This is a genomic window from Bacillus sp. F9_6S_D1_P_5, assembly GCF_054823925.1.
In genome coordinates this window covers 1-56,860 of record NZ_JBTREW010000009.1, presented here as the reverse complement: position 1 = coordinate 56,860, position 56,860 = coordinate 1, and the positions used below count along the sequence as shown (strand labels likewise).

General features: G+C 34.9%; 64 protein-coding genes and 1 pseudogene (1 of these 65 cut by a window edge). 48 read left to right on the top strand and 17 right to left on the bottom strand.

Annotated features, from left to right (window positions below; genetic code table 11):
* The 7 genes from ACUXEY_RS12905 to ACUXEY_RS12875 all read left to right on the top strand — a co-directional run.
* Positions 1–1,056, top strand: the 3' portion of a protein-coding gene (locus ACUXEY_RS12905) for a flagellar hook-length control protein FliK (protein WP_461300871.1). The gene continues 51 nt to the left of window position 1, outside the view; the window shows 1,056 of its 1,107 coding nt (coding positions 52–1,107); its start codon lies beyond the left edge, outside the window; it ends in the stop codon at positions 1,054–1,056.
* A 3-nt stretch (positions 1,057–1,059) separates the two neighbouring features.
* A complete protein-coding gene (locus ACUXEY_RS12900) occupies positions 1,060–1,650 on the top strand; it encodes a flagellar hook assembly protein FlgD (RefSeq protein WP_461300870.1) in 591 nt (196 codons plus the stop codon).
* Between the two features lie 16 nt (positions 1,651–1,666).
* Positions 1,667–2,896, top strand: coding sequence for a flagellar hook protein FlgE (locus ACUXEY_RS12895; protein ID WP_461300869.1), 1,230 nt, complete (start codon positions 1,667–1,669; stop codon positions 2,894–2,896).
* Between the two features lie 48 nt (positions 2,897–2,944).
* Positions 2,945–3,280, top strand: a complete 336-nt coding sequence (locus ACUXEY_RS12890; RefSeq protein ID WP_461300868.1) for a DUF3964 family protein — start codon at positions 2,945–2,947, stop codon at positions 3,278–3,280.
* 118 nt (positions 3,281–3,398) lie between these two features.
* Complete coding sequence (locus ACUXEY_RS12885; RefSeq protein ID WP_461300867.1) at positions 3,399–3,884, top strand: LysR family transcriptional regulator; 486 nt, start codon at positions 3,399–3,401, stop codon at positions 3,882–3,884.
* 117 nt (positions 3,885–4,001) lie between these two features.
* The gene (locus ACUXEY_RS12880; RefSeq protein ID WP_461300866.1) at positions 4,002–4,910 is read left to right on the top strand and encodes a chemotaxis protein; all 909 of its coding nucleotides are present in this window, start codon (positions 4,002–4,004) and stop codon (positions 4,908–4,910) included.
* A 728-nt stretch (positions 4,911–5,638) separates the two neighbouring features.
* Entirely contained in the window at positions 5,639–6,586 is a 948-nt protein-coding gene (locus tag ACUXEY_RS12875; protein WP_461300929.1) for a DNA-binding domain-containing protein, read from the top strand.
* A gap of 92 nt (positions 6,587–6,678) precedes the next feature.
* On the opposite strand, the gene ACUXEY_RS12870 is transcribed toward ACUXEY_RS12875, so the two are convergent.
* Both ACUXEY_RS12870 and ACUXEY_RS12865 read right to left on the bottom strand, forming a co-directional pair.
* Positions 6,679–7,479: a flagellin N-terminal helical domain-containing protein gene (locus ACUXEY_RS12870; RefSeq protein ID WP_429603018.1), complete on the bottom strand. Its 801-nt coding sequence runs from the start codon at positions 7,477–7,479 to the stop codon at positions 6,679–6,681.
* A 258-nt stretch (positions 7,480–7,737) separates the two neighbouring features.
* Complete coding sequence (locus ACUXEY_RS12865; RefSeq protein ID WP_429603017.1) at positions 7,738–9,081, bottom strand: flagellin N-terminal helical domain-containing protein; 1,344 nt, start codon at positions 9,079–9,081, stop codon at positions 7,738–7,740.
* 257 nt (positions 9,082–9,338) lie between these two features.
* Between ACUXEY_RS12865 and ACUXEY_RS12860 the strand changes: the two genes are divergently transcribed.
* From ACUXEY_RS12860 to ACUXEY_RS12770, 19 genes are all read left to right on the top strand, one after another.
* Complete coding sequence (locus tag ACUXEY_RS12860) at positions 9,339–10,118, top strand: lytic transglycosylase domain-containing protein (RefSeq protein ID WP_461300865.1); 780 nt, start codon at positions 9,339–9,341, stop codon at positions 10,116–10,118.
* Between the two features lie 63 nt (positions 10,119–10,181).
* The gene (locus ACUXEY_RS12855; protein ID WP_000775712.1) at positions 10,182–10,406 is read left to right on the top strand and encodes a flagellar motor switch protein FliN; all 225 of its coding nucleotides are present in this window, start codon (positions 10,182–10,184) and stop codon (positions 10,404–10,406) included.
* Between the two features lie 14 nt (positions 10,407–10,420).
* Entirely contained in the window at positions 10,421–11,407 is a 987-nt protein-coding gene (gene fliM, locus ACUXEY_RS12850) for a flagellar motor switch protein FliM (RefSeq protein ID WP_073517861.1), read from the top strand.
* Positions 11,408–11,417: 10 nt separating this feature from the next.
* Positions 11,418–11,777 (top strand): flagellar motor switch protein FliN, encoded by a 360-nt coding sequence (gene fliN, locus ACUXEY_RS12845; RefSeq protein ID WP_000680019.1) that lies wholly within the window; start codon positions 11,418–11,420, stop codon positions 11,775–11,777.
* A 12-nt stretch (positions 11,778–11,789) separates the two neighbouring features.
* Complete coding sequence (locus ACUXEY_RS12840; protein WP_000121176.1) at positions 11,790–12,110, top strand: hypothetical protein; 321 nt, start codon at positions 11,790–11,792, stop codon at positions 12,108–12,110.
* On the top strand, positions 12,107–12,865 hold the full coding sequence (locus tag ACUXEY_RS12835) for a flagellar type III secretion system pore protein FliP (protein WP_001220590.1): 759 nt from the start codon (positions 12,107–12,109) through the stop codon (positions 12,863–12,865). Before ACUXEY_RS12840 ends, ACUXEY_RS12835 begins: the two co-directional genes overlap by 4 nt.
* A gap of 33 nt (positions 12,866–12,898) precedes the next feature.
* Positions 12,899–13,174 (top strand): flagellar biosynthetic protein FliQ, encoded by a 276-nt coding sequence (locus tag ACUXEY_RS12830; RefSeq protein ID WP_001098085.1) that lies wholly within the window; start codon positions 12,899–12,901, stop codon positions 13,172–13,174.
* Between the two features lie 15 nt (positions 13,175–13,189).
* Complete coding sequence (locus ACUXEY_RS12825) at positions 13,190–13,951, top strand: flagellar biosynthetic protein FliR (protein ID WP_001055718.1); 762 nt, start codon at positions 13,190–13,192, stop codon at positions 13,949–13,951.
* A gap of 10 nt (positions 13,952–13,961) precedes the next feature.
* On the top strand, positions 13,962–15,008 hold the full coding sequence (gene flhB, locus ACUXEY_RS12820) for a flagellar type III secretion system protein FlhB (RefSeq protein ID WP_001971997.1): 1,047 nt from the start codon (positions 13,962–13,964) through the stop codon (positions 15,006–15,008).
* Positions 15,009–15,032: 24 nt separating this feature from the next.
* Positions 15,033–17,099, top strand: coding sequence for a flagellar biosynthesis protein FlhA (gene flhA / locus ACUXEY_RS12815; protein ID WP_429603014.1), 2,067 nt, complete (start codon positions 15,033–15,035; stop codon positions 17,097–17,099).
* Between the two features lie 14 nt (positions 17,100–17,113).
* Positions 17,114–18,424 (top strand): flagellar biosynthesis protein FlhF, encoded by a 1,311-nt coding sequence (flhF, locus tag ACUXEY_RS12810; protein WP_461300864.1) that lies wholly within the window; start codon positions 17,114–17,116, stop codon positions 18,422–18,424.
* Between the two features lie 42 nt (positions 18,425–18,466).
* Positions 18,467–19,240, top strand: coding sequence for a flagellar basal-body rod protein FlgG (locus ACUXEY_RS12805; protein WP_461300863.1), 774 nt, complete (start codon positions 18,467–18,469; stop codon positions 19,238–19,240).
* Positions 19,241–19,407: 167 nt separating this feature from the next.
* On the top strand, positions 19,408–20,703 hold the full coding sequence (locus ACUXEY_RS12800) for an NtaA/DmoA family FMN-dependent monooxygenase (RefSeq protein ID WP_461300862.1): 1,296 nt from the start codon (positions 19,408–19,410) through the stop codon (positions 20,701–20,703).
* A 178-nt stretch (positions 20,704–20,881) separates the two neighbouring features.
* Positions 20,882–21,718: a TrmB family transcriptional regulator gene (locus tag ACUXEY_RS12795; protein ID WP_166702343.1), complete on the top strand. Its 837-nt coding sequence runs from the start codon at positions 20,882–20,884 to the stop codon at positions 21,716–21,718.
* The gene (locus ACUXEY_RS12790) at positions 21,711–22,436 is read left to right on the top strand and encodes an AzlC family ABC transporter permease (protein WP_166702345.1); all 726 of its coding nucleotides are present in this window, start codon (positions 21,711–21,713) and stop codon (positions 22,434–22,436) included. Before ACUXEY_RS12795 ends, ACUXEY_RS12790 begins: the two co-directional genes overlap by 8 nt.
* On the top strand, positions 22,427–22,738 hold the full coding sequence (locus ACUXEY_RS12785; protein WP_000425942.1) for an AzlD domain-containing protein: 312 nt from the start codon (positions 22,427–22,429) through the stop codon (positions 22,736–22,738). Before ACUXEY_RS12790 ends, ACUXEY_RS12785 begins: the two co-directional genes overlap by 10 nt.
* A gap of 62 nt (positions 22,739–22,800) precedes the next feature.
* On the top strand, positions 22,801–22,971 hold the full coding sequence (locus tag ACUXEY_RS12780; protein WP_000602229.1) for a DUF3951 domain-containing protein: 171 nt from the start codon (positions 22,801–22,803) through the stop codon (positions 22,969–22,971).
* 87 nt (positions 22,972–23,058) lie between these two features.
* Positions 23,059–23,643: a TetR/AcrR family transcriptional regulator gene (locus ACUXEY_RS12775; RefSeq protein ID WP_461300861.1), complete on the top strand. Its 585-nt coding sequence runs from the start codon at positions 23,059–23,061 to the stop codon at positions 23,641–23,643.
* Positions 23,636–24,034: a DUF5367 family protein gene (locus ACUXEY_RS12770; protein ID WP_139365361.1), complete on the top strand. Its 399-nt coding sequence runs from the start codon at positions 23,636–23,638 to the stop codon at positions 24,032–24,034. The genes ACUXEY_RS12775 and ACUXEY_RS12770 overlap by 8 nt, the downstream gene beginning before the upstream one ends.
* Positions 24,035–24,061: 27 nt before the next feature.
* Here the strand turns inward: ACUXEY_RS12770 and ACUXEY_RS12765 are convergent, their stop codons facing one another.
* The 5 genes from ACUXEY_RS12765 to ACUXEY_RS12745 all read right to left on the bottom strand — a co-directional run bounded on the left by ACUXEY_RS12765 (position 24,062) and on the right by ACUXEY_RS12745 (position 27,001).
* Positions 24,062–24,421 (bottom strand): hypothetical protein, encoded by a 360-nt coding sequence (locus ACUXEY_RS12765; protein WP_461300860.1) that lies wholly within the window; start codon positions 24,419–24,421, stop codon positions 24,062–24,064.
* The gene (locus ACUXEY_RS12760; protein WP_461300859.1) at positions 24,422–25,027 is read right to left on the bottom strand and encodes a dienelactone hydrolase family protein; all 606 of its coding nucleotides are present in this window, start codon (positions 25,025–25,027) and stop codon (positions 24,422–24,424) included. It abuts the gene before it with no gap.
* Positions 25,028–25,029: 2 nt separating this feature from the next.
* Positions 25,030–25,365 (bottom strand): antibiotic biosynthesis monooxygenase family protein, encoded by a 336-nt coding sequence (locus ACUXEY_RS12755; protein WP_461300858.1) that lies wholly within the window; start codon positions 25,363–25,365, stop codon positions 25,030–25,032.
* A gap of 178 nt (positions 25,366–25,543) precedes the next feature.
* Positions 25,544–25,723, bottom strand: a complete 180-nt coding sequence (locus tag ACUXEY_RS12750) for an H-type small acid-soluble spore protein (protein ID WP_001025731.1) — start codon at positions 25,721–25,723, stop codon at positions 25,544–25,546.
* 66 nt (positions 25,724–25,789) lie between these two features.
* The gene (locus tag ACUXEY_RS12745; protein ID WP_461300857.1) at positions 25,790–27,001 is read right to left on the bottom strand and encodes a helix-turn-helix domain-containing protein; all 1,212 of its coding nucleotides are present in this window, start codon (positions 26,999–27,001) and stop codon (positions 25,790–25,792) included.
* Positions 27,002–27,119: 118 nt separating this feature from the next.
* Here ACUXEY_RS12745 and ACUXEY_RS12740 point away from each other — a divergent pair, with 118 nt between their 5' ends.
* Both ACUXEY_RS12740 and ACUXEY_RS12735 read left to right on the top strand, forming a co-directional pair.
* Entirely contained in the window at positions 27,120–28,388 is a 1,269-nt protein-coding gene (locus ACUXEY_RS12740) for an MFS transporter (RefSeq protein ID WP_461300856.1), read from the top strand.
* 105 nt (positions 28,389–28,493) lie between these two features.
* Positions 28,494–29,018, top strand: coding sequence for a hypothetical protein (locus tag ACUXEY_RS12735; RefSeq protein ID WP_461300855.1), 525 nt, complete (start codon positions 28,494–28,496; stop codon positions 29,016–29,018).
* Between the two features lie 40 nt (positions 29,019–29,058).
* Here ACUXEY_RS12735 and ACUXEY_RS12730 read toward each other — a convergent pair whose 3' ends face one another.
* A complete protein-coding gene (locus ACUXEY_RS12730) occupies positions 29,059–29,952 on the bottom strand; it encodes a LysR substrate-binding domain-containing protein (protein WP_461300854.1) in 894 nt (297 codons plus the stop codon).
* Between the two features lie 162 nt (positions 29,953–30,114).
* On the opposite strand from ACUXEY_RS12730, the gene ACUXEY_RS12725 reads away from it, so the two are divergent.
* From ACUXEY_RS12725 to ACUXEY_RS12705, 5 genes are read left to right on the top strand one after another with little or no spacing between them, the layout of a single operon-like run.
* Positions 30,115–31,107: an ABC transporter ATP-binding protein gene (locus ACUXEY_RS12725; RefSeq protein WP_461300853.1), complete on the top strand. Its 993-nt coding sequence runs from the start codon at positions 30,115–30,117 to the stop codon at positions 31,105–31,107.
* On the top strand, positions 31,085–32,110 hold the full coding sequence (locus ACUXEY_RS12720; RefSeq protein WP_431073690.1) for an ABC transporter substrate-binding protein: 1,026 nt from the start codon (positions 31,085–31,087) through the stop codon (positions 32,108–32,110). The genes ACUXEY_RS12725 and ACUXEY_RS12720 overlap by 23 nt, the downstream gene beginning before the upstream one ends.
* Positions 32,111–32,122: 12 nt before the next feature.
* Positions 32,123–33,793, top strand: coding sequence for an ABC transporter permease (locus ACUXEY_RS12715; RefSeq protein ID WP_461300852.1), 1,671 nt, complete (start codon positions 32,123–32,125; stop codon positions 33,791–33,793).
* Positions 33,790–35,052, top strand: a complete 1,263-nt coding sequence (locus tag ACUXEY_RS12710) for an MBL fold metallo-hydrolase (RefSeq protein WP_461300851.1) — start codon at positions 33,790–33,792, stop codon at positions 35,050–35,052. Before ACUXEY_RS12715 ends, ACUXEY_RS12710 begins: the two co-directional genes overlap by 4 nt.
* A gap of 20 nt (positions 35,053–35,072) precedes the next feature.
* Positions 35,073–35,906: a hypothetical protein gene (locus ACUXEY_RS12705; protein WP_461300850.1), complete on the top strand. Its 834-nt coding sequence runs from the start codon at positions 35,073–35,075 to the stop codon at positions 35,904–35,906.
* A 53-nt stretch (positions 35,907–35,959) separates the two neighbouring features.
* Here ACUXEY_RS12705 and ACUXEY_RS12700 read toward each other — a convergent pair whose 3' ends face one another.
* A complete protein-coding gene (locus tag ACUXEY_RS12700; RefSeq protein WP_000214575.1) occupies positions 35,960–36,382 on the bottom strand; it encodes a YfmQ family protein in 423 nt (140 codons plus the stop codon).
* A gap of 41 nt (positions 36,383–36,423) precedes the next feature.
* Between ACUXEY_RS12700 and ACUXEY_RS12695 the strand changes: the two genes are divergently transcribed.
* The 6 genes and pseudogenes from ACUXEY_RS12695 to ACUXEY_RS12670 all read left to right on the top strand — a co-directional run bounded on the left by ACUXEY_RS12695 (position 36,424) and on the right by ACUXEY_RS12670 (position 40,062).
* Positions 36,424–36,540 carry a multidrug transporter MatE gene (locus tag ACUXEY_RS12695; protein ID WP_078418467.1) on the top strand — a complete coding sequence of 39 codons (117 nt, stop codon included), beginning with the start codon at positions 36,424–36,426 and terminating at the stop codon, positions 36,538–36,540.
* Positions 36,541–36,605: 65 nt separating this feature from the next.
* Positions 36,606–36,767 carry a hypothetical protein gene (locus ACUXEY_RS12690; protein ID WP_000109009.1) on the top strand — a complete coding sequence of 54 codons (162 nt, stop codon included), beginning with the start codon at positions 36,606–36,608 and terminating at the stop codon, positions 36,765–36,767.
* Positions 36,768–36,928: 161 nt separating this feature from the next.
* A complete protein-coding gene (locus tag ACUXEY_RS12685) occupies positions 36,929–37,564 on the top strand; it encodes a cupin domain-containing protein (protein WP_461300849.1) in 636 nt (211 codons plus the stop codon).
* Between the two features lie 97 nt (positions 37,565–37,661).
* Complete coding sequence (locus ACUXEY_RS12680; protein ID WP_461300848.1) at positions 37,662–38,753, top strand: serine hydrolase; 1,092 nt, start codon at positions 37,662–37,664, stop codon at positions 38,751–38,753.
* Positions 38,754–38,873: 120 nt separating this feature from the next.
* Positions 38,874–39,443, top strand: a pseudogene (locus tag ACUXEY_RS12675) (histidine phosphatase family protein).
* 247 nt (positions 39,444–39,690) lie between these two features.
* Positions 39,691–40,062, top strand: coding sequence for a hypothetical protein (locus tag ACUXEY_RS12670; protein ID WP_000461766.1), 372 nt, complete (start codon positions 39,691–39,693; stop codon positions 40,060–40,062).
* Positions 40,063–40,101: 39 nt separating this feature from the next.
* On the opposite strand, the gene ACUXEY_RS12665 is transcribed toward ACUXEY_RS12670, so the two are convergent.
* From ACUXEY_RS12665 to ACUXEY_RS12655, 3 genes are read right to left on the bottom strand one after another with little or no spacing between them, the layout of a single operon-like run.
* On the bottom strand, positions 40,102–40,917 hold the full coding sequence (locus ACUXEY_RS12665; protein WP_461300928.1) for an alpha/beta fold hydrolase: 816 nt from the start codon (positions 40,915–40,917) through the stop codon (positions 40,102–40,104).
* 60 nt (positions 40,918–40,977) lie between these two features.
* On the bottom strand, positions 40,978–41,307 hold the full coding sequence (locus tag ACUXEY_RS12660; RefSeq protein ID WP_166702377.1) for a DUF3147 family protein: 330 nt from the start codon (positions 41,305–41,307) through the stop codon (positions 40,978–40,980).
* The gene (locus tag ACUXEY_RS12655; RefSeq protein ID WP_461300847.1) at positions 41,291–41,701 is read right to left on the bottom strand and encodes a MarR family winged helix-turn-helix transcriptional regulator; all 411 of its coding nucleotides are present in this window, start codon (positions 41,699–41,701) and stop codon (positions 41,291–41,293) included. Before ACUXEY_RS12655 ends, ACUXEY_RS12660 begins: the two co-directional genes overlap by 17 nt.
* A gap of 124 nt (positions 41,702–41,825) precedes the next feature.
* Here ACUXEY_RS12655 and ACUXEY_RS12650 point away from each other — a divergent pair, with 124 nt between their 5' ends.
* Positions 41,826–42,653: a protein phosphatase 2C domain-containing protein gene (locus ACUXEY_RS12650; RefSeq protein WP_166702381.1), complete on the top strand. Its 828-nt coding sequence runs from the start codon at positions 41,826–41,828 to the stop codon at positions 42,651–42,653.
* A 42-nt stretch (positions 42,654–42,695) separates the two neighbouring features.
* On the opposite strand, the gene asnB is transcribed toward ACUXEY_RS12650, so the two are convergent.
* Entirely contained in the window at positions 42,696–44,519 is a 1,824-nt protein-coding gene (asnB, locus tag ACUXEY_RS12645) for an asparagine synthase (glutamine-hydrolyzing) (RefSeq protein ID WP_461300846.1), read from the bottom strand.
* A 262-nt stretch (positions 44,520–44,781) separates the two neighbouring features.
* Here asnB and ACUXEY_RS12640 point away from each other — a divergent pair, with 262 nt between their 5' ends.
* Positions 44,782–45,348 carry a sigma-70 family RNA polymerase sigma factor gene (locus ACUXEY_RS12640; protein ID WP_461300845.1) on the top strand — a complete coding sequence of 189 codons (567 nt, stop codon included), beginning with the start codon at positions 44,782–44,784 and terminating at the stop codon, positions 45,346–45,348.
* A complete protein-coding gene (locus ACUXEY_RS12635; RefSeq protein WP_461300844.1) occupies positions 45,345–46,490 on the top strand; it encodes a DUF4179 domain-containing protein in 1,146 nt (381 codons plus the stop codon). Before ACUXEY_RS12640 ends, ACUXEY_RS12635 begins: the two co-directional genes overlap by 4 nt.
* A gap of 40 nt (positions 46,491–46,530) precedes the next feature.
* Here the strand turns inward: ACUXEY_RS12635 and ACUXEY_RS12630 are convergent, their stop codons facing one another.
* On the bottom strand, positions 46,531–47,604 hold the full coding sequence (locus ACUXEY_RS12630) for a WD40/YVTN/BNR-like repeat-containing protein (RefSeq protein WP_461300843.1): 1,074 nt from the start codon (positions 47,602–47,604) through the stop codon (positions 46,531–46,533).
* 211 nt (positions 47,605–47,815) lie between these two features.
* Between ACUXEY_RS12630 and ACUXEY_RS12625 the strand changes: the two genes are divergently transcribed.
* Together ACUXEY_RS12625 and fbpA are read left to right on the top strand one after the other, a co-directional pair.
* Positions 47,816–48,721, top strand: a complete 906-nt coding sequence (locus ACUXEY_RS12625) for a cation diffusion facilitator family transporter (protein WP_461300842.1) — start codon at positions 47,816–47,818, stop codon at positions 48,719–48,721.
* 193 nt (positions 48,722–48,914) lie between these two features.
* Positions 48,915–49,085 carry a Fur-regulated basic protein FbpA gene (gene fbpA / locus ACUXEY_RS12620; protein WP_000098301.1) on the top strand — a complete coding sequence of 57 codons (171 nt, stop codon included), beginning with the start codon at positions 48,915–48,917 and terminating at the stop codon, positions 49,083–49,085.
* A gap of 56 nt (positions 49,086–49,141) precedes the next feature.
* Here the strand turns inward: fbpA and ACUXEY_RS12615 are convergent, their stop codons facing one another.
* The 3 genes from ACUXEY_RS12615 to ACUXEY_RS12605 all read right to left on the bottom strand — a co-directional run bounded on the left by ACUXEY_RS12615 (position 49,142) and on the right by ACUXEY_RS12605 (position 52,170).
* Positions 49,142–49,813, bottom strand: coding sequence for a GntR family transcriptional regulator (locus ACUXEY_RS12615; protein ID WP_166702391.1), 672 nt, complete (start codon positions 49,811–49,813; stop codon positions 49,142–49,144).
* Between the two features lie 16 nt (positions 49,814–49,829).
* The gene (locus ACUXEY_RS12610) at positions 49,830–50,795 is read right to left on the bottom strand and encodes a DMT family transporter (RefSeq protein ID WP_166702393.1); all 966 of its coding nucleotides are present in this window, start codon (positions 50,793–50,795) and stop codon (positions 49,830–49,832) included.
* A 187-nt stretch (positions 50,796–50,982) separates the two neighbouring features.
* Positions 50,983–52,170 (bottom strand): GTP-binding protein, encoded by a 1,188-nt coding sequence (locus ACUXEY_RS12605; RefSeq protein ID WP_461300841.1) that lies wholly within the window; start codon positions 52,168–52,170, stop codon positions 50,983–50,985.
* Between the two features lie 185 nt (positions 52,171–52,355).
* Here ACUXEY_RS12605 and ACUXEY_RS12600 point away from each other — a divergent pair, with 185 nt between their 5' ends.
* The 4 genes from ACUXEY_RS12600 (at position 52,356) to nhaC (ending at position 56,720) form a co-directional block, all read left to right on the top strand.
* Positions 52,356–53,333 carry a permease gene (locus tag ACUXEY_RS12600; protein ID WP_461300840.1) on the top strand — a complete coding sequence of 326 codons (978 nt, stop codon included), beginning with the start codon at positions 52,356–52,358 and terminating at the stop codon, positions 53,331–53,333.
* A 13-nt stretch (positions 53,334–53,346) separates the two neighbouring features.
* Complete coding sequence (locus tag ACUXEY_RS12595; RefSeq protein ID WP_376905319.1) at positions 53,347–54,219, top strand: TIGR03943 family putative permease subunit; 873 nt, start codon at positions 53,347–53,349, stop codon at positions 54,217–54,219.
* A 112-nt stretch (positions 54,220–54,331) separates the two neighbouring features.
* The gene (locus ACUXEY_RS12590; protein ID WP_461300839.1) at positions 54,332–54,991 is read left to right on the top strand and encodes a class I SAM-dependent methyltransferase; all 660 of its coding nucleotides are present in this window, start codon (positions 54,332–54,334) and stop codon (positions 54,989–54,991) included.
* A gap of 325 nt (positions 54,992–55,316) precedes the next feature.
* On the top strand, positions 55,317–56,720 hold the full coding sequence (gene nhaC / locus ACUXEY_RS12585) for a Na+/H+ antiporter NhaC (RefSeq protein ID WP_000843992.1): 1,404 nt from the start codon (positions 55,317–55,319) through the stop codon (positions 56,718–56,720).
* The last annotated feature ends 140 nt before the right edge of the window (positions 56,721–56,860 follow it).

Here is a 56,860-nt window from a genome sequence, read left to right as displayed (position 1 = left end):
AAAGGGCTAGAAGTACAATCTAAAAGTGAAGATTCTTCATTCGATCGTGCGATGAGAATGGAAAACAAAAAGCAGCCGAAAACGGAGAAAACAAAGCAAAAAGATGCACCAGAGGATAGAAAAGAAAACACTCTTTCTAAAAAATCGGCAACGAAAGAAGAGCCTAATGTAAAGAAAGAAGAAAAAAAAGAGACAGAACAGTTATTGTTAGCTGTATCTGAGCAAATGGTTGCAATTGAGCAATTACGTGTGCAGCCAGAATTGTTATATCAATACATACAAAAAATACAAGAGCTATATAAAGAATATGGAAATATAAAACTTAACGAATTACCCGAAGGTGAATTACAACAATTACAAGAACTTCTTTCCAATATGAATATCAAAAATGCTATATGTTTAGAAGATACAATGCAAATGGTATTAGATAAAGTGAAGATGCCGGAGCAAACGATGCAAGTATTGAAAGTTGTAGAAACAGAGACTTGTAATATTGCAAAGAAACAAGAAGATTCTAAAGATGTAGATCTTCCGACAGCTGAGAGCGATGATGTAAAGATAGAGTTGCCAGAAGGTGATCTATTAAACGATTCGAGTTCTGCAGGTGCGGAGTTATTAAATAAAGCAACGAGTACCGATCCGATAGGGAAATCCAATAGTGGTGCTGAGAAAGTTTCATTGCCTGACTTAGGAAAGAAAATGGAAGCACAAGTAGAGGCGCTACAAAAGTTTGTAGTGAAACAAGAGCGTGTTTTATTCCAGTTAAATCCAGAAAAACTCGGTGCGTTAACAGTGTTTATGAAAAAACATGGAGATCAAATTGATGTTCATGTGGAAATGGAAAAACACGATGCGAAGAAACGTGTTGAAATCATTTTTGATGAATTGAGACTGAAGTTAAAAGAAAAAGAAATTAATATTCAAATTAGCTATTCAGATAAAGATGAAAATCGTAAAGAACAGCGAGAACAAGAACAAAGGCAAAAGCAGCAATTAGCAAGTACGAAACATGAGAAACAAGAATCGAAAGAATTTGCGGGATTATTGGAGGAATAAAGCGTGCCAACAGTTGGATTAAATACAACGAGTACAAATCATATTCCGTTGCAAGCAGGAGCGCAGAATAGGAACGCATCTGTTAACGGTGCACAACCAGCAGTAGGGCAAGTAAATGGAGTATCAGCAGGAGAACAAAAGACTCCTGGTGTAATGGGGAAAGATGATTTTCTAAAATTGTTTCTAGCGAGTTTCCAACATCAAGATCCATTTAATGCGATGGATATGAATCAAATGATGAACCAAACAGCGCAATTATCTCTTATGGAACAAGTACAGAATATGACGAAAGCAGTAGACTCTTTAAAGACGACAATGTATTCGACAGCGCTTGATGGTGGAATGAAGTTTTTAGGGAAGTACGTAAGAGGTGTTGACGGTAATGGTAAAAAAGTGACCGGTCAAGTAGAGACAGTTCGCCTTGCTGAAAATAATGAGGTACAGCTCGTTATTGATAATAAAGTTGTATCTCTTCGTTTCGTTGAGAGAGTGTCTGATAAACCAATTGGAGAAACGAATCCAGAAGATGCAAAGAAAGACGAGCAAAAAGGTACTGAAGAAGTAACTGAAGAAGTAAAAACTATAAATTCATAAGGAGTGTCCATACGTTATGATTAAAGCGTTATATACAAGTATTACAGGAATGAATGCAACACAAAATGCATTAAGTGTAACTTCAAATAATATTGCTAATGCACAAACGGTTGGTTATAAAAAACAAAAAGCTATGTTTGATGATTTACTATATAACAATTCTATCGGTTCAAAAGGTGACAATAAATACGCTGGAACGAATCCGAAAAGTATTGGTAACGGTGTGAAAATGAGCGGAACAGTTACAGACTATAGCGACGGAACAATTACGTTAACTGGTGGTAAAACACAAGCAGCAATGGAAGGTAATGGTTTCTTCGTAGTAGGTGATTCAACAGGCGGAAATATGGAATTTACTCGTAAAGGTACGTTTGGAATATCTTCAGATTACTATATTACGAACACAGAAGGTCAATACGTATTTGCATACCCTGCAAATGCAGCAACAGGTGAAGTTGATTTATCTGGTATTCCAGGACCATTGCAAATCCCGATGGGAACTGCAATTGGTGGTATTCAAACAACGAAGGGTACAATTAAAGGGAATATCCCGGTGAATGAAAGTAAAATTACGCAAGATTTACCGTTTTATGATGATGCTGGTAATACATGGACGATGCGTGTAGAATTTACGAAAACGAATGACCACGAGTATACGTATAAAGTGCAAAGACGTAATGACTCGGCAAAAGATCCGAAGTTTGAAGAGGTTACAGGGGCAGGTTCAACAGGTACTTTGAAATTTAATAAAGTTGGAAATCCAGACCCAGTACAACAAGGAGCAGCTATCCCGTTTAACGGCGGAACGATAAATTTAGATTTTAGTAATTTAACAAATCATCCGACAGATAAAACATTATCAGTAACAGATGTAGACGGTAGAGCAGCAGCAACTGTTAAAGATTGCTTTATTGCTGACGGTGGATACGTAATGGTAAAATACTCTGATGGAAGTATGAAGTCAGCTGGTCAATTAGCTGTTGCGATGTTCCCGAACGAAGGCGGACTAATGAAAACAGGTAATGGTAACTATACAGCGACGAATACAACAGGTATTTTAGCACTTGGCGCATCTGGTCAAAACGGTGCAGGTAAAGTACGTGGTGGTGCACAAGAAGGTGCAAACGTAGATTTATCTGTAGAATTCGTTGACTTAATGTTATACCAACGCGGATTCCAAGGAAATGCGAAAGTAATTAAAGTATCAGATGAAGTATTAAATGAAGTTGTAAACTTAATTCGATAATATATTATAAAGAAAAATTGTAATGTAGTAGAAAGGGTTTTTATTCGAATGACAAGACAAGAGCGAATTTTACAATTGCCTTTTTTCGAAAATAAACGTGAACTTGCTGAGCAAGTGTTAAAAATGGAACGAGAAGAGCATGTATATTTACCAGATCAATTTGAAATTAAGCAAGTGCCTCCATATTCATTTGGTGAAAAACAAGCAATCATTGGCCGTATTCACGAATTTTACTTCGTAAGTGTTGGTAGTGAGGGCGAGTGGAAGTATCAACTGTTTAAAGATGAGATGAAGTGCCGTGAGTTTTTTGTGACGTTACCGAATATTGCGGATCAGCAGATAGCATTCTGGTTCAATAACATCGAGTTATTGAAAAGATCTTAAAAAAATCTTAAAAGCTCTTTTTTAGGTTTTGAGAGTGGGCCTGGCGATGTTTGGTAGCGGTTAGTGCCTTTTGGATCGTTTGTGATTATAGATTTTTATAAAAGGAGAGGTGAGGAGGATGGCGCAGAATAAGTATCGCGTTACATTCATTTCGCCGAGTGAGGTTGAGCAGCGGACTGTAATGTCGGCGAGTAGTTTGCCGGATTTAATTCGTAAAGTAGAGAGTGTTATTGCAGATTCGAACGGCTATTTTGTAAATGACAAAAAAAATAATTGCTATTTTAAAGTGATTAAAGAAAATGTTACGTTTATTCAATACGAGTTACTATTTTCAGATAAAGAAATTCATATTGAAAAATTAAAACATATAGCACCGGCAGTATTAAAACGATTATTTCAAAAAATAAATAATCCTGAACTGTATGCTCTTGCACTACTTGATGTTGATATAGCAACGAAAGATTATGTGCTAGAACAAATGAATCCGGAGCTAAGAATAAGAGTCGAAACGGAGCTTTCGAAAAAATGGGAAGCTATGCCGACAGAAATTGTAGGGGCACAAGAAGTGTTATTAGAAGCACTTGCTTCGTTTATACAAGATTAATCGCTAGAAATGAATCGTTCGACTATCTATATTTTTCATATAGGTAGTTGACTTTTTCGTTTTAATAAAGCTTAATAATTAGATATACGGAAATAATGAAAGGGGAGCGACACCTTTATGTCACAAGCACAAAGTATTTTATTAGAAAGCGGAACAAATGAATTAGAGATTGTTACATATACTGTTGGTGAAAACTTATTTAGTATTAACGTAATGAAAGTACGTGAAATCATTAATCCATTCCCTGTTACAACTGTGCCAGAATCTCATCATGCAGTTGAAGGTGTTGTTCAAGTACGCGGTGAAATTTTACCTGTTATTAACTTAGCGACAGCTCTTAATTTAAAATCGACAAAGCCACTTGATCAAACGAAATTTATCATTTCAGAATTAAACCAAATGAAAGTTATTTTCCGTGTGGATGAAGTGCATCGTATTCAACGTATTTCTTGGGAACAAATTGATGAACCAGCTTCATTGTCTATGGGACTAGAAGAAACGACATCTGGTATTGTAAAACTAGATGGAAAAATCATCTTACTATTAGATTACGAGAAAATTGTATGTGAGATTAGCGGTACTGGTTATGACAATAAATCACTTTCAAAATTAGAACAAAAAACAGATCGAGCTGAAAAAGTTATTTATATTGCGGAAGATTCAGCAATGCTTCGTCAAATATTAGAAGAAACATTATCATCAGCTGGATATACGAAAATGAACTTCTTCAGCAATGGTGCAGAAGCATTAGCACAAATTGAAAAATTAGCAAAAGAGCAAGGAGAAAAAATGTTTGAACATATTCACTTGCTCATTACAGATATTGAAATGCCGAAAATGGATGGACACCATTTAACGAAAGTAATTAAAGATGGTGAAGTAACGAATCGTTTACCAATCGTTATTTTCTCTTCATTAATTACAAATGAATTATTCCATAAAGGCGAAGCGGTAGGAGCAAATGCTCAAGTAAGTAAGCCAGATATTCAAGAGTTAATCGGCTTAGTAGATAAGTTAGTGCTTTAAAAGCTTCTTTTTAGCTGGAATAGAGGAGCTAGCCATGCGTGGTGGCGGTCAGTGCTTAATAGAGCCCCGTGCTATGTGAGACCAGAGATATGGAGCTGATTTTAGGTGAATGGAGTAGTGGATTACCGCGAGATTTTTAGAAGAGTTGGTGAACAATTTTTTTTTTTTTATCTAGCATAGGAAACTAGCTATTTGCGGTAGCGGTCAGTACTTAATAGAGCCCATGAGATGTGAGACTTCAATTGAAGATTTGTAGATTCTATTTATAACTCTATTCTTTTAGCCGAAAGAAAGGAACTAGCCATGTGTAATATTGGTTAGTTCCTTTTTAGTGTTCTATACTCTGTATAGGTGGAAAGATGGAACGTTTTTGGAGTGTTTGTGGTTGTATGTATCAAAAATCTTCATTTGAAGATTTTTGATTTGAAAATATAAGAAAACGTATCTTTGGATTATTTTAGTAATTTTTCGTGGTAACGCAAACTTTTTCGGTGAAAATATATTCGAAATACCATATAATATAATTAAATACAATTAATATGCAATTATACATATTAATTGAAAAATCCTTTTTTCTATTACTATACTTTCTATACGTTTTTGTATGTTTATTATTTGACAGATAATTTCGAAATGTTATAATATGGATATGTAAAAATTGCTATTTTCTGAAAAGACATGGGAGTCAGATGAGAATTGCGAAAGGATGAGGGGGAGTGGCACAGGTTATGTATCACCACACAGCAATCAATGTATTAAGTCTCTTACAAAACATGTCAAATAATAAAATGAACGATATGCAACTAGAAGCGGAATTAAAAAAAATAGAAAAACAATTCCAAGTAAAGTATGAAGAACTAGTTGATTTACATAATAGAATGGTATTATTTCAAATAGATGTAGAAAAAAATGGCGGGATGCGAGCGTATGAAAAATCAGCTATAACATGGCTGAAGTCTGAACTAGAGTTACTGTATGAAGTCTATCAATTTTGCCAACGTCACGGTTTAAACATTATTAATATTTCAAAATACGTTAGTAAAAACGAACTAAATCTTTTCCCGAAAACAGAAAGTCAATTACAAAATACGTATTACAAATTGAAAAAACATGAAATACCGTTTGAAAATATTGAAAAGCAAAAACCTGGACGAAAGCGAAAATATACACCTGTAAAAGAAACGATCGTTGAAATGAAAAAAGAAAATAATCACGTATTAATAGAGGAAGTACAGCATAAAGAGAATGAAAAAAGTCTCGTAACAGTTATATCTGGTATCGTTGATAACTTTGAAACAATTAGTCAACATAGTGAAAGAAAAGAAGATGAATTACATCAGTTTATGGAAGGTATTTATAAGCTTTCTAGCATGGCTGCAGGGCACTTCAAAGAAGAGTCTAATAGAAGTAGTCTAGAAAGTGAATTGCGAGCGCTACAATTGGAAAATGAAAGATTAAAACGAGAAAAAGAAGAACTCGTGCAAGATGTGAAAGACATGACGCAACATTTAATTAATTTTATTAAAAGTTCGGATGTCAATCAAATTCGTAAATTACCAACTTTCGTACAAGAATGCAAAATAGAATTAAATAAGCTAGGTTTATATAACGCACAAGACGGAAAAATGAAAATAAGGATCGACCGTAGAGGACAAGTTATGACGGTAGCGCCATAGAAGTATTGAGTGAAAAATAAAAGGGAAGTACATAGTTTATATGTATTTCCCTTTTGTTTTGTGTGGAATTGTTTCAAAGAGTGGAATGACAATTATGATTGCAGTAATTTATATACCATTTGCGGAATTTGATTTGCTTGTGAAACAATACTAAGTGCAACTTCAGTTAACAATTTATATTTTAAAAAGTCACTCATCTCCTGCGCCATATTCGCATCCTCAATTCGGGAAGCAGCATCTGTTAACGCTGTACTTTGGCTATTTAAATTTTCGATATTAAATTGTAGACGGTTAATCATAGCGCCAAGATCGGCACGGTGAAGGGATACGCTTTGCAAGGCCTCTTCGATTTTACGAATTGCAGCTCTTGCTTCTTGTTCAGTAGAAATCTTGATGTCATGTTGTGTAGGGGAAGGGGGAATATGTGTCGTTACATTTACTGTATGACCAATATCATCTAACGTAACAGGACGGTTTTGTCCGTCAAATACGGATAAATCATTAAACTCAGTCGCCTCATCGATATAGCCAATTTGTTCTGTTAAAGATTGAAACTCTTTATTTAGTGAATCACGGTTTTTATTTGAATTTGTACCACTTGCAGATTGAACAGCTAAATCACGCATACGTTGCAAAACATTCGTCACAATTTGAAGGGCAGCTTCCGCAGTACGTAGCATCGATATCGTATCCTCATTATTTCGAATCGCCACGCGCATACCACTCGCTCTCGCATGCATACGAGTCACAATCGCCACATTCGCAGGATTATCAGAAGCGTTATTTAACTTCTTACCAGTCGCCAAATGTTCCATCGCCACATTCATACGCTTCTCATTCTCATATAGCGATTGCCTAGCATTCATACTTAAAACATTCGTACCAATACGCATAATAGACACTCCTTACAGTTTGATATAGTTAGTGTTCACAAGCTAATAAACGGTCATGAAAAGATAAAAAGGCTTATGCTTATTTGCTATTTGTGTTTTAACATAAGAGGGGATCAAGATAAGCACTGACCGCTTTTACGCCATGTAGATGCTCTATCCTATCTGAAAAAGAAAGATTTTACAAAAAATTCATTTATATAGAAAAAATAAACCTCTCCGCAAGCAGAGAGGTTTATTCATGAAACTAACTCAAATGGCTTATTGTAATAATTTAGAAACCATTTGTGGAGTTTGGTTTGCTTGAGAAAGCATGCTGATTCCAGCTTCGTTCAAGATTTTGAACTTAGTCATTTCAGACATTTCTTTCGCCATGTCAGCGTCTTCGATTTGAGAAGCAGCTGAAGCCATGCTAGCAGATTGGCTCTTAAGGTTGTTTACGTTAAAGTCTAGGCGGTTTAATGTAGCACCTAACGTTGCGCGGTTGTCAGCAACTGTTTTTAATGCAGCGTCAATTTTACTTACTGCATCTAATGGAGTGCCATTTGTAGCAGCAGCTTTAGCAGCATCTAATTTTACAACTAAGTCTTTAGAAGCTGGATCTTTTTCCATTGCTTCTTTAGTAGAGTCTAACTTTTGCTTATTAGCAACATTACTTGTGTCTTTTTCATAAGCCATTTTAGCTTCAAGGTATGCTTTAGCTTTAGGATCATTCATAGCAAGATTTTTAGCATCATCATACGCGTCAACTAATCCTTTAGCAGTACCATCAGCTGTTGATTTAGTTGTAGCCATAGTCAGTTCAGCTTTTTTTCCATCTTCAGCAGCTTTTAATGTATTATACTCATCTGCTAATTTTTTTTGATCAGCAGTTAATCCAGTGTATAAATTGCCCTTTGCAGTAGGATCTGCTTCTTGAATGTATGCATCAACCGCAGTTGCATCTACTTTAGCAGCACCAGTACCAGTAGCAGCCGTATCTGCAATTGATTTAGCGAAAGCAGCAGTATCAGCTTTCGCTTTGTCGTAAGCTTCACTTGCTTCCACAGTAGCCTTAGCAAGTGGATTTACAGAAGCACCAATTGCTAAATCTTCGATTCCAAGAGATTTTAAAGAAGCAGATTTTAAGTCAATACCAATTTGTTGGTTACCATCTGAAGAGTCTAAAGTTTGAATGTTAATAGATGAATTAGACTGTAATAAGTTTTTATCATTGAATTGAGTATTATCTGCAATGTAAGTAATTTGTTTTTGTAGTTCTGCAAATTCTTTTTGCATTGCAGCTTGGTTATCAGATGTATTTGTACCGTTTGCAGATTGGTTTGCAAGGTCACGCATACGAAGTAAGATGTTAGATACAGATCCTAAAGCTGAGTCAGCTGTACGGATTAATGACATACCATCTTGTGTGTTGTTAGCAGCTACGTTTAGACCGCTTTCACGTGCACGCATACGAGTTGCGATTGCAAGACCTGCTGCATCGTCAGAAGCGTTGTTGATACGTTTACCGCTTGATAAACGGTCCATAGAATTGCTCATTTTTGCTTGGTTTTGACGCATATATTCTTGCGTACGTAAACTATTAATGTTTGTATTAATTCTCATGTAAAAGAACCCCCATTTTTTTATATTGACTTTTCTGCAAATTGAAAAACGGTAATATGCGAAAAAATCGATTTCGAATTTATTGTAAGCCTTGCTATAATGGGTGTCAACTGAAAATTTGAATTAATAAATATAAAAAAATAACAGTTTAACAATTTAGTCGTTTTTTTATTACAATTTAATTGCAAAGGATTATTGCAAACTTTACGAAAAAACTCTAATATTAGATTATCTTTGTTTACCGAAAAGGTGATATTATGGTAATTGGAAATATAGTAAAAGAAGTACTTGCATATAAAAAAGGACAGTTTCAGCAAAAGTTAAGTAGTCCGCAGGCTTTTGTTAGTAGTAGGTTTCAGGAGAAGTTGCAAAGCGAGCCTATGAAGGAGACGAAGGCTACTACGCAACCGGCAAAAGTAGAGGATATGAGTCAGCCGGTACAATCTACAAAAATAGAAACGCTCGTTAATAAAGGTGATTCTAGTAAAGTAGAGGAAGCGAGTAAGCCTGAAGAAAAGCCTGAAACGAAGAAAGTCGACGAAGTGCAAGTTGCACAAAAAGAGTTCGAACGACGTTTCCCGGAAATGAAAAATGAGGCTGTTGATACGTGGGGATTAACGAAGAAGTATAATATTCAAAAAATACGTTCTTCAAATGAAGGGAAGTATGAGGATATTATTGATCGGGTGAGCCGTTCATACGGAATTCCGAAAACGTTAATTCAAAAAATGATTGAAGTGGAGTCTAATTTCAATCCGAAAACGGTGTCACATGCAGGTGCGATGGGGCTTATGCAGCTTATGCCGGCGAATGTGAAAGAGATGGGTATAAAAAATCCATTTTCACCAGCTGAAAGTATTGAAGGCGGCGTGAAAGAGTTAAGCGGTTATTTAAAGAAAAATAATGGCGATTTAGTATTAGCGCTTGCTTCTTATAATGCTGGTCCTGGTAATGTGAGAAAGTACGGAGGCGTACCTCCATTTAAAGAAACGCAAGGATATATTAAAAAAATATTAAATATCGACGTTTCAAAATAAGAGATTTCATTATATAGAGAGAACATGAAATTTTCGTGAACATGATATGGGAGTTGGCTAGATTTGAAATTACAAGATGATATTCCGTTAACAATTTATTTTGAAATTGGAAATACGAAAAAGAAAATTGAAGATCTGCTTCATATTACGAAAGGTACATTGTATCGTCTTGAAAATTCAACGAAAAATACGGTGCGTCTTATGCTTGAGAATGAAGAGATTGGAACCGGAAAGATTTTGACGAAGAATGGAAAGATGTACGTTGAAATCGTTGAATTGAAAAGGTAGGGAAGGGGATTTTCATGAGTGGCGATAAATTAAGCCAAGAGCAAATTGATGCCCTGCTGAAGGCGGTAAATGAAGGCGAGGAAATGCCAGCTTTTGCACAAGAAGCAGGGAAGCAAGATAAATTTCAAGAGTATGATTTTAATAGACCGGAGAAGTTCGGTGTTGAACATTTACGTAGTTTGCAAGCGATTGCTTCTACATTTGGTAAGCAAACGTCACAGACGTTGTCAGCGCGTATGCGTATTCCGATTGAGTTAGAGCCTTCGACAGTGGAGCAAGTACCATTTACGAGTGAGTATGTGGAGAAAATGCCGAAAGATTACTATTTATATTGCGTCATTGATCTCGGACTTCCAGAGCTTGGAGAAATTGTTATTGAGATTGATTTAGCATTTGTTATTTACATTCATGAGTGCTGGCTTGGCGGAGATAGTAAGCGTAATTTTACGATGCGTAGACCGTTAACTGCATTCGAGTTTTTAACGCTTGATAATATTTTTGCACTTCTATGTAAAAATTTAGAGCAATCATTTGAAAGTGTTGTGGCGATTGAACCGAAATTTGTAACGACAGAGACAGATCCGAATGCATTAAAGATTACGACAGCGAGTGATATCATTTCATTATTAAACGTAAATATGAAAACGGATTTTTGGAATACGACGGTGCGTATCGGTATTCCGTTTTTATCTGTTGAAGAGATTATGGATAAGTTAACGTCTGAAAATATTGTCGAACATTCTTCGGATAAGCGTAAAAAGTATACTTCAGAAGTGGAAGCGAAAGTAAATCAAGTGTATAAACCTGTTCACGTTGCGATTGGTGAGCAGAAGATGACAATGGGTGACATTGAGCAAATTGAAGAAGGCGATATTATTCCGCTTCATACGAAAGTTTCGGATGAATTGCTCGGTTTTGTAGATGGAAAACATAAATTTAATTGTTTTATTGGAAAAGATGGAACGCGTAAGGCGCTCCTATTTAAAAGTTTTGTAGAGTAGGAGGATCCATATGAAGCATGAAGTATCTCCTGTGTCATTAATGGGATTAGAAGAATTTGCAGGAAAGCGAAATGAAGCGGGTAAAGCACATATTGATACTGTTTCGGATATTTCGATTGAACTTGGTGTAAAGCTTGGGAAGTCATCTATTACGCTCGGTGATGTGAAAGAGTTAAAAGTGGGCGATGTTCTTGAAGTTGAGAAAAACTTAGGACATAAAGTAGATGTGTATTTAAGTAATATGAAAGTCGGCATTGGGGAAGCGATTGTAATGGACGAGAAGTTCGGTATTATCATTTCTGAAATTGAAGCTGACAAGAAGCAAGCTGCGCTTATGAAAGCGCAAAGTCAAATGCTAGATAAAGAGTAGAGGAGGAGTCATATGTCGTATATGACGACCTTATTTCAAGTCGTTTTACTGTTTGGTGCGCTCGGCTATGGTGCATATTATATGACGAAAAAGACGCGCAAACAGCAGTTTTTTAAACAAGGTGAAAATGGCCATATTCAAGTGAAGGACGGCGTGTATTTAAATCATCAAACGAGTGCCTTTTTATTTGAAGTAGACGGTAAGCAAGTGTTCACTGTTATTAGTAATAACGGTGTCCAATCTGTGCAATTAACAGGGACAGGAAATCAGTTTCAACAAGCGCTAGAAGACGCGGTGAAGAGTGAAACGAAAAAAGTAGAGGATCCATCATGAGAATAAAGAAACAGTTATCATTATTAGTCGTTATTTTCGTATTTTCTATCGTTTTTTCAATTATTTTTGTAAATCCAGCGTATGCGGCCCAAAACGGTTTTATTAATTTCGAAAATGGAAAAGAGTTTACGAGCAATTCAAGTGTACAGCTATTTGCGCTCGTTACCCTTTTATCATTATCTTCTTCTATCGTTCTATTATTTACACATTTTACTTATTTTATGATCGTTCTTGGGATTACACGTCAAGGACTTGGGGTAATGAATTTACCACCGAACCAAGTACTCGTTGGACTTGCCTTATTTTTATCACTCTTTACGATGCAGCCTGTACTCGGGCAATTGAAGAGCGATGTGTGGGATCCGATGACGAAAGAGAAAATAACTGTAAGTCAAGCTGCGGAGACGACAGCTCCGATTATGAAAGAGTATATGTCAAAGCATACGTATAAGCATGATTTAAAGATGATGCTGAAAGTGCGCGGAGAAGAGTTGCCGAAAGATTTGAAAGATCTTTCTTTATTTACGCTCGTGCCATCCTTTACGTTAACGCAAATTCAAAAAGGATTATTAACGGGGATGTTCATTTATTTAGCGTTTGTATTTATAGATTTAATTATTAGTACACTTTTAATGTACCTCGGGATGATGATGGTACCGCCGATGATTTTAAGTTTACCATTTAAAATACTCGTTTTCGTATATTTAGGTGGATATACAAAAATCGTCGACATTATGTTTAAAACGGTCGCCTGAAGCGTTTGATGCTATGTGATAGGAGTCATATAAATGAATACGTCACCAATAATAGATATTTTTCAAACCTTTTTTTATAAAGGGGTTATGATTTTAATGCCGGTTGCCGGCGTAAGTATGATTGTCGTTATTATCATCGCTGTCATTATGGCGATGATGCAAATTCAAGAGCAAACGCTGACGTTTTTACCGAAAATGGCGAGTATTGTACTCGTTATCATCATTTTAGGTCCTTGGATGTTTCAAGAGTTAACGACGCTTATTTTAGATTTATTTGATAAAATCCCATCGCTATTGCGTTCGTACTAAGATAGGTGAACTGAAATGAATATGGAATTATGGGCGGCGACGTTTTTTGCGTTTTGCCGTATTACTTCATTTTTATATTTTTTACCGTTTTTCTCAGGTCGATCCATTCCAGCAATGGCGAAGGTTACAGTTGGGCTTGCTCTTTCAATTACAGTGGCCGATCAAGTTGATGTCTCTCATATTAAGACAGTTTGGGACGTGGCAGCTTATGCAGGTACGCAAATTGTAATTGGATTATCACTTTCAAAAATTGTAGAAATGCTGTGGAATATACCGAAAATGGCTGGGCATATTTTAGACTTTGACATCGGTTTGTCACAGGCAAGTTTGTTTGATGTAAATGCAGGTTCACAGTCTACTTTACTTTCAACTATTTTTGATATATTTTTCCTCATTATTTTTATTTCACTTGGCGGCATTAATTATTTCGTTGCCACGATTTTAAAGTCGTTTCAATATACAGAGGCGATTTCAAAATTGCTGACGACTAGTTTTTTAGATAGTCTACTCGCAACGTTATTATTTGCGATAACATCAGCGGTTGAAATTGCTCTTCCGCTTATGGGAAGTTTATTCATCATTAACTTTGTTTTAATTTTAATCGCAAAAAATGCTCCGCAATTAAACGTTTTTATGAATGCGTACGTCATTAAAATTACGTGTGGTATTTTGTTTATTGCGATGAGTGTACCGATGCTCGGTTATGTGTTTAAAAATATGACGGACGTATTGCTTGAGGAATATACGAAACTATTTAACTTTTTCTTAACGAAGTAGGGGGACGCGCATGGCAAAGGATAATAAAACAGAAAAGGCCACCCCGCAGAAGCGTAAAAAATCGCGTGAAGAAGGGAATATTGCCCGGAGTAAAGATTTAAATAATTTATTTTCCATTCTTGTATTAGCAGTTGTCGTTTACTTTTTCGGAGATTGGCTAGGGTTTGAGATTGCCAATTCTGTATCGGTGTTGTTTGATCAAATTGGAAAAAATACAGATTCGACCGAGTATTTTTATTTAATGGGGATTTTATTATTAAAAGTATCAGCTCCAATCTTAATACTCGTATACGCTTTTCATTTATTCAATTATATGATTCAAGTCGGTTTCTTATTTTCTTCTAAAGTTATTAAGCCGAAAGCGTCGCGTATTAACCCGAAAAACTATTTTACGAGATTGTTTAGTCGTAAAAGTTTAGTAGATATTTTGAAATCACTATTTTATATGGGATTAATCGGTTACGTCGCTTACGTCCTCTTTAAAAAGAATTTAGAGAAAATCGTGAGCATGATTGGGTTTAACTGGACTGCGTCACTTACTGAAATTATTAGACAAATTAAATTTATCTTTTTAGCTATTTTAATTATATTAATCGTTCTTTCTATTATTGATTTTATTTATCAAAAATGGGAGTACGAACAAGATATTAAGATGAAAAAAGAAGAAGTAAAACAAGAGCATAAAGATAATGAAGGGGACCCGCAGGTGAAGGGGAAACGAAAAAACTTTATGCATGCCATCTTGCAAGGAACAATTGCGAAGAAAATGGATGGCGCAACGTTTATTGTAAACAACCCGACTCATATTTCGGTCGTACTTCGGTACAATAAACACGTTGATGCGGCCCCAATTGTCGTTGCAAAAGGGGAAGATGAGCTCGCATTATATATACGAACGCTTGCCCGCGAACAAGAAATACCAATGGTGGAAAACCGTCCGCTTGCTCGTTCTTTATATTATCAAGTCGAGGAAGATGAGACGATTCCAGAAGATTTATACGTAGCTGTAATTGAAGTTATGCGCTATTTAATTCAAACAAATGAACTTGAAGTATAATAGCGCGGTTGGAGGAGATCTCTTGTGTTTAAGATAGATTCTGCAAGAACCTATTTTTCTATCTTTCTAGCAGCGTCATTCGTAGTGGCGCTCTTAATTCCACTTCCACCATTTATACTTGATATCGTTATCGTTTTTCTACTAAGTATGTCAGTGCTTATTTATATGCGAGCAACAAGTATTAACGAGTGGGATGAATTAAAGTCATTTCCGACGATGCTGTTATTAATCGGGATTTTCCGCGTATCGATTAACGTATCGACGACGCGAGCGATTTTGACAGACGGAAATGCGGGGCATGTTATTGAAGAGTTCGGTCAGTTTGTAATTGGCGGGAACTTATTAATTGGTATCGTTATTTTTACAGTATTAATCATATTCCAGTTTATCGTTGCAAACGGTGCATCCCGTACAGCTGAAGTTGCAGCACGTTTTACACTTGATTCTTTACCAGGGAAACAAATGTCAATCGATGCGGATTTAAACCAGCGTATTATTACTGAAAAAGATGCACAAGCAAAACGAAAGAAATTAAATATGGAAACAGAGTTTTACGGAGCGATGGATGGTGCCGGAAAGTTCATTAAAGGGGACGTTATTTTCGGGATTGTCATTTTATTCGTAAATATTATTTTCGGTTTAATTGTCGGTATGATGCAGCAAGGCATGAGTTTTGCTGAAGCAGCTATTCACTATACACAGTTAACTGTCGGTGACGGAATCGTAAACCAAATTGGTTCGTTAATGCTTGCGATTTCAACTGGTATTATCGTAACACGTGTATTTGACGGTTCACCGGATACAGTAACTGAAGGAATCTTTAAAGAGTTATTAGCACATGAAGTCGTTGTATATGCGCTTGGTGGTTTATTTATCGCAATGGGTATTTTTACTCCGCTACCATTTCTACCATTCGCACTCGTTGGTGGAACAATTATCTTCTTAGGAATTCGCAATAAAAACCGAATAAAGAAAGAAAAAGAAGACGAGCTTCAAAAAGAATTAGAAATGATTCAAGGCGAAGATGAACAACTGCAACAAGTGGAAGATTCATTCGGAGTATTTACAGATAAATATCCAATTATTGTAGAACTCGGTTTAGATTTAGCAGCACTTGTAAAGCAGAAAATTAACGGGGAAACAGCTCGTGATAAAGTTGTTCTTATGAGGAAATCGATTATTACCGACCTTGGTATTAACGTTCCGGGAATTAACTTTAAAGATAATACGAGTTTTAGACCACGCGGACGTTACATTATTCGTATTAAAGGTGCGAAGGCAGCTGAAGGTGTTTTAAAATCAGGTTACTTATTAGCACTGAAAACACCGAATGTAATGGCTGATTTAGATGCAGAACCAGCGAAAGATCCGATTTTCGGTGAAGATGGATATTGGATTTTAGAGCATATGGTACAAGATGCTCAAATGAAAGGCTATCAAGTATTAGAGCCGCTTAGCATATTAATTACACATTTAGATGTTGTCGTTAGACGTAATCTTCATGAGTTAATTCAGCGTCAACATGTAAAAGACTTAATTAATTCGCTTGAAAATGATAACGGCGTTTTATTAGAAGAGATTAAGAAGAAAGAAATCGACTTATCACTCGTTCAAAATGTCATTAAACAACTGCTAAAAGAAGGTATTTCTATTCGTGATTTACCAACTATTATTGAAGGTATTATTGACGGAAAAGAAATTTATCAAAATCATGTTGACGGTGTAACGTCATTCGTTCGTGAATGTATTTCAAAAGTGATTTGTGAAAATGCGAAAAATCCTGACGGTAAAATTTATGCGGCGCTTTTCTCGGATTCAATCGAGTTAGATGCGGACGTTGTAAACAATTCTTATCAAGGTTATTTATTAAACTGGGATTTAGATTTAGAATCGCGAGTCGTTGAGCAAGTACAACGCGTATTTAAACAAGCGAGGTTAATGGGAAGAGAACCAGTATTATTAACGCGTAGAAAAGATTTCAGGTTTGCGATTGTAAGACTGCTAGAGCGTTATCAAATAGAAGCACAAGTACTTTGTATTAGTGAATTAGCTCCAGAAATTGTTGTAGATCAAATTGCTTACATTGAATAGTAGGGGGTGAAGTAATGGAAAATACAGAAAAGAAAGAAGCGTTAATGCGAATAAAAGCAGCTTCGAAAAATGAATTGTATCGAAAGTTATTTGACCAATATGGTACAGATTATTATTACGTTGTCGATGAAAGTGTAAAACGAAATATCCCGTTTTTTTGGAAAAAGAATTATGAAATGTTAGTTGCTTTTCCAGAAGATAAACAAGAAGACGTGAACGAAGGTACAGCTCAATTTCATGAACAATTAATGGAAGTTGTGAACGATCCTTCAGAACAAATTGTGAAGGCAAACGGCATTCAATCGGTACTGCACAATTTAGAAAACGTGACGACTTCTATGTCATACGCGGCGATGCAAACAGGAAATAGTGAAGAATGGACAAGAAAGAAAGAGAAACTATTAAAGCTGTTTGAAAAAGGTATCGTCGTTGTGAAACAGACGGAAGAAACGAAAGTAACGAAAAAGCAAAAAGCTGTGAAAAAAGTCGTTCCCGTCAAAAAAGAAGAAGTGATTGTAAAGAAAGAAAAGCAAGAATCTGTACCGTTTATTATTCAAAAAGTAATTCGCATGCTAGAACAAAACGATGTAGAACAATACTTCATTCATGCATATGCTGAAAAGTTAAAAGTGAAGTTTGAGAATGCGACGATGATTACAGAAGAAGAAGTGATCGAATATATATTAGAAGATATGAGGTCGCATTTCAATACGGAAAACGTATTTGAAAAAGAAGTGCAAACAATTGCATTAATCGGTCCAACTGGTGTTGGAAAAACGACGACACTTGCAAAAATGGCATGGCAGTTCCACGGTAAGAACAAAACGGTCGGTTTCATTACGACAGATCATTCACGCATTGGAACAGTACAGCAGCTGCAAGATTACGTAAAGACAATCGGTTTTGAAGTAATCGCTGTCCGTGATGAAGCTGCCATGACAAGAGCGCTTACGTATTTTAAAGAAGAATCCCGCGTCGATTATATTTTAATTGATACAGCCGGAAAAAATTATCGTGCGTCAGAAACAGTGGAAGAAATGATTGAAACGATGGGACAAGTAGAACCAGATTATATTTGTTTAACGTTATCAGCTTCGATGAAAAGTAAGGATATGATTGAAATCATTACGAATTTTAAAGATATTCATATTGATGGTATCGTATTTACGAAATTTGATGAAACTGCAAGTAGTGGTGAATTATTGAAAATTCCAGCAGTATCATCAGCTCCTATTGTATTAATGACAGATGGACAAGACGTGAAGCAACATATACATATCGCTACAGCTGAACATTTAGCGAAACAAATGTTGCAAACATCATAGAAGAGAGGTGAAGGATAAGGCAACTGCCTTATTCAAGCGAGTATGAACGGTCTTTATATAGGTTCTATGGGTATGATGAATTACATGCAGCGTATTAATGTTCATTCGAATAACGTTGCAAATGCTCAAACGACAGGATTTAAAGCAGAAAACATGACTTCTAAAGTATTTGATGTACAAGATACATATCGCCGTGGTGATGGAGCTGTGACAAATATCGGTTCGGTCGATTACGCTGTAGTACCAGCCGCAACGCATGTGAACTTAGTACAAGGAAATATACAAATGACAAATAGTGCTACAGATTTCTTTTTAGATGACGGTGCAAACGGTACAACATCATTTTTCGTGACATCTAAAAACGATGAAACGTTTTTAACGAGAGATGGTAGTTTTACAATAAATAGTGATCGTTATTTGCAAACATCATCTGGCGCTTTTGTTATGGGAGAGAATAATGAACGTATTCGTATTCCTGAAGGAGCAAAGGTAGCTGTACAAGCAGATGGTACATTATATGATGAAGTAACACAAAATAATATTGCTCGCCTGCAAACAAAAACAGTAGATGCAGAAGCGAATGCACGTCTAATGCAAAGAGAGAACAAAAGCTTTGCACTAGCAGAAGGAAACATTGCTGATTTACCGAACGGAACAGGCTTAGTAAAAAACCATATGCTAGAAAATTCAAATGTAGATATGACGAAAGAGATGGCAGATCTTATGACAGATCAAAAAATGATTTCAGCATCACAACGCGTTATGACTTCATTTGATAAAATTTATGAAAAAGAAGCGAATGAAATATTGAGATAGGAGACTTCCCATAGCGGAAGTCTTTTTTATATTGCTTTTATTACAGTTACATCATAAAATGATAATGATTATCAATATCATTTTATATATTTTCATCAGAATGGAATTTCATAATGACAGCAACATTTGTTTAACTAAGTGAATTAAAACAAGGGGATGGTGTGTATATGTCTACAAAAAAACAACTTTGTATTGGATTATGTTTAATTTCTAGAAAGAAAGAAGATTGTATATTTGATTCGGGAATCAATGAGCAAGTAGAGCTAGCGAAACAAGCGGAAAAATCGAAGTTAGATTTTGTTTTTAAAGCAGATTATTTAGTGGCGCATCCAGATTTAATCGCTCGTAATAAAGGAAATGTCATTTTAGATCCGACATTACTATTTACAGCTATTGCTTATGCAACAGAAAAAATTGGAGTCGTTACGACTGCTTCAACTTCGTTTTATCCACCATATATATTAGCGAGGCAATTACAATCTTTACACTGGATTAGTAACGGCCGAGTAGGATGGAATATTGTCACATCCATTGACGGTGCTGAAAACTTCGGTGAGGAAGGGATGCCATCATCAGAGCAGCGATACGTGAAAGCGGCAGAATGTACAGCGTTAGTAAGAAAACTTTGGAGAAGTCACCCTAATGAAGTATTGAAAGTAGATAACCCTGATGTGATTAGAGAGATGGTAAAGCCTATTAAGCATAATGGTGAATACTTTAAGGTGAAAGGTCCACTTAATATTCCGCAGCATATTTCAGGGGAAATGCCATTATTTCAAGCTGGTGCTTCGGAGTCAGGCCGGAATTTTGCAGCTTCTGTTGCGGATGCAATTTTTGCTGCAACGCCAGATGTAGAGTCAGGAATAGAACTGCGTCAAGATTTAAGAAGAAGAGCAGAACAGCATGGCCGAATGCAAGATGATATACGCGTATTACCTGGATTATATTTCTTTATTGGTGATACATATGAAGAAGCGTTAGAAATGCATAGGCAAGCACATCAACATCTCACAAAAGAAAAGAGATATGCGTTACTTGAAATGGTTCTTGGACTAGATGCGAGAGAGATGCCGCTAGAAAGTAAGATTACGGAAGAGATGTTGCCAAGTCAGGATCAAACTGTTCGCAGTAAAACACATGCCGAATTATTACGGAACTACATTATTAAAAATGAACCAACACTTGAACAAATACTAGAACGACCAGAAGTTGTTGGATCGGCTCATTGGGTTGCGGTTGGTACAGCGCAAGACGTTGCGAAACAAATTATGGATAGGTTTGAGGCGGGAGCGTTAGATGGATTTATTGCTATCCCAGGAGGACCTCCAAAGTCACTAAATCTATTCTTTAGTAAAGTCATTCCTTTATTTGTGAAGGCCGGTGTATTTAGGGAAGAGTATACAGGTTCTACTTTACGAGAACATTTGGAGGAGAACCTATCAAATACGTTGCAGCTAAAATAAGTGAAATAGTATGTACAAAAAGCCTTTCATAAGAAGGCTTTTTATTTGCGGTTGAAATTTCAGAATTATCAATTGACTTTGCGGGTCTGTTTTTTTATATTAGTAGGTATACTAATAACTACTAACATATATGTATTGTTTGGAAATGAGAGTTATATAGAATGAGAGGGGATTACCGATGGATGAAATTATAAAGGAATTACAAAAGTTAGGTTTTTCCCAATACGAATGTAAAGCGTATATTGGACTACTAAAACATTCCCCAGTAACAGGGTATGAAGTGAGTAAGCAAACAGGGGTACCTCGTTCGATGATTTATGAAGTGCTCGGTAAATTGATGGATAAAGGATCAGTGCATATCGTTCCTACTGAACCAGTGAAATATGTACCAGTACCAGCTACGGAGTTAATGAATCGAATGCGAAAAGATTTTGAAAAGTCCTTTGAATTTTTAAATCAGAAATTAAATGGTTTAGAACAAGAGCGACAAATAGATGTAATTTCGCATATTCGCTCAAATGATCGTGTTGTAAAAGAAATATGCAATATAATTAATAGGGCGAAGGAAGAGTTATGGATTTCTGTATGGGAAGATCAAGTGCATGAAATTGAACCATATATTCATCAAAAAGAAGAGGAAGGTGTACATATATTTTCAATCTTATTTGGTGCTCCCAATACAAAAATAGGCGCGACGTTTCACCATAATTATATGACGCCCCACGTCGTTGAAAAGAGAATGGGTGGTCATTTAACTGTTATTGCTCGTGACGGGGAAGAAGTATTAATTGCGAACTTCTCAAATGATAGCACTTCATGGGCCGTTACAACGTATGACCCAGCTTTAGTTCTCGTTGCTACAGAGTATGTGCGGCACGATATTATGGTTGAGGAAATTACGAAGGAGTTTGGAGCGGATAAGTTAGATACGTTATGGCGTGAAAATATTGATTTAGTTCATGTCGTAACTGGAAAACGAACGATGAAAGGAATGGAGGATGATACGAATGAGTAAAGCTCAGGCACATGTAGCTTTGCAAAGTGATGATACATTTCAGCAAGGAGTAAAAGATTGTTTACCGACTGTATTTGGTTATTTAAGCATCGGGATAGCAGCTGGTGTAATTGCAAAAACAGCAGGTTTTTCCATCATTGAAATTGCGTTTATGTCCACTTTAATTTATGCAGGTTCTGCCCAATTTATATTAGCTGGTATGTATGCAGCTGGTGCTCCTGCTTCAGCAATTATTTTCACCGTCTTTTTTGTTAATTTACGCCACCTTCTAATGAGTGCTGCGCTCGCGCCGTACTTTACGAAGCTTCCCCTAGTCAAAAACGTAATTATCGGTTCTCAAATTACAGATGAAACGTTCGGCGTTGCAGTACAGCACGCAGCGCAAAAAGGATATGTAGGCGACAGATGGATGATGGGCTTAAATGTTACAGCATATTTAAATTGGATTCTTGCTACTATTATTGGCGGGTTGTTTGGTGAGTGGATACCAGATCCGCATACGTACGGCATGGATTATGCATTACCAGCAATGTTTATCGGGTTATTTGTCCTTCAACTTATAAGTAGTAAACCGAAACTAGCAATACATCTTACTGTTGCAATTGTAGCAATTATGATTGCATACGTTTCACACTTATTTATGCCAGATAGTATAGCGGTTATTATCGCAACATTACTAGCTGCGACGATTGGAGTGGTGATTGAAAAATGGAAATGAGATTGGACGTACTGTTACTTTTACTAGCAGCAGGAGCTGTTACACTCGTACCACGTATTTTACCTCTACTCGTATTTAGCAAACTTCAAATTCCGGACTGGGGTTTAAAATGGTTAAATTACATACCAATTGCGATATTAGCAGCACTTTTAGCACAAGTATTATTTATGCATGAGACGATGCAATGGGATTATCTTATTGCAGCAATCCCAACATTTCTTGTAGCGATATATACTCGTAGTTTATTAGGTACAGTATTAACGGGAGTGATTGTGATTATTTTGTTACGTTTCTTTTTCTAAAAAGGATTACGCTCATTTAATAGCGAAAAGTGTAATAACATGAAAGATATAGGGGTGGTGTTATGATACTTTTAACGATAGGAGCAATTTTGTTAACGTTGTTTATTTTCTTTATTATCGGCTTCATTACGTTTATGATGTTTGTTGATAAGGCGACACCTCAAATATATTATACACCTTGTGAATCAGTGACAGTGAAAGCTAAAGGTAAAGATAGAAGGAAGAAAAGTTGAATGGTGGCTTTTCTTCCTTTTGTTTTATCTGATTTTTCTGTATAATTTAAGTTAGTTATCTAACTAACTTAAAAGGAGGTCGTAGAAGTGGCAAAACCAAACGTTGTTAATAAAGAGAAGTTACTAGAAGCAGCAAAAACAATTATTGCAGAGTACGGGATGGAAAAGTTGACATTAAAAGCAGTTGCAGAAAGTGTTCAAGTTACACAAGGTACCGTATATTATCATTTTAAAACGAAGGATCAATTATTACTTGAAGTAACCGAAGCGTTTTGTAAAGCGTCGTGGGAACAAATAGGAAAGGATGTACAGTTAGAAAAGGCTTTACAGTCTGCTAAAAGTAGATGTGTGAAAGATTCAATGTATCATCATTTGTTTTTTCAATTAGTAGCTAGCGGATTACAAAATGATGCGATGAAAGATAAAATTGGTGGATTGTTACATTATGAAAACCAACAATTAACAAGAGTGTTAAATAAAAATATAGGAGGTACAATGACATCTCAAATTTCAACTGAAACGTGGAGCGTTTTATGTAATGCATTAATTGATGGATTGGCATTGCAAGCCTTATTCAATCCATCTTTTTCTAGCGACAAAGTATATGGTGATTTGCACCTGTTATTGGAAAAGTTCATAGAGCTACAAAAGGGAGGTAATGGTAGTGAATAATAAACTTTGGCTCACTATTTTATTTTCTATCGGCGTTTGGTTTTTTGCCTCAGTGTTCTTCATTATTTTCGGTTCTTCTGTTTTATTAGAATACACTTCAAATAGATTTTTTCTACAATTGACGTTTCTTGAATTAGCAACAGCGATAGCTTTATACTTTGTAATGTGGTTATACAAAAGACTAGATACTACAAAATATGCAGTTATTAAGTTAGGTATATGTGGTACGGCAATCGGTTTAACTTTAGATTCTTATATTTTGTATCATTCTTCTAACATATTCTCACAATTATCCTCACAGCAAATCATGTCATTTACCATTTGGATGGTGATTGCTTACGCTCTGTATTTAATAATTCCTTTCGTTATGGAACGAAAAAGACTGTTATAAAGAGGTTTTTAATCCTCTTTATAACAGTTACATCCCCGAAAGAACTAACAACAATAACCCAAATAAAAAACTAATAAAGGAAAGAAAACCGATACATATGGAGAACACACGATTGTTTCTCCATTCGCGCCAGAAAGTGATAAAACCTAATATACAAAGGAAAAACCAAATAGGTAGAAATAGGAAGTCACTAATCTTTTCGGGAAGTAATGCATAAAAAGTTGATAAATATAAAATCCAATTTGTAAAAAATAAAATGCAAACGATAATAGATTGTAAGTAAGGACGTTTGGAAAACTCCCCCTTTTTTACGGTTACAAAAATGATAGTTAGTGCTAAGAAAAAGGCAATGAGTATGAAAATCAGTAAGAGTAATGTAAGTGTCATTTACATCTCCTTTATAAGAGTGTTTTTTACAAGAAATGAATCAATTAAATTGTATGCTTGATTTGTAGAGTGTCCGTTATATTTTTCAGTGTACGGATTTAGAAAACCATGTTCACCGTGTAGTTGTTTTATTTCTAATAAAGGATTTTTTTGTTGCTGCAATGTTTGAATGAAAGAGGATACTGAAAAACTAGCTTCTTTTTCAGGGAAAATAAGTAAGGTAGCACATGTTGGTTTCATATGAATATAGTCACGTATACGGGAACCGTAGCATCCGATAATAAAATCTATGTTCGGATTGTTACTACATAGCCATGAGATGGTAGCACCAACACTAAAGCCGATAAGTCCAATATGTGTGTAACTACTAGAAAGAGAAGAAATGAATTTTTCAATTTGCTTTTTTCCATCTTCAAATCCAATATGATTCATAAAAAAATGATATGCTTTTTCTTCATCACTATAAGGAAATGCATGTTGCGATTGTAGCAGATTAGGGCAGAATACATCTATATGAGATGAAGTGAAGTGGTCGGTAACGTGATGCATATGGTTGTTCACACCATATATTTCATGAACAACAACGAGAGCTAATTTTTTCTTCATATCTACAAAGTACCTCTATGAAACTTAAATTCTTTCTCAACAAGGCAGATACGTAGGTGGAAGTTTTCATACCATTGCTCACGACCTCTTTTTTTCGCTTCTTTATGTAAGACGTTCTGTTTCCAATTTTCAATTGCTTCAAGTGATTTCCAATAAGAAATTGTGATTCCAAGCCCTGCTTGATCTCGCGCACTTTCTACACCTAGAAATCCAGGTTGCTGCTTTGCAAGTTCCTCCATTTTATCGGCAACTGTACTATAATCTGCTGTATCATTAGATAAATTGGAAGTGAATATAACTGCATAATAAGAATTGTTTTTTTCTAAATTAGATGCCATTATTTTTCCCCCTAATGTATAGTGTGAATAATTAATCTATAGTTTGTATTTTAGCAGGTCACAAAAAGAAAAGAAGTAGAAAGTTCTTGTTTTTTCAGCTCCTGTAAAATAGAAGAAATTTATAATAAGTAATCTAAAAAAAGAAAAATGCCACTTCAAAAAAATGAAGTGGCATTTCTTATATTTCCTCTAGGCTATTAACTGGAACTGTTAATTCGCGTCCTGGGTTTTTTACTTCATATATGCGGGCGGTTTCATTGCTTTCGTCGACGTGTTGAATCATAACAGGCATGCCTTGAAAATTGACATTGGCTTGTTCTGCTGACATAGAAAGCTCTATTGCACGTTGTATATTCATTTATATTCCTCCCATCATTATTATCTTTGCTAAAAAAGAGGAATAATATACCATTTAGAGACATTCTTAAAGTTTTTGTATTATTTGTAATGTTTCTTTAATAAATGAAGTGAAGATCGAATTAGGATAGCTATCTATTGCTTGAACAGCTTCTTTTGCCTCTTCTAAGGCAGATTTTTTATCTTGAAGTTCTATATAGCAAAGGGCACGATAAGACCCAGCTGTTAATACCCACGATTGATCAAGTGGATGACTCATATAATCTGGTATGGTAGCGTGTTTTAATGTTTCCAAAGCTTCCTTATAACGTTTTAAACCATACAAAGATTTTCCTTTTTCAAGATAATACAGCCCATCGTCTTGGAAAATTGGATCATTTTTTAGTTTTTCTCGAAATTGTTCTAGATGTTCCAATGCGATTGTATATTCATTCGTAACGGTGTTGTAGTAATAAGCTTTTAATATATCTACATTTGCAGCGGATAAAGTATCTTCTGTAAAAATGGCAAATTGCTCCGATTTTTTTATGTAATATAAATATTGTTCTTTATCAGTTGTGATGATTTTTTGATAAGATAAAATGCGATAAAATTCATCTGTTTTATAATACACTTGATGTTTTTTTGAAAATGCAAGTGCATCTAAAATGACTTTTTCACATTTTTCATAATTGCCGTATGCGAGTAAAATAATTGCCTCTTTTAAGTATAGTTGTATATGTGTAATAAGATCCATTTCTAAATTCTTCGCCTTATATTCATCACGAATTGTGGCGATCATCTGTAAACATTCTTTATATTTTTTCTGCTTGAAGAGCATATAGTAAAACAGTAGTTTCGTTTCAGTACTTTCGCGATACAAAGTATATTTTTCAAATATAGAAACAGCGGTTTCAACGTAATATTCAATATTATAATCGTTCATAACAGCTGCTGCTGTTATGAACTGTTTATATAAACGAGCTGTATTTAAAGTAGAAGGTAGCTCTTTTTGAACGATAGGTAGTAAAGTTTCATATACTTCATCGCATTTATTCTTTATGAGTCGCTCCATTTTTTGAATGAGTTCTACCATTTCATCATCGTCTTCCTCTAATAAAAAACTCGTTTCACATCCAAGTTTTTCTGCAATATATTGTAATGTTTTCATCGAAGGTGTAGCTTTTCCATTTTCAATTTGACTAAGCATACTTTTTGTCAGTTCCGAACCTGCTAGTTCTGTTTGTGTAAGTTTTTTTTCTTTTCGTAATGATTTAATTTTTTCGCCGAGAGTTGCCATATTGTAGCTCCTTTATAATTAAAAAGTTAAATACAATTAAACTTTTTGTTGTAATAATTGGAAAGTTGATTATATAATAAGTTTAACACAATTTAACTTTTAAGGGGAGAGTGTCAGAATGGAAGATGTAAGTATAGGTCAAACTGATTCAAGAATGAAGATTGCAACGAGAAATATCATTTTAATGATGATTGGAAAAATGACGTCTTTATTAGGCGCAGGTATTTATACGTTCGCAATGGGGTTATACGTATTAAAGACAACGGGTTCAGGGATGGGGTTTGCAACTACGCTCGTTTGCGGATCACTTCCACGGATGATTTGTGGACCAATTGCTGGTGCTGTAGCTGACCGTGTGAATCGAAAGTGGCTTGTCATTGGTACAGATTTATTAAGTAGCTTAACGATGCTTATTATGTTTATTCTTGCTACTATATTTGGACCATCACTTCTTTTTATTTATATTTCAGCAGCATTATTATCAATTTGTGCAAGTTTTTATTCTGTTGCATTAACTTCGTCTATTCCTAATTTAGTAGATGAAGGGCGTATTCAGAAAGCGAGTGCTTTAAATCAAACGGCAGCTTCTTTATCAAATATTTTAGGGCCAATTATTGGCGGAGTTGTATTTGGTTTCTTTTCAATTCAGTCGTTCTTTTTGTTAAATAGTATTACATTCTTTTTAGCGGTTATTTTGCAATTATTTATCGTATTTGATTTATATAAAAAAGAAGTGGCTGAGAGTAAAGAGCATTTCTTAACGAGTATAAAAGAAGGATTTTCATATGTAAAACGACAATATGAAATATATGGTTTAATGAAAGTAGCATTGTGGGTAAACTTTTTTGCTTGTGGGCTAACCGTTGCACTTCCCTACATTATTGTCCATACATTGCATTTATCTTCAAAGCAACTCGGTATTGTTGAGGGAATGTTGGCAGTCGGGATGCTAATGGGGGCGATTGCTTTATCAGTGCGTAAAGAAGTGAATAATCCGTTTCGTTCTATTTATACGGGACTGTTTTTATTTGCGGGTTTAAGTTTATGTACAGTCTTTCCGTTGTTAGTTATCATTCCAAAAGTAGCAAGTTTTATTTACTATATTGCTTTCATGATGTTAACTGGTATAGCAATTATGATTGTAAATATTCCAATGCAAGTACATATGCAAAAAACGACAGATCCGAGCTACTTAGGGCGTGTGTTTGGCCTACTTGAAACAATTGCGACTGCAATCGCACCGCTCGGTATGATTGTATATGGATTATTATTAGATATGTTGCCAACTAGCATTGTTATGATGACAATAGGCGGAGGTTTATTGTTAGTTGTATTAGTTGGAGTAAAGCAACATATGGCGAAAAAACAAGTAGATGTGTCGGCTTAAAAACAAGAAAATAATAAAAATGACCAAATTAGTATTTTAGTTTTTGAAACTCTTTTTCATGTATGTTACAGTATAGTGAGCAGGCAAAGAAAAGGAGACAACAGCATGAAAAAATTAAGTTTTGTTATGCTTTTTCTATTAGTCGTAATGGCTGGATGTAGCAATTATGACACGTATATTGATACAGGTATGCAATCATTGAAAGATGAAAAATATAGTGATGCAACAATGTGGTTTGAAAAAGCAGAAAAAGAGAAATCAGGAAATGAAGCGAAATCATATAAAGAAATGGCCGAGAAAATGGATCACGGAGCAACGGCATTAAAAGACGGTAAGTATTTAGAAGCGAAAGACATTGCAAATGAAGTGTTACAAATGAAAAAAGACGATGCGCTTGAAACAGCTGTAACATCAAATGCCGAAAATATGCTTCAAAAAGCAAAAGATGTAGAAGAGAAAGTGAATGAAAGAGTAGCAAAGCGGAGAAAAGTAGAAGAAGAAGGAATTGATAAACTTATTAAAGCTGTAGATAGTATAGATGATGTGAAAGAAAAAGAGAAAAAAGTTTCAGAAGCATTAGATAAGGCTGAAGAGGCACAAGCAAAAATTGAAGCGAAGAAAAATAAATAGATTCATAGTGTAAAAGGCTGTCGTGTATAACGACAGCCTTTTAACTTTTTTCTGCATAAGAAGTGATACTCTGTAGTAAAAAAGAAATAATTTTAGAATTCCATCTGTCTTCATGATGAATCGTATAAATGTTACGTTGAAATTCAAATTCAGGGATTGGTATGTAGCGTAGTTCATTTCGTTGTACTTCTTGTTCAATAGCAAGTTTAGAAATAAAGGCAACTCCATTACCGTATTTTAAAATTTGTTTCATCGTTTCTAATGAATCTAATTCAATTTCAGATTGGAATGTAATGTTATGAGCTAACATCCATTTTGTAAGTAAATCTCTCGTAGTAGATGGATTACGATGTAGTAATATTCGTTCCTTTTCGATATCTTGTAATGATACATTTTCTTTTTTTGAAAAATAATGTTCTTTGGAGAAAGCAAGAACAAGTGTATCAGGCATTACATTCGTCTGTTTTAAAAGTGATTCATCAAACGGTGCTGCGGAAATTACACCGAGATCGATTTCATGATTTTGTAGCATCGTTCGAATTTCAGGAGCTGTTTTTACCATAAGTGTTATTTTTATATTTGGAAATTCACATTGGAATTGATAGATAATTTCTGGTAAAAGATAAGTCGCTGGTACATAGCTAGCGCCAATTGTTATAGCGCCTTTATGAAAATCTTTAAACTCTTGCGTGACCCGTCTAGCCTCTTTCATAAGTGCATCTATTTTACAAGCATAATGATGCAATGCCTCACCAGCCTCTGTTAAGAAATACCTTCCCGAACGTAATTCGAATAAAGATACACCGAGTTCCTCTTCTAAGCTTTTTATATGGAATGTAATAGTAGGTTGTTTAACACCTAGTTTTTCTGCAACGATCGTAAGGTTTTTGTATTTCTTAATAAGCACTACAATTTTTAATTTTAAGAGATTCATTATGAATTGCCGCCTTTTTTATTTTAACTATAGAAAAAATCTATAGAAATAAATAGTTTATTAGAAGTTTTTTAATTTAATCTTTACAGTACATTAACATTCAGTATAAATCTTCCATATAGAATGAAAGCAGGTTAAGAGTGAGGGGAGAGAGGTGAAACGATGGACATTCAAATTAGTGGATTAGAAAAGAATTTTGGAAAAACGCAGGCGTTAAAGCCATTACAAATTGTGATGAAACAAGGTGAATTTACCACACTTTTAGGACCTTCGGGATGCGGGAAAACGACTTTACTTAGAATGATTGCAGGACTGGAAGAACCAGATAAAGGTGAAATATATTTCGGAGATACGTGCATGTATTCTTCTGCTAAAAAAATAAAAACATCTCCTCATGAACGTAATATAGGTATGGTATTTCAAGATTTTGCTTTATGGCCACACATGACTGTATTTGAAAATGTTGCATTTGGTTTAAGGGCTACAAAGCAAACGAATCAATTACGGGAAAAAGTAGAAGAGGCAATAAAGCGAGTTCGCTTACAAGGGATGGAGAAACGTTATCCGCATGAACTCTCTGGCGGACAGCAGCAACGTGTCGCATTTGCTAGAGCGATTGTAACAAAGCCGCATTTCATTTTGTTTGATGAACCGCTCAGTGCACTCGATGCAATTTTGCGAGAAGAAATGCGATTAGAGCTTATGGATATCGTTCATTCCATTGGTTTAACGGCATTGTATGTAACCCACGATCAAACAGAAGCTATGTCAATGTCAGACCAAATCATTGTCATGAAACAAGGAGAAGTATTACAAAAAGGAACACCAGAAGACATTTATGTGAAGCCATCTCATGAATTTGTTGCAAAATTTGTTGGTAAGGCAAATTGGCTTGTAGACGGGAAACAAATGGTTCGTCCAGAGCATGTAAGCTGGACGAAAAATGAAGTGTGCGAAATATATACAGGTGAAATTCAGCACGTTACATATGTAGGGGAACGTTATGAAGTAAAAGTAGACATGGGGACACGCGGTGTATGGACAGCTTATCACAATAGTAAGCTAAGCATTGGGAAACCAGTATCGTTATATGTACCGAAAAAATGTATTCATCATATAGGGGGAGAATCGTATGAAGAAATTCAGTTCGCTTAAGTCTTTATTTGTATGTACTTTATTATTTTCTGCAGTCGTAACAGGGTGTAGCTCAAAGACAGGTAATGCAGATGCAAAAAGTAAAACGACTAATGAAAAGAAAATTGTCGTATATAGTGCAGGGCCAAAAGGATTAGCAGAAAAAATTCAAAAGGACTTTGAAAAGAAAACGGGTATAAAAGTAGAAATGTTTCAAGGGACAACTGGAAAAATTTTAGCGCGAATGGAAGCTGAAAAGAAAAATCCAGTCGTAGACGTAGTCGTACTTGCATCTTTACCAGCGATGGAAGGATTAAAAAAGGATGGACAAACGTTAGCTTACAAAGAAGCGAAACAAGCTGATAAGCTTCGTTCTGAATGGTCGGATGATAAAGGACATTATTTTGGATATAGTGCTTCAGCATTAGGAATTGTATATAACACAAAAAATGTAAAGACAGCGCCTGAAGATTGGAGCGATATAACGAAAGGAGAATGGAAAGGGAAAGTGAATCTTCCAGATCCAGCACTTTCAGGTTCAGCTTTAGATTTTGTAACAGGATATGTGAAAAAGAATGGAAAAGATGGATGGAATTTATTTGAACAGCTTAAGAAAAATGAAGTTACAGTAGCAGGGGCAAACCAAGAAGCATTAGATCCAGTTGTAACAGGAGCAAAAGATATGGTCATTGCGGGTGTTGATTATATGACGTACAGTGCAAAAGCAAAGGGTGAACCGGTTGATATTGTTTATCCAAAAAGCGGAACAGTTATTAGCCCACGTGCAGCAGGTATTATGAAGGATAGTAAAAATGTAGAAGGTGCAAAAGAGTTTATTGATTATTTATTATCAGATGATGTGCAAAAACAAGTTGCTAAAGCATATTTATTGCCAGGTAGAACAGATATAAAAGCTGAAAATAGACCGAATGTAGAAGAAATTCCGGTATTAAATATTGATTGGAAAACAGTTGAGAAAGAACAAGATGAAATAGGAAAACAATTTAAGAAAGTATTTCAATAAGATGGTGATTACATGGTAAATCGATTCGTATCAGTAAGACAAGTTGGAATGACGTTAGCGTTATTACTTGTGGCGATGTTAATCGTCATTCCGCTTTTTCTCATTTTATTTTCTAGTGTATATGAAAATAGTAGTTGGAATTTTTTAAAGCCTTTTGAAGTGATGCAGAGTGGTGGATTAGCTGGGATTTTTCTAAACTCGATACTTTTAGGTGTACTCGTAGTAATAGGAGCAACCATATTTGCATTTCCATTAGCGTTCATTATGAGTAAAACAGATGTTGGAAAGTATAGTAAGTTAGATATTATTTTTATGATTCCATTTATGACACCGCCGTATATTGGATCGATGGGCTGGATTTTGTTCATGCAGCCGAACGGCTATTTCGAACAGTTTTTTCCGATGCTAAAGACGATATCAACTTCGTTTTTTAGTTTAGGAGGTATGGTTTTAATAATGAGTCTGCATTTATTCCCATTTCTTTACTTCATGTTGAAGAATACGTTACTTCAAATAGGGAGTAGTAAAGAAGAAGCTGCAGCAGTTCATGGTGGGAGATTTTTCTATCGTTTAAGAAAAATAATATTGCCGTTATTAGTATCAAGTTATGTAATGGGTGCTTTACTTATTTTCGTAAAGACGATTGCTGAATTTGGAACACCGGCTACATTCGGACGAAGAATAGGATTTCATGTGTTAACATCAGAGATTCATAAATTTATTTCGAGTTGGCCGATTGATTTTAGTAGTGCAACAGCATTATCTTCTTTATTACTTAGCGCATGTATGCTCATTTGGTATATGCAAAATGTATTGAACCGAAAGTACTCATATGCAATGGTTAGTGGAAAAGGTGTGAAATCTAAAAGGTATACATTGTCTATCTTTACGCGCATTGTAGCATGGGTTTATGTAATTGGTTTATTAATCGTATCAATTGGAATCCCGTATTTTTCTATACTTATTGCTTCATTATCGAAATTAAGAGGCGGCGGCTTACATGTAAATAACTTTACAACGAGTCATTATGAGGCATTGTTTACAATTGGCTCTCCAGGATTAGAAGCTTTATGGAATAGTTTTCTCTTTTCACTTATAACAGCGATTATTGCCGCTATGATTGGAGTCTTTTTGGCGCTTATGATTCGAAAGGGGAAAAAGTCCTCTGAAAAATGGCTTGATATGTGCGGTATGTTACCGAATATGGTACCAGGAATCGTGATGGTTGTAGGGCTTATTTTATTTTGGAATTCACCCTATATGCCCCTGTCAATTTACAATACACCAGTCATGGTTATCGTAACGTACGTCGTTCTTTTTTTACCTTATACGGTGCAGTATGTAAAAGCGTCGTTTGGACAAATTGATGATTCTCTCGTGCAGGCAGGAAGTATTTTTTCTGGAAATTATATTTATATTTTTAGGAAAATAATATTACCTCTTATTATTCCAGGTATTCTCGCTGGATGGGCGATGACATTTACAATCTCGATTAGAGAGTTAGTAGCATCGCTTCTCGTACTACCTCCATCAGTAGAAACGTCAGCAACATTTATTTTTGCTCAATTTGAACAAGGAGAAGTCTCTATTGGTATGGCGATGGCTGTCGTTTCAGTTGGACTTACAACATTATGCTTATTACTTCTGCAACATATAGAGCAAAAACGAAAAGGGGTAGCATGATGAAGATAGAAGTATGGGGAGGAGCGGGAGAATATGGTCGTTCCTGTTACTTCGTAAAAAATAAAGAGACGAAAATATTGTTTGATTGTGGTATTAATCGATCATATGAGGATAGTTATCCAAAAATAGATAGGGGAGTTGTACCATTTTTAGATGCAGTATTTTTATCACATATTCATGAAGATCATACGATGGGTTTACCATTATTAGCGAAGTATGGATATAAGAAAAAAATTTGGACGACCCGTTATACGAAGGAGCAACTTCCTGCTTATTATGAAAAATGGAGAAACTACAATTTGGCGCAAGGATGGCATTTACCTTATAACGACCAAAATGTTAAAGATTTGAATTATGTTTATATTGATGAGATAAGTAATCCGAATGAATGGATACAGATTACACCTACATTGCGTTTTCAATGGGGGTATAGTGGGCATGTATTAGGGGCTGTTTGGTTTTTAGTGGATATGAGCCATACATATGTATTTTATTCTGGAGATTATTCAGCAGAGTCTAACATACTTCGAGCTAATTTACCTGAGAATTTGCGCGGTGATATAAAAGTCGCAATTGTTGATGCCGCTTATCATACTGATGATGTTTCGCAATATGAACGAGTAAACGAATTATGTACAGAAATTGAGCGAGTTGCGCAAAAGAAAGGAATAGCATTACTACCGTTGCCACCGCTTGGTAGGGCGCAAGATATCGTACTGTATTTGTATGAAAAATATAAAGAACTTCCCATTATAGTAGATCAAGAAATTTTGGATGGATTTGAGGAGATGTTCGTATATAAAGATTGGATCAAAAACAATGAAGAACTTGAAGGACTTATGGAGAGTTTAAAAAGAAACATAATCGTTATGGATCATGACAGCTGTATGCAAAATAGTTTTGGAATAGTTGTAATGAGTGATGCGAATATGCAAACGAAGCGAGCGCAGTTATATTATGAACAACTTCGGCATGAAGAACGAAATTCTATTCTATTTACTGGGCATATTGCTAAAGGGAGTTTTGCAGAAAAGATTATGAACGAACGTGTAAATAAAGAATGTAGAGTGAAGCGAGTTCCATATAAAGTTCACCAAAGTATAAGAGACGTGCAAGAGATGTTAAATACATTATTACCAGAACATACGGTGTTAGTGCACGCTTTGAAAGAGGATACGGATCGATTACAGAAAAAGCTGAGCACGGCAGGGTATGAAAATGTGTATTCACTTACTATGGAACGTATAGAAGTTATTTAAAATGTAAAGGAGATAGGTATATGAAAAAAGTATTTGTATTCGTAAGTATTTTCTTTTGTTGTTTCCTTTATAACGTTAAGGAAGGGTTTGCTGCCAGTCCAATGACACCTAGTTTTGAAGTGAAGTTATTATTAAAACCAGAACAAGTATTAGGTTATAACAAAGAGATAAATCAAGAGGTACTAGAATATTTCCAGGCTGGTACAAATTATGAAAGAATACAAGTGCAATTTTTAGATACGGCAAATAAAAACTTAAGTAATGAAGGTTGGTTTGCGAGAATTCGAAAGAAAGAATTTAGTAAAGATTTTGAGCTAACATATAAAAAAAGATATCCTATTCAAAATGGTGTAATTCAAGATGCACTAGAAGTGGCTAAAAATGATGGATTTGATAGTAAAACCGATAACTATGAGGCGGAAATAGATTGGGGATTTGAGAAGAAAACGTTAAGTATTTCAAATAAGAAAAGCTACAGTGCTAAAGGATATGGAGTACTTGATTTACCAAACGAACGAGCTGCTCAAAACATGTTAATAGAAAAGTTACCAGGAAAAATGAACAAATGGTTGTATACGAATTGGGGAGAAGAAATGCTCAAAAATTCTCGTATTTATGGCCCTGTATTAATGAAAAGGTATACAGCTGAATTTGAAAATATTAAAACGAATATTGAAGTTTGGCCACTAAGTAATACAGGGAAAATAGAAGATGATTTCGTAATAGAAGTGTCGTTTAAAACAAAAGAGGAAAGTATTGCAAAAGAACAAAGAGAATTATTAATGCAGCGTTTAGATCAAAAAGGATGGCTGTTACCGAAAGATAGTTTGAAAACAGAGCTTATTTTTCAGTGAATAGTAAAAAGGAATCCTTACATATATGGATTCCTTTTTCTAATATATGAGTATTAAGCTAAATCAGCTGACACGAACATATCATTATTTTGAAGGTTTTTAGAGCGTAAACTATAAGCAACTACCTTCTTTTTATGTTGCTTTACAACATCAACATGCTCTTCATGACTATAAATATAAAAGATAAAATCTTTTTTGCCACGTTTTGCATTGATAATTAAAGGCGTGCCCTCATTGTGTGGTGGTGCATAATAGCGATCTAAAAATAAACCTTCGTTAAAATCATGAATAATTTTAGATTTTTGTTCGCCTTCTAAGTTATTTCCATTGATTGTAACTGTCGAATTCTCTTCTTCCAGTTGTGGATGTGTTTCGTACTTGCTAATAATGGATTCAATAACAGAGTTGGGAAGGCTAGAAACGATAATTTTAAATGCCCCAAATACAACTAACATAACAATAAACCAAGTCGTCATAGTATATCATCCCCTTTTTCCTATTAAATAATATAACTCATATGGTAATAGTACATAAGGTGAAGTTTTGTATAATTTGTGAAAAATATGCCATTTGTATGAACGAAATGTTAGAAAAATCAATTTTGTTACAAAAAGTTGAAATCGAAGTATTTTAAAAGAAAAAGGTTTATAATAAAAATATAACTAATAACCACATTACTAATTATAAGGAAGTGTAACTATGAGTACTGTAACAATCGTGTATGGTATTATTCTTTCCACAATTATTGTTTTATTTATTGTCGGGGTTTCACGTTATATTCATAAATGGAAAGAAAGCGTTGCGAAATTAAATCACATTGAAGAAGAACTTAGTGATTTAATGTTACATCATGGTAAGTAAAAGTTTATTTTTTAACTAAACAATGTGAAGAATATCACAAAACATGCTCTCATCATGAAGGCATGTTTTTTTGTTATGTGAATGATTAGGCACATTCATACATTTTTTCCATACGATACAATGTAAAGATGGAAATGTTCGGAGTGGAAAAGAGGGATAAAATGAGTAGTTCAGGTTATGTTCCAGATAATAAAAATTTAAAGAAAAGCTCAGGAACTCCAAACCTTTTCTTTGATTCGAGAAAAAATATCTTTTTTAAAAGGGATGAGAAAAACGTTGCATATGAAGTTACGTCAACGCAGTTACCAGCGATGATAGGAGGAGCGTTTGTTGATTTGTTTATGACAAAAGGGCATATGCGGGAACCGCATTGGCATCCGAATGCGTGGGAATTAGATGTTGTAGTATCAGGAGAAGCAGTTACATCCATTTTAAATCCGGAAACGAATCAATTGCAAAATTATCATGTAAAGGCGGGGCAAACTGTCTTTATTCCAATGGGATGGTGGCATTGGATCACAGCGGTAACAGAAGAAGTACAATTACATTTGTTCTTCAATAACGATCAGTTTGAAACAGCAGAAGGGTCAGACATACTTAGATTAACACCGCCAGAAGTATTTCAAGCTGCATACGGTGTAAGTGCGGAAAAGTTAGGAAAGGACCTTTCGCCAATTAAGGAGTCAGTTGTCATTGGTCCCCCTAACTCCAATCGACTAAAAGGTGCTAAAGAAAGTGGCGACTCAAATATAGTCGTTACGTTAAATGGACATATAACATCATGTGAAATAGAGTAACTCTTTCTTTTTTAGGAAGAGTTACTCTATTTTGTATAATTTTGTAATTAGATTCGTTATAATTATATAGTAGGGAATTTAGTAAAGGGGGCATATTGTGAACATATTAAAGATTATAGGAATTGTTGCAGGAATTATTATAGTAGCCGCTATAGCTTTCTTTTTTATTATGAAGTACTATTTGTCAAAAGAAGATCCTAATTACGTATTACAGTACATAAAAGAGCATAAAGGTGATAAAACATGTTCATTACTAATTAGAAAAAATGGGGAAGTAGTAACATCTATAAATGAAGATGTAAAATTGCCATTAGCGAGTATGGCAAAAATCGTAATAGCAGTTGAATTTGCTAAGCAAGTATCGGAAGGGAAAATAAGTCGTGATGAACAAATTTCATTGCAGGAGCTAGATAAATATTACGTTAAAAACACTGATGGTGGAGCGCATCCTGACTGGTTAGAAGATGCCAAAACGAGAGAATTGGTGAAAAATGGACAAATTACTTTAGAAGAAGTCGCTAAAGGAATGATTCATTATAGTTCTAATGCAAATACAACATATTTGTTAGATAAGCTTGGAATAGAAAGAGTAAATGATAGTTTAAAAGAATTAGAGCTTATTAGTCATGACAAGTTCACTTCATATACTGCTTCACTATATATGAGAGGGTATGTAGAAAAAGAGCTTCATGAACCAGAAAATCAATCGTTAGAAATGATACGTAACATGTCAAAGGATGAGTATAATAAACATGTTTTACAAATTCATGAATGGATGAAAAATGAAGAAGAATGGAAAAAACGTGAAATCCCCTTAAAAGTAGATATGGAATTTCAGCGAATTTGGTCAGATCGATTAGTAGGTGCAAACGCTAAAGATTATATGAGTATAATGGAAAAGATAAATAGTAGAAATTATTTTCCAAAACCAATGCAAGAAGAAATCGAGAATGTTTTCAAAGGAACAGTTAATAATAGTAAGTTAGAATATGCTGGTCAAAAAGGTGGCTCTACTGCATTCGTATTGACAAAAAGTTTGTATACTACAGATAAAAAAGGTAATAAGGTAGAAGCTGTCATTATGTTTAACGATATAGAAGATCAAGTTGCCTACCAAAAGTTGAGAAATAATATAGATAATTTTCTTCAAGATGCTATAACAGATGAAGAGTTTAGAAGGAAGTTATAATGAAATAACTTTATTATGTAAACAAGGGCGCTTTATAAAAAGTGTCCTTTTCTTTTTATAATACAGGATTTCTTATTTGTTTCATTGAATATAGATTGAAAATAAGAAAGGAAGTTGAAAATGACGATAATATATTTCGTTCGCCATGCCCACTCTACATATACAAAAGATGAAAGGGAACGGCCGTTATCTGAAAAGGGGCATTGTGATGCAGAGAATGTAACACGTGTATTAAAAGATAAACATATTGATGTTGTGACATCTAGCCCGTATAAAAGAGCAATTCAAACTGTGCAAGGAATTGCGAATACATATAATATATCGATACAAATAGAAGAAGATTTACGTGAAAGATTATTAAGTACAGAGCCGGTACAGGATTTTGATGATGCTATGGAGAAAGTGTGGGGAGATTGGAATTATGCATACGAAGGCGGAGAATCAAATGATATAGCATAAAGACGCGCCGTAATATGTATAAAAAGTATATTAAGAAAATATAAAGGTAAGAATATTGTAATAGGTACTCATGGAAATATTATGGTATTACTAATGAATTATTTTGATTCGAAATATGATTTTCAGTTTTGGAAAACTCTTCATATGCCTGACGTGTATAAATTAACTTTTGATAATAATTGTTTCAGTTTTGCTGAAAGAATACTGTCTGCAGATTATCAGATAAAGTGAAACTTTAATCAGTGGGGGTTTTGTTCATCCCCCACTGATTATTAGTTGAACCAATCGGGCTTTTACGGGCAGTTGATACCCCATTTAACTTCTTTGCTTTCGCTGAATTTTGAGGTGGGGGTCATACTGCCCGTTAATGCGGGTTAAATAATTTGTAAAAGTTTATCAAAAAAAGAGGAAAGAGAGAAGTTATTGTAGAAGTATGACTTTGTAACATAAAAAATATGTGTTAAAGGAGGCTGTTTACATGTTTGAGAAAGAGAAAGAAGGGCTTATTGAAGTTCACAACGTATATGAAATTGCACCAGCAGATGGAACAATTATTGGTATGGCAACGGAAGAAGAAATGGAAATTGCTGCTGAACTAGAGCTGCAGTACTATGCCCATTCTCGTTTGCTAGAAGCAAATATTCAGTTAGACGGTTCCTCCTACAAAGAGTTACTTCAGGAGTTCCAGGAGTACGAAAGAAAATCAATGAGTTTTTGGCGAGCAATACATAAGCGTTTAGCTGTGCCATGGGCATGGGTATTACGTATTGATGTTGCGAATGGCCCTATTTATGTAAGTAATGGGAATGCGTATTACGAAGAAATCGATGATGAAGAAGATTATGAATAGATAAGTAAGGAAGCAGCTTTAGTTGCTTCCTTTTTTTATTTATAGAGATTGAATTGCTTCAATAATAATATCAGGCCGATCATTTTCGATTCCGTGACCAGCATGTTCGGCAAGTATATATTGGTTATGTATTGAGAGTTGTAATTGTTCATGAATCAGTTCTTGCCACATTGATTCAAGTTGTGTCGCCTCGTCTTTTGGCATGCCACCCTCAGTTAACTGAGTAATAGAATAATGAGGATCTCTACCGATAACGATTAATGGTATTTCTAATGTTTTATATAGCTCTTTTAGTGAAAGAGCACAGTTTTTCCACTCCGATAGTTCAGAAGCTGTCGTTTTATATAATGAAGGAGAGGTAAAAAAATCAATTTGCTGTCTTGATTGATTGGCTAGCATAGGTTTTAGTTCATTATAAAGCATGTTTACATCCATTTTGGAGTATGTATTATATTTTTTAAGCCAAATATCATCTGAATCCGTTTGATCAGAAATTGGTAAATGAAGTTCATCTAATCGGTGTAAGTTCATAGAAGTAGAATCAACTAAAATAAGTGCTCGCAGCTTATCTTCATGTAGCATCGCAAAATGTTGTGCACATAAGCCTCCGTAGGAATGACCGATTAGAATGATTGGCTCGTAAATATCTAGTTTTTCTAATAACGTATGAAGTTCTTTTGTTGCTTGTAATGTAGTACGTGAATGATTCCCTAGTTCACTTTTTCCATAGCCTGGGCGATGGTATGAAACGACTGTGAAATGTTGTGAAAGCTTTTCTATAATAGGAAGCCAATCATAAAATGAGCAACCCATTCCAGTCTGAATAACTACTGTTTGTTTACTACTTCTTTTTATAAATACTTCTATATTTTTTCCGAATACCTCTACAAATTTATAAATAATAAACCCTCCTAACTAAGATTGGATTAATTTTTGACAAGCAAAAACGATACACCAAACACCTATACCGAACAGGACAGATATACTAAGTGAAAATGAATTTTTCAACCCAATATAGACGATAAATAAAAGTAGTGCAGATGCAGGAAATCCATATAATACACCTATAGCAAATTGACTTAATTCTTGTTTGTTCCCGCCTTCGAAAGAAATCCAAAATAGACTTAGTAAACTAACGAGTGGAAGGGCAGCAATAAAGCCACCTATCGTACTATAATGTTTGGCGACTTCAGTAATAACGCCGATAATAAGTGCGGATACGATTACTTTAACGAGGAAATGCATATTTTGCCTCCTTCGCTAATAACGAAAAGGCTTTTTCGATTAGTTGTTGTTCTTCTTTTGATAACTGAGATTCTAATATTTTTATCTTTTCTTTATCTAGTAAAGTATGCTTTTCTAATACTTCAATGCCTTCTCTGGTTAAAGTAAGGTTCACAACTCTTTCATCTTGTTTATTTCTTTCTTTCAGGATAAAGCCTTTTTGAATAAGACGCTTTACGTGTTCGGACGCTGTGTTATGAGAGAGACTAAGCTCAGTAGCCACTTTTCCAATTGTTATATCTTTCTCACGAGAAATGAGTTGTAAAATACGAATGGCTTGGTGAGAAAGGTTGTTCTCATACTCATATCGTAAATGATAATAAATACTCTCCCAATGCTGATTGATGTCTTTCATAATGATAAATCCCCCTGTTTTTATATCTTATAGTAAGATATATTCGTGGTTATAGAAATAAAATCCTTTTATTTGGATAGAAAATGTTGAAAAAGTTTATTTTTATTGAAATATAAGGTAATCTATGTGTAAAGGTATACATTTAGCAAGAGAGAGGATGATAGCTGTGAATACATTCAAATGGATGAGTCATGAACAGATGTATGTAGATGAAATACATGTTGAAAAGTGTGGTCCTCTTTCAGTCGGCGTATATGGGGGAAATCAAGAAAGTGACGCATATGAACGAGGAGATGCGGTACTTGCTTGGTGGGATCCTGAATTGCAATTTGAATTTGTTATGATTTTTGATACACACCACAAAACAAAAAATATTGATTATATAATAGAAGCCATTTCAGAAAGAAAAGAGAAACTAAAAGAGTTATTTTCCTACCCGATACATTTAGCTTTTCATCATACACATATGTACTTATTAGCGTTATTTACAGATGAATTGTTTATTGAAAAATGTGATCAAGATGATGAGGAACTTGCATGTTTAATTTGTTTGCGAAAAGGTGAATTTTTATATTGGTTATCAGTTGGTGATTGCTTCGCATATTTATTCCATTCTGAGAAAACAAAGAATGGTAAAGGGCGATTAAATAAACGGAAGAATTACGAATATATCGGTAGGAAAAATATTTTCGCAGCAAATACACCTTGCTTTACGTCAGGTGTAAGAGGATTAGAAAAAGGAATGAATCACATTGTAATGGCAACGGACGGTATTTTAGAGTGTGATAAACGAAGATTTGATGATGATCAATCTTTAGTAGAAATATTGCACGACGGAAGTTGCTTACAGATTGAGCCAGTATTAACAAATGTCCTACAGTGGAAAGGTAGAGATTGTGCCACAATTATTGGATGGTCTATTGATACTGAAAATAAAAGATGCGCTAATTAATATAAAAGGAGTTCAAGGTTTTTACCCTTGAACTCCTTTTTGTTAAGCGATATGGATGTGATATGTTTTCAACCATTCATTTACTTGAAGCATGTATTCCATAGCACTTCTTGCTTCAAAATTGTTAATTTCTTTATTGCTTTCATCGGCAATGGCAAGTAATGTAGAATGATTAATAAGTGAGAAAATAGGATTGTTTTTATTGCTGCACATGTCGAGTGATAAATGACGGATTGTTTGTAAATAATGTGGGTCTTGTGAAGTTGGATAAGCACTTTTTCTTCTATTACGTACATCGTCAGGTAAAGCAGGTTGCAGTGCTCTACGTAAAATGCCTTTTTCAATATTATCAATGCTTTTTATGTTGAAAGGAACGTTCCATAAATATTCAACTAATCGATAATCGCAAAACGGTACACGAACTTCAAACCCTACAGCCATACTCATACGGTCTTTACGGTCGAGTAAGAACGGGAGAAATCTCGTTAAAAATAAATAAAACATTTGACGTTGTTTTGCGGATTTTTTACTTTCACCTTCAAGAGTAGGTACTTCAAGTATCGCTTCTTGGAATCGTGCATCAATATAGTTTTCAAGGTTGCATTCGTTATTTACTGCATTTAGTAGAAGAGGAGAAGTATTCTTCCAATTTGTTAGCCATGGAAACTTATCGACATATAGTAATTCTTCTTGGTGAAACCAAGGATACCCGCCGAATACTTCATCAGCAGATTCTCCAGATAACGCTACAGTTGCATCTTTTTTCATTTCGCAAAATAGTAAATATAGTGAAGTTTCCATTTCACCAGCACTCGGTAAATCTTTTGCACGGAGGGGAACGAATAAGTGATTTGCTAATTCTTCAGCATTCACAATAATATCATGATGAGATGTCCCTACATGTTCAGAAACGCGTTTTACCCAAGGAGCGTCTAAACCAGTGCGAGCAAATGTTAGCTCGAAATCTTTTGCACTATTTACAAAGTCAACGGAATACGTATGAAGTGTTTTATTTTCAGAAGCAAATTCTTTCCCCGCTAGTGCAGTAATGCCGCTAGAATCTAATCCTCCTGATAACATACAGACGAGAGGAACATCGGCAATTAATTGTCTTTTTACTGTATCTTGTAAAATAGATAAAATATGTGATGATGTATCTTCAGTAGAGTCTGTATGAGCTTTACTTTCTAAATTCCAATACTTCGTAACTACTTTTTTATCACGTGTAAACGTTATACGATGTCCGGCACGCACTTCTTGAATATGTTTAAAGACGCCACATCCGGGAGTTCGAAATAAGCCTAATCCAAATATTTCGTTTATGCCATTCGCATCAATTTCAGCAGGAACTGATGGATGCGCTAATAATGCTTTAATTTCAGATCCGAAAATGATGCTGTCATTTCTTTCAGTATAAAAGAGTGGCTTTACGCCTAAATGATCGCGTGCTAAAAATAATTGTTGCTTCTGATCATCCCATAAGGCAAAAGCGAAAATTCCGTTTAAATGTTGCACGCAATCTTCTTTCCATTCTAAATAAGCATGTAGTAATACTTCTGTATCTGAGTGCGTTTCAAATGCATGACCACATTTCCTAAGTTGTTCTCTAAGTTCACGGAAATTATAAATTTCTCCATTATAAGTAAGAGCATACGTATAATCACCAGCACGAAATGTCTTCGGCTGCGTCCCGCCTTCTGGATCAATAACAATTAAACGCCGGTGTGCAAAGGCCGCACGAGGTGAAAACCAAAATCCTTCAGCATCAGGACCACGATGCTGAATACGATTTGCCATCTTTTCTAAAATAACATGTTCATTTGAAAGATCTTTCTTCCAATCTACCCAACCTGTAATTCCACACATACACATCTCATCTCCTAATTTAAAATAGTAGATTAATGAAATAAAATGTACACTAAGTTAAAGAATGACTATATAAATAGTGTACTACATGAATTAAATTGCAGACTTGAGAAAATTTTCTTTGAATGCGTAGTTATGTGAGAAAATGGCTTAGGGAAAGTATTCCATAACATACAAAAAATAAAAAAGATGAGAGAAAATTTTTTGTAAGACGTTATATAGGGTGTAAAAGCTTTTACAAAAAAATAAGGGGACTCGCTACATGAAATCAAATGAGAAAAATTTTATAAAAAGATTGCAACGGCAAAAAGAAGATGCGCTAGAATTCGTTGTCGATACATACTTACCACTCATAAAAGGGATCACACACAAAGTTCTTCTTCCAGTTCAAAATGATGGATTAATAGAGGAATGTGTAAATGATATATTTCTTTCCATTTGGAATAACGCAAATAAATTTCATGGAGAACCGAATGATTTTAAAAAATGGATTGCGGCGATTGCGAAATTTAAAGCGATTGATTATTACCGAAAAGCGACTAGAAAAGTAGAAATTATTTTAGATGAGTTTCCTATTAGTACAGAAAAATCGGCAGAAGATGAATTAATCGTTATGGAAGATAGGGAAGAATTATTGAAGCTTATTAATCAATTAGAACCGTTAGATCAAAAGGTATTCATTATGAAATATCTTCTCGGTATGAAGACAGAAGAAATAGGAGACAAGTTAGGATTAACCAGGGCGGCGATCGATAATCGTGTGTATCGTGGAAAAAAGAAACTACAACAAAATGCTACGAATATTAGTTTTGGAGGTAGTGCCATATGAAAGACATTTATGAACTATTAAATGATATTGATATAGATGAAAAAGAACTTGAGGAAATTGAGGCTTCTGAAATTGAAAAAGAAAAAGTGAAGCGCAATGTAAAACAATCGCTACGTACGAAGAAAAAGATGAAAAGTTGGAAAAAAGGTGTTGCTGCTGCATCTATTTTAGTAGGATTATCAGTTGCAACGCTTGGTATTGGATTTCCTACATATGCAGGGGGATTGCCAATTGTAGGTGATATATTCCGATTTTTAGATAATGGTAGAACAGGGTTATATGAAAATTATAAAGCGGACGCAGAGAAGAAAACGGAGCTTCATTATAATTATCAACAATACGCCACAGTACTAAATATGACAAAAGAAAGCAATGGAATTAAGATAACGATAAATGATGCAATTTTCGATGGGAAGACAGTATCAATAAACTATTCTATAGAAAGTAACAGAGATTTAGGCGGAAATCCAAGTACATTGGATTTTTTAACTATTAAAGGAGCAGGTGTCCAATCAGGAAGCAATGAAATTACTAAAGTCGCTGATAGAAAATATACAGGTTTAATAAAAACAAGTAGCGATCTAGTTAGTAGTAAAGAACCTACAGTGAACATTGAATGGAGTATAAAAAGTATAGACATTTTAGAAACAGAAGAAACGATAAAGGGAGATTGGAATTTTAATATTAATCTAAGAGGAATAGAAAATAAAGAGCAATTGATTAGAGGTAGTACAGAAAAAGATGGTGTAAAAGTAAATATGGAGAGAATGGAAATAACACCAATGTCGTTTATTTTATACTATAACCAAGAAGTATCTCAAGAAATAAGGGGTGTATGGGATGGGGTGGATATCGATTTAGAAGTGAGTGATGATTTAGGTAATCAGTATTCTGGGGAAGGAAATGGAGGCTCAGGTGATGATTCTTATAATTTTAATTGGAGTAAAACATTCCAACAACTCAATGAGAATGCAACCAAACTAATAATAACGCCTCACGTTAATTTAAGAATTCACACTCCTGAAAATTATGGCTCGGTAACAATAGTTGGTGGACACGTAAAGGAGAGTTTCGTGTCTCGAAAACTGGGAGGCAATAAGGGTATTGTTTTAGATGACATCGTAATTGATTTAAAGAAATAAAAGAAAGACTGCCTAAAACGATAAGGCAGTCTTTTTCTCCTTAAGAACTAGTAACAAGTAACGCATGCGGATGCTGCATTTTATATTCATCTTTCCACGGAATGTCTAATTGTTCCCACGATTCGCCGCTATCATTGGATTGAAACACGCCATTGTTATTTAAAGTGTAAAACGTATGTGGTTCTGCTTGGTTTGTCGCAAACATTGAAATGACTGTACCGATTGCTGATGGTAGACCTTGCTGTACTTGCTGGAACGGAGTATCTTTCGTTTTACGATAAATATAAGATTCATAAGGAATATGGTGATGGGCGAGGTCAGCACTTGGTGCGGCAGAAACGAGAATGGTATCGCAATCAGCTGGATCAATAGCCATGCTGTATAAATAATGGTGTTCAAGTCCTTCACTGCATGATATCCAGCTATTTCCACTGTTGTAACTTTCAAGGTACGCACGATCAGGTCCGCCCATAAATCCGTCACCACATGATGCATAAAGGCGATTTGGAGCGTCAGGGTGCATAAGCAATTGATGAGCATCGATAGGAGCACCGAACTTTTTATCAATCCATGTATGCCCTCTATCATTACTTTGAATAACAGCACCAGCTTCAATTGAAACATGGATTGTATTAGGATTATTTGGATCAACTGTAATCCAGCGAACGTGATGGGTGAAAGGTCTAGGCGGAAAAGCCCACGTATAAGAAGATAATAATGATTTCATATTTTTAAGTTCAGTCCACGTTTCACCACCATTTTCTGAACGGAATAAAGCGCTCGGCTCTGTACCGACATAAACGACGCCGTAGCCGTTAACTTGTTCATTCGGGCTTATCGTTATGGAAGTAATAGAAGAGTGTAAAATACCATCCTCTTTAGGGAAATCAAAGTAACGATAGGAATCTCCAATCGGTTTCCACGAATCTCCGCCATCGTCGCTTAACCATAAACCTCGTCCAAATGTGCCGCAATATACGCGATTCTTTTGGAATGGATCAACTGCGATACAAGTAGGTTGCATATTTTGTAAGTGATATGCGGTTTCATAGTTACCATAGCGTTCTTTTACAACGATAAGTTCACGTTCCATACAGAGAAATAGTCGTTTCAATTCAATAACCTCCTTCAAATTTCTTTCATTAGTAAACAATATGAAGCTGAAAAAGAAGTAGTCTTATTTTTTGTTGAGAAAAAGGACTTGTTTGAAAAATAGCGAAGTGTATAGATAGAGGAATCGGACGTTTATGGGCGTTAATTCGGGATAAAGATGGGGAATTTGTTTCATACTAACATACAGATATTGCACTTAAAGGAGCATTCGTATGGGACATTCACATGATCACGGTCATGGTCATTCTAACAATAAAAAGGCGTTGCTAATTGCTTTCGTATTAACGACAAGTTTTATGATTGCTGAAGTAATTGGGGGATTTGTAACAAATAGTTTAGCACTTCTATCTGACGCGGGGCATATGTTAAGTGATGCAGTATCTTTAGCGTTAAGTTTACTTGCGTTCAAGCTTGGCGAAAAAACAGCAACAGCTGCGAAAACATACGGGTATAAGCGAGTCGAAATGTTAGCGGCATTATGTAATGGCGTCGTTCTTATAGTCATTTCAGTATACATTTTTATTGAAGCGATTCGCCGTTTTAAAGAACCAGTTGAGATTGCTAGTAATGGGATGCTCATTATTGCTGTACTTGGTCTGCTTATTAATATTTTATCAGCTTGGATATTAATGAGAGGCGGAGATGTGAAAGGTAATTTGAATTTAAGAAGTGCTTTCTTACACGTATTAGGTGATCTATTAGGATCAGTCGGAGCAATTATTGCAGCGCTATGTATTAAATTTTTCGGATGGACTGCTGCAGATGCGATTGCTAGTATTCTTGTGTCTATTTTAGTCATTATTAGTGGATGGCGTGTAACACGTGATACAGTCCATATATTAATGGAAGGTGCACCGCAGCACATAAATGTTGAAGAGGTAAAAAGTACATTATTAAATATTACGGTTGTAAAAGAAGTTCATGATTTGCATATATGGTCTGTCACATCTGATTTTCAAGTATTAACTTGCCATTTGATTATTAAAGGAAATGAAACGCAAAGTGTACTAAAAGAGGCTACGGACGTATTAAAAGAGAAGTTTCATGTAGAACATGTCACCATTCAAGTAGAGATAGATGGTGAGTTTAATCATAGTGAGACAACTTGCAAAGTATGAAAGAAAAAGGATAAGAAAAAGTGTCATAACATTTTTCGCGCGACATACATATATATAATGTGGCCACAAATACTTTGTAAGGTAAATATTTCATGAAATTACTTTACTTATAAAGAGTCATCTTTTATAATCAAAAGTGGTAATTGATAAAGATTATCATTTTCAATGATCGTAGAAAGGAGTTTTTTAAAAGATGAGTAGTCAACTCCGTTTTGCTGTTGAAAATCGTAAGAGGCATTTAATTGATGAGTTAATTGGAGCAGGTGTGTTTAAGATTCGCGACCGACAATTATACGAGCTGTCTTTAGAGGAATTGGAAAAAGAGTACGAAGATATGGAAGATTATGCAGATATTCAGGCATAGCTATATAGATTAGTAAAAGGTGAGCTGGTTACGATTTTGTGTAACCAGCTCTATTATTATTTCATAGAAATTATTTTTGATATTTCTTTCATTGGACGAAGCCAGTTTTGAGACATCATTAGTTCCATTTGTTTTTCGTCCTGCTTTTGCAGTGCTTGAATGATGGAGTGATGTTCTTCAATAGATTGACTTGCTGGAACAAAGTTTTGGAAAAATAAATATTCAAGACGTAAAACGTGAAGTTGCATATTTTCTAGAAACGGTTCAATATATTGGTTTTTAGCAATGGAGGAAATTGTATTGTGAAATTGTATATCTAGTTGTAAAGCTTGTTTTGCGTTTTTCTTCTCTATAGAGCGCTGAAAATCATCATTTATTTCAGAAAGTAGTTTCAGATCAGCGTCTGTAATGTTTTGAAGTGCTTGCTTTCCTATAATAGAGTGAAGACCAGCCATCGTTTCATAAATGATAGGGATGTCATCTAACTTAATAGGAGCAATTTTTGTTTTTTGCCCAGGTACCATTTCCACTAATCCAGAAAGCTCTAATATTTGAAGCGCTTCTCTTACAGGTGTCCTGCTTACTCCTAGTGCTTCAGCCAATTCCCCATCATTAACTTTTTCATTAGGCTTCAGTACACCTTCAATAATCCAATCTTGTAATTGATTTAAAACGAGTGATTTCGCCGAAACTCTTCCTTGTTTTTTATAATTTTGAGGGATAGGCATAGTGAATTCAATCCTTTCATTGTATATTTTCCTTTTTCTCATGAACAAGCTTTAATTTTGGTTTTCCTTCATCCGGTTTTTGGCTTAAGATGAGCACCATTACAATGACACAAAAAGCCCCTAATAACTGAAAAGATTGAAACGGTACATGTAATATAAGTACGGAAGAAATAATAGCTGCAAGTGGTTCAGTACAACCGAATAATGTCGTTTCTTTCGGTGTCAAGTATCGTATGCTGTCTAAGTATAAATAAAATGCAATAAGTGTCCCGAAAATGACGACAAATGTGATGAGCGGTAGAGTACTTAGTTTTACATATTTCATAGTTGATAATAAAATGAATTCTTTCGTAGAAATAAAGTGTACAATCGTTACACCAATACCTCCAATAATCATGCCCCATCCAACGATAACAGAGGAAGACCATCTTTCTAGTAATCCCTTTGAATATAAACTATAAAAAGCAAGAGATAATCCAGATAAAATCCCCCAAACGATAGCTGGTGTAGAAACAGCTAAGTTATGAACCGACCCGTTTGTTAGTAAGAGAAAAGTGCCTACTAATGAAAGGGCAATTGAAATGAAATCAATTTTTGATGGACGAACGTTCCATTTGAAAAGTAAGTATACAGTAATAAATATAGGTGCTAAATATTGCAATAAGGTTGCGACGGCGGCATTTCCTTCTTTAATAGAAGCAAAGTACGTGTACTGTACAGCAAGCATACCGAATAGGCCAAACAATATCATTTTAGTAGCATCAGATCTTTGTTTCCATATGCCGAATATTTCTTTTTTGTTCGTTCCGAATGATGAAATAATGAGCAAGATAACGCCCGATATAAGCAATCGGATTGTAACTAACCATTCAGTAGAAACATGTTCATATTGAAAAAGTTGTTGTGCAGCTGTTCCGGACAAACCCCATAAACAAGCACCAATTACAACCATAATGATTCCTTTTAAACGATTTGGATCCATAATGTATATAGTCTCCTTTCAAAAAAATATATTGGATACAATATGCAATATATCACGTAGTGTATAAAAAATAAACTGAAATTTCTTTCTTAATGTAAAGTTGTTATTTAAATTAAAGAAAGTTTGTTAATTAAGAGAACGATAAAATAAAAAAGGCTTCTGTTGACGGAAGCCTTTTTGTTTTAGATTATGAAGTGTAAGTAAAAGCCGGAATAGGGTCAATAAATGTATTCCAGTTTTGTTCCATTTCCTTTTCTGTTAATAGACAATCATCTAATGATTGTTCAATCACAGAACGATTCATATCAATACCGATAAATACGAGCTCAGTTATTCGATCTCCATATCGCTCGTCCCAGTTTTTCAATACCTCGGGTTCTTCTGTAATAATTTGATTTCTTTCAGTTTCAGGTAATGCTGCTATCCATTCACCAGCGCCTTGAATTGTAATAGAGGAACCTGCTTGAGAGAGAAGCCCTATCATATTATTACGAGATGCGAGCCAGAAAAAGCCTTTCGCTCTTACAACATCTACAGGCCATTTTTTTAGCCAATTCATAAGGCGTTCAGGATGGAAAGGGGATTTACGACGGTACACAAAGGAATTGATACCATATTCTTCAGTTTCGGGTGTATGATGTTCACTATTTAGTTCTTGCATCCAGCCCGCCGATTGACTCGCTTCCTCATAATTGAATAAATTTGTATTTAAAATTTCTTGCAATGGTACGTTGCTAAATGAAGCTTCAATAATTTTTGCACCGGGATTTAATTTTTGTAATAAATGATGAAGTTCTATCCTATCTTCTTTTTCTATTAAATCAATTTTATTAAGAATAATGACATTCGCAAATTCAATTTGGTCTATTAGTAAATCAATAACTTCTCGAGTATCATTTTCATCGATAGCCTGTTTACGGTCTAATAAACTTTCACCATCTGCAAAGTCATCCCAAAATTTATTTGCATCTACAACTGTAACCATCGTATCGAGGCAACAATTTTTCGTTAAATCGATATGAAGTACTTCGTCAGTATAAGTAAATGTTTGGGCAACTGGAATCGGCTCACTTATACCTGAAGATTCAATAATTATATAGTCAATATCATCGTTTTCAACAAGCCGACTCACTTCTATCATTAAATCTTCTCGTAGTGTACAGCAGATACAACCATTTTGAATTTCTACTAATTTCTCTTCTGTACGTGAAAACCCACCTTTTTTTATAAGCGACGCATCAATGTTTAGTTCACTCATATCATTAACGATAACAGCCACTTTTAAGTTGCTCTTATTAGCCAAAATATGATGTAGTAGAGTGGTTTTTCCAGCTCCTAGAAAACCACTTAATACAGTGATAGGTACTTTTTTCATAAAATAATCTCTCCTTTAAATCGTAATGATTACGTTTTATATTAAGTGACAAAAAAGAAAAAATCAATAATAAATCATAATGATTACGATTTAAGAATAGGAATAAACTATCAAATTTGTGCTGTAGTAGTGTAGGGAATTTGGAAAAGTATACGGTCTAATATGAATAAAGTGGGGGGATCATATTGGTTTTTAATAGAGTTTCAAAAGAATTAATAGGAATAGCCCTTATTGCTATTTTTCTTTTTTTATTATTTTTCGTAGATTTTACAAGTTTAGCAAATTTGCATAAAAGTATTCCAAAAGAATGGTTGAATGTGAATACGGTGTTTTTAAGTATTATATTTGAAGCAATACCTTTTATTTTATTAGGGGTAATTGTTTCTTCCCTCATTCAAGTGTTTGTGACGGAAGATATGATTCAAAAAGTAATGCCGAAATCACAGATTGTTGCAATGATTCCAGCGGTATTTGTCGGAATCATTTTTCCGATGTGTGAATGTGTCATTATACCAATCGTAAGAAGACTTATTCAAAAAGGACTCCCTCTTCATGTAGGAATTGTAATTTTATTGAGTGCACCTATTATGAATCCGATTGTTCTTTTATCTACCGTATATGCATTTCAAAAAAATGATGTAGTTGTATATGCACGCTTTGGGATAACAATTTGTGTGGCGCTATTAGTAGGGCTAATTGTGTATTATTTCTATCGTGGGAAAAATATTTTAAAAGATATAGAGGATCCGGTTCAGAAAAAAGAAAAAAAGGGCTGGGGGAATGTTGTGAATCACACTGTAGATGAGTTTTTTGATACGGGTAAATATTTGTTGATTGGGGCTTTTTTTGCGAGTGTATTTCAAACATTTTTTGATCGAAATGTACTTGATACAGTGGCGCATAATGAAGTGATTTCCCCAATTATTATGATGGGATTGGGTTATGTTTTATCAATTTGCTCAGCAGCCGATGCATTTATAGCGGCATCTTTTGGACATGTTTTCTCTGTAAAAGCACTTCTCGCATTTCTTGTATTTGGACCTATGCTTGATATGAAAAATACGTTAATGCTATTTGCGTATTTTCAAAAGAAATTTGTATTCTTTTTGATTGGAATTATTATTTTATCAGTGTACACAATCGTGCAAATTACAACGTTATAGGAGGTGGGAAACAGTGGAGGGACAGGAACAGAAGGCCTATCATCGCTATATTCGTGGCATTATTTTAATTGGTTTAGCAATGCTCTTATTTAAACTACTTGTAACAGGCAATATTTATAATTTTATCGCTCCAAAAATGATTAAATTTACGTATATAGCTTTTGTAGTGATTTTACTTCTTGGTTCGTTACAAGTTTGGGGAGATGGGAGAGAAAAACAGGATGATTGTAATTGTTGTAAGCATCATACAGCATTAAAATCAGGGATGAAAAGTTTCTTTGTATATGTTTTATTTGTTGTTCCAATTATTAGTGCTTTTCTATTTGGAAGTGTAACAATTGACGGAAGTTTAGCCGGAAAAAGGGGTATGAATCAAAGTGTACAGGCGAGAAGTATAGAAAAGAACGAAAAAGAGGGGATACAGGCAAATTCTGATTGGCAAGAACAAGATGAAACCTCGAATTTAAAAGTGACTGATCAAGTGGAAGAGCAATTAGAAAAAAGTATGTTAGGACAACGAAAAATACAAGTAGAGGATAAGGATTATGTTCAAACAATGAGTATAATTGGCCAAGATGTAAAAGGGTTTAAAGGGAAAGAAATTACATTCTCAGGGTTCATATATAATGATAAGGATGTGACGGGGGATAAAGTGGTAGTGGCGCGATACGGCATAACTTGTTGTATTGCGGATGCATCAGTCTGGGGGATGATTGTTGTAGGGGAAGACGTAAGAAAGCTCCCACAGGAAACATGGGTGAAAATAACAGGTTTGTTGGACGAAACGACATATAAAGGAACGCTATTTCCACTCGTAAAAGTAAACAAAGTGGAGAAAATCAATAAGCCAACAGACCCATATGTATATGATGCTTTACCCCAATAAAAAAGAATAAATTCTTCATATTTTCATGAAATAGAATCATAATCATGACGATAAAAAAATAAAGATAAGAGTAATTTGGTTTGTTAAAAATATGTGTAGAAGGAGATACGCGATGAACTGGGTTACTCATAAACCAACATTTGAATTTGATAATTATAGTCCATTTATTCGTGCGAATACTGCGTGGATTGGGCATTTAGAGTTCGCATATGATTTAGTAAGATTTGAAAAGCCAGAAATATTAGTTGAGCTAGGGACACATCTAGGCGCTTCTTTTTTCAGTTTTTGTCAAGGGGTAAAAGATGGAGGGTTACCTACAAAATGTTTTGCTGTAGATACTTGGACAGGAGATGGGCATACAGGTCCATATGGAGAAGGTGTCTTTCAAATCGTAGATAAAGTGGTGAAAATGAGCTATCCTAGTATAGGTAATTTAATTCGATCTACTTTTGATGAGGCTGTGGATCAGTTTCAAGATGGAACGATAAATTTGTTGCATATTGATGGCTACCATACGTATGAAGCAGTTTCTCATGATTATAAAACATGGTTACCGAAACTTGCGAATAACGGTATTGTATTATTTCATGATATTGAGGTGAAAAATCGAAACTTCTGCGTTTATAAATTTTGGGATGAGGTCAAGGCAAAATACCCTCATTTTCAATTTGAACATTCATATGGGCTTGGAGTATTATTTCCGAAAGGTTGTAGCGATAAGTTTGTGGAAATACTTAAAAATAAAGAAGAAATACAAAATATGTATAAATAAAAGTAGAGCATGCATCATTTTAATGATGTGTGCTTTTTTTTGTGAAAAAAATGTAAGTGTTTGAAAGGTGAGGATCATAGTGAAAATTTTTGTTGTGGCAAATATTAAAAAAGTTATTCTTGGGTGGTTCTATATAAAAATGTAACATTTTTTATATTTTCCATTGCGAAAAGTAACATCTACTTTTACAATAGAAAAGGTGTTATATTATACTGGAAAAATAAATCGAAATAATATGAAAATTTTGTTTTGTCTTCGCTAATTGTATATCACATACATGTAAGACGACACACGTCATGTTATCGACTTGTAAGGAGAGAAAAAAATGAAAAGTGTAAGATTACCATCGATGCTAGAAATCATAGTTCTTTTATTACTATTTCTTGCTGTTGTCTTTTCCTTCCAAACGATTTTTGATCTCCCAATTCAATTAGCGCTATTTATTTCATGGTTTTTAGTAATTGCGCTTGGATTAAGATTAGGATTTCGTTATCAAGAATTGCAAGATGCAATTACGAAAGGGATTTCTAACGGATTAGAAGCAATACTGATTTTAGTTGCAGTAGGTGCTTTAATTGGAACATGGATTGCTGGCGGCGTAGTACCAACATTAATCTATTATGGATTAGAGTTTATTCACCCTAGCATATTCCTATTAGCAACATTAATTATTTGTTCAATCACTTCTATCGCGACAGGAACATCATGGGGAACAGTTGGAACAGCAGGTATTGCCATGATGGCAATTGGTGAGGGACTTGGATTGCCACTTCCGCTTGTTGCTGGTGCAGTTCTTTCAGGAGCTTATTTCGGCGACAAATTATCACCACTTTCTGATAGTACAGTTCTGGCAGCTTCTATGGCGAAAGTAGATGTTATTGCTCACGTTCGAGCTATGCTCGTATTAGATGTTCCGGCTTATATTATTACTAGCATTATGTTTACTGTAGCTGGTTGGATGTATGGCGGCGATAATGTAGATTTAAATCGAGTAGAGTTTTTAAAAGAAGCTTTATTAAAGCAATTTGATATTAAAATATGGATGCTTGTTCCAGCGGTCATTGTTATCGTTCTATTAGCGATGAAGAAACCGTCTATGCCAACAATTGCAATGGGAGCTTTAATTGGTGCAATTTGGGCAACTCTTTTCCAAGGAATGAACTTTGGAGAGGCGATTGGAACAGCGTATAACGGATTCTCAATTCAATCTGGTGTTGAGTTTGTTGACAAGTTATTAAACCGTGGTGGAATTAACGGTATGCTTGGCTCAGTAGCCGTTATTATTTTCGGTTTAGGATTTGGTGGATTACTTGAAAAACTAGGTGTTTTAAAAGTAATCGTATCAAAATTTGAAAAGAAATTAAATTCTGCAGGTAATGTAACATTGTCTACATTAATCGTGGCATTCTTAGCGAATATATTTGGTTGTGCGATGTACGTATCACTAATTTTAACACCGAAAATTATGGAAGATAGCTATGATAAATTAAAAATAGACCGACGTGTATTAGCGCGTAACTCAGAAGTAGGTGGAACGTTAACTTCAGGTATGGTTCCATGGTCTGATAATGGTATTTTTATGGCTGGTATTTTAGGTGTAGCAACATTCTCATACGTTCCATTTATGTGGTTAAGCTTCGTATCATTAATTTTAGCAGTTATTTACGGATATACAGGCAAATTTATTTGGTATGTAGATGATGCCGATAAAGGAAAGCAAGCATCATAAAATAAAAAAATCACCTTCTACATATTGTAGAAGGTGATTTTTTTATTTTCAGGCTGTGGAGAAAGTCTTCTCCACAGCCTATTTTTGTGTCTGAACCTCTTTTTATGTGTCAACACTGATAAAAAAGAGGAAAAGGAGAG

What these genes read in the sequence shown, in the direction of transcription:
- ACUXEY_RS12895 (WP_461300869.1), top strand. Translation starts at nt 1,667, where the DNA reads ATGATTAAAGCGTTATATACAAGTATTACAGGAATGAATGCAACACAA.
- ACUXEY_RS12890 (WP_461300868.1), top strand. Translation starts at nt 2,945, where the DNA reads ATGACAAGACAAGAGCGAATTTTACAATTGCCTTTTTTCGAAAATAAA.
- ACUXEY_RS12885 (WP_461300867.1), top strand. Translation starts at nt 3,399, where the DNA reads ATGGCGCAGAATAAGTATCGCGTTACATTCATTTCGCCGAGTGAGGTT.
- ACUXEY_RS12880 (WP_461300866.1), top strand. Translation starts at nt 4,002, where the DNA reads ATGTCACAAGCACAAAGTATTTTATTAGAAAGCGGAACAAATGAATTA.
- ACUXEY_RS12875 (WP_461300929.1), top strand. Translation starts at nt 5,639, where the DNA reads ATGTATCACCACACAGCAATCAATGTATTAAGTCTCTTACAAAACATG.
- ACUXEY_RS12870 (WP_429603018.1), bottom strand. Translation starts at nt 7,479, where the DNA reads ATGCGTATTGGTACGAATGTTTTAAGTATGAATGCTAGGCAATCGCTA.
- ACUXEY_RS12865 (WP_429603017.1), bottom strand. Translation starts at nt 9,081, where the DNA reads ATGAGAATTAATACAAACATTAATAGTTTACGTACGCAAGAATATATG.
- ACUXEY_RS12860 (WP_461300865.1), top strand. Translation starts at nt 9,339, where the DNA reads ATGGTAATTGGAAATATAGTAAAAGAAGTACTTGCATATAAAAAAGGA.
- fliM (WP_073517861.1), top strand. Translation starts at nt 10,421, where the DNA reads ATGAGTGGCGATAAATTAAGCCAAGAGCAAATTGATGCCCTGCTGAAG.
- fliN (WP_000680019.1), top strand. Translation starts at nt 11,418, where the DNA reads ATGAAGCATGAAGTATCTCCTGTGTCATTAATGGGATTAGAAGAATTT.
- ACUXEY_RS12840 (WP_000121176.1), top strand. Translation starts at nt 11,790, where the DNA reads ATGTCGTATATGACGACCTTATTTCAAGTCGTTTTACTGTTTGGTGCG.
- ACUXEY_RS12835 (WP_001220590.1), top strand. Translation starts at nt 12,107, where the DNA reads ATGAGAATAAAGAAACAGTTATCATTATTAGTCGTTATTTTCGTATTT.
- ACUXEY_RS12830 (WP_001098085.1), top strand. Translation starts at nt 12,899, where the DNA reads ATGAATACGTCACCAATAATAGATATTTTTCAAACCTTTTTTTATAAA.
- ACUXEY_RS12825 (WP_001055718.1), top strand. Translation starts at nt 13,190, where the DNA reads ATGAATATGGAATTATGGGCGGCGACGTTTTTTGCGTTTTGCCGTATT.
- flhB (WP_001971997.1), top strand. Translation starts at nt 13,962, where the DNA reads ATGGCAAAGGATAATAAAACAGAAAAGGCCACCCCGCAGAAGCGTAAA.
- flhF (WP_461300864.1), top strand. Translation starts at nt 17,114, where the DNA reads ATGGAAAATACAGAAAAGAAAGAAGCGTTAATGCGAATAAAAGCAGCT.
- ACUXEY_RS12805 (WP_461300863.1), top strand. Translation starts at nt 18,467, where the DNA reads ATGAACGGTCTTTATATAGGTTCTATGGGTATGATGAATTACATGCAG.
- ACUXEY_RS12800 (WP_461300862.1), top strand. Translation starts at nt 19,408, where the DNA reads ATGTCTACAAAAAAACAACTTTGTATTGGATTATGTTTAATTTCTAGA.
- ACUXEY_RS12795 (WP_166702343.1), top strand. Translation starts at nt 20,882, where the DNA reads ATGGATGAAATTATAAAGGAATTACAAAAGTTAGGTTTTTCCCAATAC.
- ACUXEY_RS12790 (WP_166702345.1), top strand. Translation starts at nt 21,711, where the DNA reads ATGAGTAAAGCTCAGGCACATGTAGCTTTGCAAAGTGATGATACATTT.
- ACUXEY_RS12785 (WP_000425942.1), top strand. Translation starts at nt 22,427, where the DNA reads ATGGAAATGAGATTGGACGTACTGTTACTTTTACTAGCAGCAGGAGCT.
- ACUXEY_RS12780 (WP_000602229.1), top strand. Translation starts at nt 22,801, where the DNA reads ATGATACTTTTAACGATAGGAGCAATTTTGTTAACGTTGTTTATTTTC.
- ACUXEY_RS12765 (WP_461300860.1), bottom strand. Translation starts at nt 24,421, where the DNA reads ATGACACTTACATTACTCTTACTGATTTTCATACTCATTGCCTTTTTC.
- ACUXEY_RS12760 (WP_461300859.1), bottom strand. Translation starts at nt 25,027, where the DNA reads ATGAAGAAAAAATTAGCTCTCGTTGTTGTTCATGAAATATATGGTGTG.
- ACUXEY_RS12755 (WP_461300858.1), bottom strand. Translation starts at nt 25,365, where the DNA reads ATGGCATCTAATTTAGAAAAAAACAATTCTTATTATGCAGTTATATTC.
- ACUXEY_RS12750 (WP_001025731.1), bottom strand. Translation starts at nt 25,723, where the DNA reads ATGAATATACAACGTGCAATAGAGCTTTCTATGTCAGCAGAACAAGCC.
- ACUXEY_RS12745 (WP_461300857.1), bottom strand. Translation starts at nt 27,001, where the DNA reads ATGGCAACTCTCGGCGAAAAAATTAAATCATTACGAAAAGAAAAAAAA.
- ACUXEY_RS12740 (WP_461300856.1), top strand. Translation starts at nt 27,120, where the DNA reads ATGGAAGATGTAAGTATAGGTCAAACTGATTCAAGAATGAAGATTGCA.
- ACUXEY_RS12735 (WP_461300855.1), top strand. Translation starts at nt 28,494, where the DNA reads ATGAAAAAATTAAGTTTTGTTATGCTTTTTCTATTAGTCGTAATGGCT.
- ACUXEY_RS12730 (WP_461300854.1), bottom strand. Translation starts at nt 29,952, where the DNA reads ATGAATCTCTTAAAATTAAAAATTGTAGTGCTTATTAAGAAATACAAA.
- ACUXEY_RS12725 (WP_461300853.1), top strand. Translation starts at nt 30,115, where the DNA reads ATGGACATTCAAATTAGTGGATTAGAAAAGAATTTTGGAAAAACGCAG.
- ACUXEY_RS12720 (WP_431073690.1), top strand. Translation starts at nt 31,085, where the DNA reads ATGAAGAAATTCAGTTCGCTTAAGTCTTTATTTGTATGTACTTTATTA.
- ACUXEY_RS12715 (WP_461300852.1), top strand. Translation starts at nt 32,123, where the DNA reads ATGGTAAATCGATTCGTATCAGTAAGACAAGTTGGAATGACGTTAGCG.
- ACUXEY_RS12710 (WP_461300851.1), top strand. Translation starts at nt 33,790, where the DNA reads ATGATGAAGATAGAAGTATGGGGAGGAGCGGGAGAATATGGTCGTTCC.
- ACUXEY_RS12705 (WP_461300850.1), top strand. Translation starts at nt 35,073, where the DNA reads ATGAAAAAAGTATTTGTATTCGTAAGTATTTTCTTTTGTTGTTTCCTT.
- ACUXEY_RS12700 (WP_000214575.1), bottom strand. Translation starts at nt 36,382, where the DNA reads ATGACGACTTGGTTTATTGTTATGTTAGTTGTATTTGGGGCATTTAAA.
- ACUXEY_RS12695 (WP_078418467.1), top strand. Translation starts at nt 36,424, where the DNA reads ATGGTAATAGTACATAAGGTGAAGTTTTGTATAATTTGTGAAAAATAT.
- ACUXEY_RS12690 (WP_000109009.1), top strand. Translation starts at nt 36,606, where the DNA reads ATGAGTACTGTAACAATCGTGTATGGTATTATTCTTTCCACAATTATT.
- ACUXEY_RS12685 (WP_461300849.1), top strand. Translation starts at nt 36,929, where the DNA reads ATGAGTAGTTCAGGTTATGTTCCAGATAATAAAAATTTAAAGAAAAGC.
- ACUXEY_RS12670 (WP_000461766.1), top strand. Translation starts at nt 39,691, where the DNA reads ATGTTTGAGAAAGAGAAAGAAGGGCTTATTGAAGTTCACAACGTATAT.
- ACUXEY_RS12660 (WP_166702377.1), bottom strand. Translation starts at nt 41,307, where the DNA reads ATGCATTTCCTCGTTAAAGTAATCGTATCCGCACTTATTATCGGCGTT.
- ACUXEY_RS12655 (WP_461300847.1), bottom strand. Translation starts at nt 41,701, where the DNA reads ATGAAAGACATCAATCAGCATTGGGAGAGTATTTATTATCATTTACGA.
- ACUXEY_RS12650 (WP_166702381.1), top strand. Translation starts at nt 41,826, where the DNA reads ATGTGTAAAGGTATACATTTAGCAAGAGAGAGGATGATAGCTGTGAAT.
- asnB (WP_461300846.1), bottom strand. Translation starts at nt 44,519, where the DNA reads ATGTGTGGAATTACAGGTTGGGTAGATTGGAAGAAAGATCTTTCAAAT.
- ACUXEY_RS12640 (WP_461300845.1), top strand. Translation starts at nt 44,782, where the DNA reads ATGAAATCAAATGAGAAAAATTTTATAAAAAGATTGCAACGGCAAAAA.
- ACUXEY_RS12635 (WP_461300844.1), top strand. Translation starts at nt 45,345, where the DNA reads ATGAAAGACATTTATGAACTATTAAATGATATTGATATAGATGAAAAA.
- ACUXEY_RS12625 (WP_461300842.1), top strand. Translation starts at nt 47,816, where the DNA reads ATGGGACATTCACATGATCACGGTCATGGTCATTCTAACAATAAAAAG.
- fbpA (WP_000098301.1), top strand. Translation starts at nt 48,915, where the DNA reads ATGAGTAGTCAACTCCGTTTTGCTGTTGAAAATCGTAAGAGGCATTTA.
- ACUXEY_RS12615 (WP_166702391.1), bottom strand. Translation starts at nt 49,813, where the DNA reads ATGCCTATCCCTCAAAATTATAAAAAACAAGGAAGAGTTTCGGCGAAA.
- ACUXEY_RS12610 (WP_166702393.1), bottom strand. Translation starts at nt 50,795, where the DNA reads ATGGATCCAAATCGTTTAAAAGGAATCATTATGGTTGTAATTGGTGCT.
- ACUXEY_RS12605 (WP_461300841.1), bottom strand. Translation starts at nt 52,170, where the DNA reads ATGAAAAAAGTACCTATCACTGTATTAAGTGGTTTTCTAGGAGCTGGA.
- ACUXEY_RS12590 (WP_461300839.1), top strand. Translation starts at nt 54,332, where the DNA reads ATGAACTGGGTTACTCATAAACCAACATTTGAATTTGATAATTATAGT.
- nhaC (WP_000843992.1), top strand. Translation starts at nt 55,317, where the DNA reads ATGAAAAGTGTAAGATTACCATCGATGCTAGAAATCATAGTTCTTTTA.